Below are 56,797 nucleotides of genomic sequence, written 5' to 3' on the forward strand. Positions count from 1 at the left end.
CTGGAGGCGCTGACCAAGGTGTACGTCGGCGACCGGATCGCGGACGACTTCCTGGCCGAGGTCGCGGCGCTTCTCGACGCGCCCGACGGCGACCTGGTCCGGCGCGTACTGCACGACAGCAGGTACGCCGTGTTCGCCGAGGCGGAGCTGCGGGCCGCAATCGCCGAGGACCCCAAGGTGGCGAACCGGCTCTCCATGTGGGCGCGACGACTGGTAGGCGAGACGCTCTCGCACGCGCAGCGGGTGGCGGCCGAGCGCGCGCCGCTCACCGCGCTGATCGAGGCGGAGAACGGTGTGCAGAAGCTCTTCCAGCGGCTCACCACCGCGCACGCGGCCCGGATGAACGCGCTCGATCTGAACAACTGAACCTCGGACATGACTGAGCCGCCGGCCCCTTTTCGGGAAAGCCGGCGGCTCAGGTCATTTCAGCGAGCGGTGAAGCCGGTGAAGCCGACCGAGCGCTGGGTGGCCTCTGCGATCTCCACGTAGGCGACCTTCGTCACCGGGACAATGACCTTGCGGCCCTTCTCGTCGGTGAGGGTCAGGACGCCGTCGCCGTTGATCGCCTCGGTCACGACCTTTTCGACCTCGTCCGGCGTCTGTCCGCTCTCCAGCACGAGCTCGCGCGGCGCGTACTGGACGCCGATCTTGACCTCCACGGGTCCTCCTCATGGGACGAAGATGTTCCGTTTCGAAGGCTAGCCGATTCGGAGGCCGGATCGGCAGCTCAACCGCCGTGCTCGCGCACAGCTGAATTCAGTCCCCTTGCAGCGGGAAGCTGGCGATGCCCCGCCAAAGCAGCGCGGTCAGCAGTGACTCCGCGTCGTCCTTGGGGATCTGACGGCCGTTCGCAAGCCAGAACTGCGCCGCCGTCTCCGCGGCTCCGACCAGGCCGGACGCGAGCAGTTCGGCGCTGGCCCGGTCGACGCCGGTGTCCGAGATGATGGTGTCGGTAAGCGCCGCGATGCAGCCCTTCTCGACCCGGTCCACCCGCTCCCGCACGGCCGGCTCGTTGCGCAGGTCCGACGCGAAGACCAGGCGGAACGCCTCGCTCTCGTGGTCCACGAAGTCGAAGTACGCGGTTACGGCACCCCGGACCCGCTCCTTGTTGTCAGGCGTCGCGCGCATCGCGGCCTGGACCTTGGCGACGATCGCCTCGCAGTGCGTGTCGAGAAGCGCGAGGTAGAGCTCGAGCTTGCCCGGGAAATGCTGGTAGAGCACCGGCTTGGAGACCCCGGCCCGTTCGGCGATGTCGTCCATCGCGGCCGAGTGGTAACCCTGCGCGACGAAGACCTCCTGCGCGGCGGCGAGGAGTTGCTTACGGCGCGCGGAGCGCGGCAGACGCGTCGGCCGTCCCGCCGTTTGAGCGCCCCCCGACGCTGCGGTCATTGCACTACCTCCTCGCTGGCGAGCGGACATCTGCGCCGCTCGTGCCATGAGCTCAAGTATCCGGCGCGACGTGATCGGAGACCACCGTCACCCGCTCGGCCGCCGAATTAGCCCGACGTAGCAACTTATCGCTGCTGTCAGCACACGGTAGCCTCAGCGGGGGCGACGGAGGAGCGCACGGTGGACGAATCGAGGGAAGCGGACGACGCCACGCCGGGTGAAAACCTTAACGGTGCGGGTCCGCGAGACGACCGTGCCCGGCCGAACGGCTGGGCGCCGGTCGATTCCGCATGGTCGAATGCGGGTCCCTCCCTCGAGCCGGAGCCGACGCCGCCGGCCTGGCGCCAGCCGAGGGACCGGGACGCCTCCGCGTGGATAGATCCGCAGGCCCGGTACGCGGACCTGATGGCCCAGCTGTCCCCGTCCGCACCGGCCGCCACCGGCCGTAACCAGCGTCGGCCGGTCAACGGCCATGATCACGAGGAGCACCCGGTAGAGCCGCAACCTCCGCTGCCAGCCGCTCAGGTGCCGGCCAGCGCGCCCCCGTACCCGTACGAAGGTGACCTGGAGGACGCGGGCCTGCTCCCGCACCCGTCCTACCCGGGAGACGCGGAGTCCGAGATCACACCACGGAGTGATCCTCGCGACTCCCGGCACTCGACAGGCGACCCCGGCTGGGGGTACCCGGATGATCCGGACGGCGTCACCCGTTTCGGCGGCCCGCGCCCGATCAGCGGTCAGCGCTCCGTGACCCCGCGCCCGGTCAGCGGCCCGCGGGTGGTCGAGCCGCTGCGCCCGGTCAACCCGCGCCAGCCCGAGCCGGTCCGGGAGGAGCCACGCTTCGGCCGCCGGGCCGACAGCCCGACCGGGGGCTTGCGCGCTATCGACGGCGGCCTCTCCCGTGAGCAGCCCCGCGCCGACCTGGCCGACACCGAGGTCAACGGCCAGCGCCTGATCGACTCGCCGGAAGGCCTGCCGCTCCGCCAGGGCCGGGAGAAGGGCGAGGCCGGCGGTCGCCTGCTGGAAGGCATGCGGCGGCGCTCGCCCGAGTTCGGCCGCGGCTTCGGCCGGGATCGCACCGAGTCGCCCGACGGCCCGGCCGAGCCGGAGGAGCCGGTCACGCCGGACGAGTCCGCGCGCCCGGGTCGCCCCGCCTACGAGCCGCGCCGGTCCAGCGAGGGCCGCGACGCCGTTGACGAGTTGCCGCCGCGCCGGTCCGCCCGCCCGGAGGAGTCCGGCGCGGAGCCGATCGCCCCGCTCGCCGTGCCGCGCTCGGGCGGCCGCCGCGAGTTCCGCCCGCTTGAGGCGGACAACCGCCACGAGCAGCCGCCCGGCTTCCAGCCCGCACCGGAGCCGATGGACGAGCCCACGTTCCGGCAGCCGCCCGCGTACTCCGGCGGTTACCCGGCGTACCCGCCGCCGCCCGGTCTGCTCCCCCCGGAGCGGGACGAGTTCGAGGACTTCCGCCGCCAGCCGGATCTGCGGCCCGCGCCGGAGGTCCGCCGCGAGTCCGACGCGCTGCCGAAGCGGGTCCCGTCCGACGACGTGCCGCTGATACCCGCGGCCCCGGTCGCCGGTCCGCCGGCCGCCGAGGTGTCCGACCTGGCCCGGATCCGGGACAACCTCCGTCGCGAGGACTCGCCGCCGGAGCAGCGCCCGGACGGGTTCGACGTGGACGCGATCCAGCTCGCGGTGCGCGAGGTCGCCGGCGTCCGGCACGCGACTGTGCACATCACCGACAGTGGCGCGCACAAGCTCCGCCTTGATCTGACCGACGGCGCCGACCCGGCCGAGGTCTCCCGGATGGTGGCCCGCCTGCTCCAGGAGCGGATGGGTCTGGCCGCCTCCTCGCACGAGGGCCTGCCGTTCGGTGCGGACGCGCTGATCCCGGCGTCCGTGACGCCGATCCGCCCGGGTGTCGAGACCGCGCCGCCGCCGATGACCGAGTCGTCGGCCCGTCCGCAGACCCGCAGCGGTGTCAGCTACCTGCCCCGGCCCGGCGTCGCGCCGAAACCGGAGCCGTCCGCCGCGTCCGCGCACGTGCCGATCCAGCCGGGCGTGCGTCCCGGCCAGTCCGCGCCGCCGGTCGCACCCGTACCCCCGGCGTCTGTGGTGCCGCTTGTGCCCGCGGTGCCGGCCGTGCCGCCGCAACCCGCGCCCGGGGACGAGCCGCGCCGCCGCCGGTCGCAGCCGCCCGCCGAGAACCCGCCGGCCGCGCCCGTCGCAGGCGAGCCCGGTGACCAGGCCGGGGCCGGTTACCTACCGGGCGAGCCGACGACCGCGGTGGTCGGTCCGCCCGCGCTCGACCCGGGCGGCCGGCCTGGCCCGCGTGTGTTGATAGAGCACGTGCAGACCCGCACGTTCGGCCTGGACGTCACGGTCGAGGTGGAGTTGGCGGTCGGCGAGCAGGTGGCCACCGGCGTCGCCACCGGACCGGCCGTGGACGGCTACGTGCTACGCCTCTGCTCGGTCGCGGCCGCCTCCGCCGTGGACGAACTGCTGCGCTCGGACGAGAAGGGCGAGGAGCCCGGCCGCTGCTACGTCGAGCACGCGGCGGTGGTCCCGTTCGGCACGACCGAGGTCGCGGTGGTCGTGCTGCTGCTGGCCTGCGACGGCTGGGTGGAGCAGCTCAGCGGCTCGGCAGTGGTGAGCGGCGACCGCCGGCAGGCCGTGGTCCGCGCCACGCTCGCGGCAGTCAACAGGCGACTGGAAGGTCTGCTGCCTTCCTGACGATCCGCCCGCATGCTCTGCCGCTCTCTGGGCAGACTGTTCTTCATGAAATCTGCGTTACTCGCGGATGACTCCGCGTTGTCCCGCACGGAGCCCCCGCCGCCCTGGCCCGCCCGGCAGATTCGCCTGGGCGGGCGGTCCGTGCAGGTCAGGGAGACGCCGGGCAGCTCGGACCGGGCCGAGCCCGCGGTCTACGTGCACGGCCTCGGCGGCTCCGCCCAGAACTGGACGGACCTGGCCGGCCTGCTCTCCGGGCGGCTCGACGGGCTGGCGATCGACCTGCCGGGTTTCGGCTACAGCGACCCGGCGCCGCGCTACTCGATCACCGCGTTCGCGGACCTGCTGATCCGGCTGATCGAGGAGAGCGGGCGCGGGCCGGTGCACCTGGTCGGCAACTCGCTCGGCGGCGTCATCTCGGTACGGGCCGCCGCGCTCCGGCCGGACCTGGTCCGCACGCTGACGCTGATCACCCCCGCGATGCCGTTCCTCGACCCGCGCCGCACGCTGCAGGCGCCGGTGGTGCCGTTCCTGGCGCTGCCGAGGGCGGACCTGCTTGCCGCGCGCCGGTTCGCCCGGCTGCGGCCGTCCGCGATGGCCCGGCACATCCTCAGCGCCTGCTACGCGGACCCGGACCGGATGTCGGAGCAGCGGTGGCTTGAGGCGGTGGCCGAGTCGGAGCTGCGTTTCTCCCCGCACTACGCCAGCGCGTACGTCGGCACGATGCGCGGACTGGTCGGCAGCTTCCTCCGGGCGTACCTGCCGGGTGCGAACTCGCTCTGGAGGCTGGCCCGCACGATCTCCACGCCCACGCTGGTGATCGGCGGCGACCGGGACCGGCTTGTGGACACCCGGGTCCCGGCACAGGTGGCGCGCGCTATCCCGGACGCCCGGCTGCTGATGCTCGAAGGGGTCGGGCACGTGCCGATGATGGAGATGCCGGAGACTTGCGCACGCGCGATTCTGGGCCTGATGGACGAGGCAGCCGTACCTTCTCGGGCGGGTTAAGCCTTTTAGGCCGATTTAGATGGCAATCTTGAAAGGCGATGGCTACTCCGGGTAACCGAATCTCCGCTCGCGACCGCACCTTCGAGGAGAGGGCGGCCGCCGCTGCCGCGATCCGGCGCGTCCGACTCGACCCGGAGGAGCGACGTCGCGAGCGCCGGGCGAACTTCGGACTGCCGGCCGCGCCGATGTCCCGGGCGCTTGCCGCGCCGATGTCCCGGGCGCTTGCCGCTACCCGTGCGGAGGGCAGGCCCGGACCGTCTCGCATGGAGAACAGGTCCAGGCCGCTGCGCCGTCCGGTGGCGCCCGCCCCTGAGCCGGTCCGCCGGATGCGGTACCGGCGACGGCGTACCGGCGTGATCGCACTGCTTCTCGCCGCGGCCGCGGCAATCGGCGTGGATCTCACCCGGGGCGCCGACTACCGGCCGGTCAGCGCGCCGGGCGGGGAAGGTGCGGTCATTGCCTCGCACGAGCCCCCGACCCGGTCGGCCGAGGGCCGGCGCCGCGCCGCGCCACTGCCGTCCGCCACCGCGCCGTCCTCCGCGCCCCCGCCCGGCGGTGAGGCGCCACCACCACCCGGCGGTGAGGCGCCGGCACCCGCGATGACCGCGACCCCGGAGGTGACAGGCACGTTCGCGGCGCAGGGCAGCGGCCGGTTCGACTACGCGGCAGGCCCCGGGCCGATCCTCGGGCGGGCCGGCTCACTGCGGCGCTTCCAGGTGGGCTCGGAGGCCGGTGCCGGCGTGAGCGCGGACGCGTTCGCGACCGAGGTGGACCGGATCCTCGGGGATCAGCGCAGCTGGATCGCGTCCGGGCAACTCCGGTTGCAGCGCGTGCCGCGGGGGCAGGCCGCGGAGTTCACCATCTATCTGGCCACGCCGAAGACGTCCGAGCGGATGTGCGCCGAGGGCGGCCTCGCCACGTCCGGATACACCTCCTGCCGGCTGGTCGGCAAGGTCATCATCAATGTCGCACGCTGGCAGAGCGCGATCCCGGATTACGGCGCGCCGCTGTCCGCGTACCGCGCCTACGCCATCAACCACGAGGTCGGACACCAGCTCGGACACGGCCACGAGGCCTGCCCCGGCGCCGGATCGCCCGCGCCGGTGATGCAGCAGCAGACGTACGGCCTCCGGGGTTGCCTCGCCAACGCGTGGCCGTATCTCACCGGCCGCCGTTATGAGGGCAAACCTGTCGACTGAGTTCTATTCCCTCGTCCCGCAGTGCGGGCGCGTGTCACTACTCATGGCAGCGTCCGCAACCCACGCGCAACAATGGCCTTCGCAAACCCAATCGATTCCGGGGAGTCATATCGTGGCCCTACCCCCGCTCGTCGAGCCCGCCGCCGAGCTCACCGTTGACGAGATCCGTCGCTATTCGCGCCACCTGATCATCCCGGACGTCGGGGTCGAGGGGCAGAAGCGGCTCAAGAACGCCAGGGTGCTGTGTGTGGGCGCGGGCGGCCTGGGCTCTCCGGCGCTGATGTACCTCGCCGCCGCAGGCGTCGGCACGCTCGGCATCGTCGACTTCGACACTGTCGACGAGTCCAACCTGCAGCGTCAGATCATCCACGGCCAGTCCGACATCGGTAAGCCGAAGGCGGAGTCCGCGGCCGCGTCGGTGCGCGAGATCAACCCGTACGTGAACGTGCAGGTCCACAACACGTCGCTTGACAACGACAACGTGTTCGAGATCTTTGGCCAGTACGACCTGATCGTCGACGGCACCGACAACTTCGCCACCCGGTACCTGGTGAACGACGCCTGCGTGCTGCTCGGCAAGCCGTACGTGTGGGGTTCGATCTACCGCTTCGACGGCCAGGTCAGCGTGTTCTGGGACCAGTACGGCCCCAACTACCGCGACCTCTACCCGGAGCCCCCGCCGCCCGGCATGGTCCCGTCCTGCGCCGAGGGCGGCGTGCTCGGCGTGCTCTGCGCGTCGATCGGCGCGGTCCAGGTCACCGAGGCGATCAAGCTGATCACCGGCATCGGCGACTCACTGCTCGGCCGCCTGATGGTCTACGACGCGCTCGAGATGTCGTACCGCACCATCAAGATCCGCAAGGATCCGAACGCGGAGCCGATCACCGGCCTCATCGACTACGACGACTTCTGCGGCGCGGTCTCCGACGAGGCGCAGGAGGCCGCCCTCGGCTCCACGATCACCGTGTACGAGCTGAAGGAGTGGCAGGACGCCGGCAAGGACTTCCTCCTGGTCGACGTGCGTGAGCCCGCGGAGTACGAGATCGTCCGCATCCCCGGCTCCCGGCTGATCCCGAAGGGCGACATCCTGAACGGCGAGGCGCTCGCGTCGCTGCCGCAGGACAAGCAGATCGTGCTGCACTGCAAGTCCGGCGTGCGCTCGGCCGAGGCGCTTGCCGCGCTCAAGGCCGCCGGCTTCAAGGACGCGGTCCACGTGCAGGGCGGCGTGGTCTCCTGGGTCAAGAACATCGACCCGTCCCTGCCCGAGTACTGAGCAACCCGGATACCGCGCCGTACCGAATGCCCGCTTCCTGCCGGAGGCGGGCATTTCGCTTTTCGTGAAGACGAGATCCCCCTCACGGATGGTGCCCTCTGGCTGACACGACGAGAGCGAATCCCCCACTCCGGCGGTAGCCTTGCGCGGTGGTCGACATAGATGCGGCGATAGGCTTCGTGGTCGCGCGGGGCGATCAGGTGGATCGAGCCCGGCTCTCCTACCTGCGCACCGCCGCGCCCGCGCCCGCGGACGCGATCGCCCGCACCGAGATGGGCCAGGCCCCCGACGGCGGCTGGCCCGCCACCTGGGGCGGCGAGATCGCATCGATCGACGCCACCTGCTTCCGCCTCGCCGAACTGGACGACCTTGGCGCGCTCGCCCGTCCCGCCGCCCGGAAGGCGCTCGACTGGCTGGCCGGCCGCCAGCGGCCGGACGGCACCTGGGAGGAAGACGCCTCCTACGCGCACGACGCGCCACCCTGGGCCCGCCCCGGCGACCCGGAGGCCCGCCTCTACCTGACGGCGCTCGCCTCCTACTGGCTGACCGTCGGCGGCGCCCGGTCCTCCGCCGAGTCCGGCCACGACGACCCCCGGCACGGCGGCGTCTACGCCGGCGTCGCACGATCCGCGGCCCGGGCCATCGCCGGCGCACTGCGCCCCGACGGCACCTGGCCGTCCTTCCTGATCGCCGGCTGGTTCGGCGCCGCCGTCCTCTACCGCCAGGAACTGTTCTACGAGTCCGCCAGAATGCAACTAGTCCTGGCCGACCGCCTCCCCAAACTCAGCCCCGGCGACACCGCCTCCCTCGCCGCCACGCTGCGCCGCGCCGGCGTCCCCGACGACGACCACCTCCCGCAGGCCGCCCGCCTCCGCCTCTCCGAAACACAGCGCACCGACGGCGGCTGGCCCAGCGACGACGGCAACGCCTTCGACGTCCACACCACCCTCCTCACCCTCCGCGCGTTGTTCTGACTCTGGGCTGATGGTCGTCGCTTCGCTCCTCCGGGCTCGCCGCCACTCCCGGCGGCGACGGGCGATCTTCAGACGAAGAGCGTGTCTGAAGGTCGCCCATCGTCTCTGGTCGCCCGCGTCTCACGTGGGCGGTCACCAACCGCGCGGGTCGGGAGAAACTTCCACAAGCAGATCAAGATCTGGATCTTCCCGCTTTCGCCGTGGTGCGGCCCGCACGCTCCCGCGGGCTCCAGCCCCGCCGCCGCTTGGGAAACCGCAACCCCCACGCGCGTCGCAAGCCACATCTGCCCCCACACGCTCTTCATCAGGGCGTCAGCTCAGCCCCAGGCGCTCTCGTCAGGCGTCGGGCGTCAGCTCAGCCACAGACGCTCTTAGCCTGCAGTTCCTCCCAAAGCCGGGCGGATAGTGACGCCCACGTGGGACGTGGGCGACCAGAGATGGCAGGCGATACCGGAACACCTCGGTGCCGCAGGTGCGACAGCGGGCCGAGAGGGTGCAGTCGGCACGGCCGAGGTTCGCGGCCTCGCCAGGGCGGGTGCGGCGTAGTAGATGCAGCCGTTCGGCCACGATCAAGGCCGTCGCCGACCTCGACCCGGTGCTGTCCGTCCTCGATGCGTACGGCTACATCCGGCAGATCGACCCGCCCGCGCGGCCGAGGACCGGTGGCCGGCCACCGTCGCCGAAATATCTCGTCAACCCCGACGTGCACCGGCCGACCGCCGAGGTCCGGTCGATCACCGACGCCCGGCGGTCCGCCTGATGCCGGTGACAGAACTGACAGAACTGACACAACCCCATCCCGCCAGAGGTTCTGTCAGTTCTGTCACGACCGATTCGGCCCCGCCCGAGGGCTGCCGAACTGCCCGCGACCCGCCCGCGCGTCGCCCTGACACCTGCTCCCGCCATGCCCTAGAGCCAGAACCATGCACCACGCCACGGAAGGACACCGGCCGATGACCGCCCCAGAGATGCCCCGCCCGAACGCCCTGCTCACCCTCGCCGAAGTGCTCGCCGAACTCGGCGTCCCCAAGTCGACCTTCTTCCGCTGGAAGGCGATCGGAAAGGCACCCAAAACGATCAAGTACCCGAACGGAAGTCTCCGCATCCGCCGCCGCGATCTCGACGCCTGGATCACCGCCCACGAGGACAACACCCTTTGAGCAGCTACGACGCACGCATCCACTCCATCCTCAAGAACACGGTCAGCAAGGGATTCACGTACTCGGTTGTAAGGTCGCGGGCAAGCCGCACCGGGACACGTTCGCCACCCGGGCGCTCGCGGAGAGCTTCCGCTCGAAGCTGGTGGTTACCCAGCGGGAGGGCGTGGCGTTCGACGAGAAGACCGGCCTGCCGGAGCCCATGGCGAGGGCGCTCAATACCCGCTCCTGGTACGCGCACGCGATCGCGTTCGTGGACGTGAAGTGGGCGCAGTCATCCGCGAAGCACCGGATCGGGATCGCCGAGACGATGGCCACCGTCACACCCGCGCTGTTCGGGGCGTACCGACCGACAAAGAGATCCGGGCCGAGCTCTACGGCTGGAGCCTTCAACAAGGCCCGCCGGGATGCCGGTCCGCCGCCAGAGCACCTGGCGTCGGCCGTGCGGTGGCTGGAGTCGCACACCGTCGATTCCAACGCGCTCACGGACGCGGCGCTCGTCCGCAAGGTGCTCGACACGTTGGCGTTGCGGATGGACGGCCGCGCCGCCGCGCCGGCCATGGTCAACCGGAAGCGCGCGGTGTTCTCGGGCTGCCTGAAATATGCGGTGGAGTTGCGGTTGCTCGACTTTCACCCGCTCACCCTGGTGAGCTGGACAGCACCGAAGAACTCCGACCAGGTTGACCGCAGGAGCGTAGTCAACCCGGAGCAGGCACGCCGTCTACTCGCCGAGGTCCCAAAGATCGCGCCGGAGTTGGAGGCCTTCTTCAGCTGCATGTACTACGCGGCGCTCCGGCCGGAAGAGGTGCTGGCGCTACGAGACGACGAGTACGAGCGGACGAAGAAGAAGGGCGGGTGGGGCACGCCGCACCTGACGGGCTCGATCGTGGCGGTCGGGAAGGACTGGGGTGCTCAGTACGGAAGCGCGGCGCACCGTGGGCTCAAGCACCAGGCCGCCAGCGCAACCCGCGACGTACCTGCTGCCCCGGTGCTCTGCACTCTCCTGGAAACCCACATCAAGGAGTACCCGCCCTCGACCAGCGGGCGGATATTCGTGACTCGGCGTGGAAGCGGTGGCCGATCCGTTCCTACCGCCGGACAGCCCATCCCGAACAACACCTACACGACAGTGTTTCGGAAGGCGCGGGAAGCGGCCATGACGCCTGCTCAGCTTCGATCGCCGCTTGCGCGGGTTCCTTACCAGCTCCGACACGCTTGTGTGTCTCTGTGGCTTAACGCTGCCGTTCCCGCAACTCTGGTCGCGGAGTGGGCCGGGCACAGCGTCTACGCATTGCTAAAGATCTATGCCTCATGCATTTACGGGCGAAGAGAAAACAGCACGGCGGCTTATTGAAGCGGCTTTGGCCTCCGAGACCCGCGACGGAAGCCCGCTAGCCATCACGCTGAGGCTCGTCTGACCTCAGGTTGAACCCGTGTCCAAAACTGGCGACGCTGTCTCGCAAGAAGGGAGTCGCGTCCTGATCGGGATCGATGTCTTGATGCATCGCCTCGGTAGAGGATTCGAACCTCTGTAGCTTTCGCGACGGATTTACAGGGCATCCCGGATGCCTTCTGCGCGAGCCGCCTACCTGGGGCTTCGCCCGAGGCATGGGTCCTGCTGACCAACGCGCCCATGATGTGCCCGCTGCTGGTCTACGCCTGCGGCGCCCGTCCGGCGCGCGTTACCGAGCTATCGCCGGGTGCGAGACAGCAGCGTGCTCGTATCGATCGCCATGGCGAACGGCTCGCTCGTCGTAAGGGTCTCACCATGCTTCGCAACCACGTGCTCGACGTAGTGCTCGCCGTCCAGCCGGAGCAGGCGCAACACCACGTCATCCTGCGCCTGTTCGACCAGGAGGTACCAGCAGATACCAGCAGCGGCGTACAGCTGCATCTTGACCAGACGATCGGCGGCGGCATTGCCGGGTGAGACCACCTCGCCGACCAGGATCGTCTCGCCGGCCTCCACCACCACGCCCTCGTCGTCCGTGTCCGCGACCACCAGGTCCGGAATGACGATTCGGTCGCTGCGCAGACGGAGGTTGACAGCCTCGAAGACCCAGAGGTCCGCAGGGGCCGCGGCATCTTCCAACGCGGCAGCGAGACGACGGGAGATGTGCTGGTGGCGCTTGCTCGGGGCCGGGCTCACCAACAGACTCCCATCGATCAATTCGATTCGATCTAGTGTCTCGCCGAGGGCCAGGTACTCGATCTCACTCCAGGGACCGACGTGCCCGATGACAGCTACACTCATCGCGGTCACACCTCCACCCGCTCGGCTGGACATCTCGCCGTCCACGATACGCAGGCCAGACGAAGAATCGCACCAGCCGAACGCGGGCCAAGGCCTCAGCCGTCAACATCCCGGCCCCTCTTGCCTTCAATCTGCCTCGGATCGGCCTCGGGCCTGAGCGGCGTGCCTTGGTGGCCGCTCCACCAGAACTTGGCGCGACGGCCCCAACTCTTCGGACTCATCGTTACAGCGGGAGCTTCAGGGTCCGCGTCGTAGCCCAAGTCGACGCGGCAGGCGAAGAGGAAGTCGCGTTGGGCGGCTCCCACTTCCTCCATCGCTGACGAGAACCGGGCTTCCGGCCCTTGCAGGACGGCGGACAGCTCAGCCACAGCAGTGCACACCGTGGAGGCCGCTTCAACGACCTTCAGAGGTCCGACCAGGCGAACGAGGTCATAAGCCCCTAAGAGTCTGCCATTCGCATGCCCGGCACCCTCGACGCTGCGAACCATCATCGGGTGCCACGCGACACCCCCAAGACGATTCCGCGAAACGGGCGCCAACGCCCGGACCGCCTGGATTGATGTACTGACAGCCCACACTTCACGGCTGAATTCCTGGTAGGCGCTGAGTCGCCGCTGCACCTCAACAGGCTTTCCGAGCCCACCCCCAATCCGGTCGTTCAGGCTGTCTTCGCCGCCGTCGATGCACTTGGCGAAGACGCAGAGGACTGCCCACCATGTGGCCACAACCGGCTGTAGACGGCCGGACTCGGCTGGTCTCGGCGGGATTTAACGAGAAAGGCCCCCGATCGGCGTTTCCGCTGATCGGGGGCCTTTCTTCTGCCTGGTGGCGGGTAGAGGATTCGAACCTCTGTAGCTTTCGCGACGGATTTACAGTCCGCTCCCATTGGCCGCTCGGGCAACCCGCCAAGGCGTACCACCGCGTGGTGACGCGCTGGCGGAAGCCAGAATAACGGTAGTCCTCGGGGGGTCTGCAACCGGGTACGGTCGGCAGGTGGGCGGGGCCGGAGACGGGCCCGACCGAGACATCTTCATACGTCCCAGCAGGAACAGCAGGAGCAGAGGCATGGCAGCCAACCCGTCGTTCGACATCGTCAGCAAGGTTGAGCACCAGGAGGTGGACAACGCGCTCCACCAGACCGAGAAGGAGCTGGGTACGCGGTTCGACTTCCGGGGCACGGGGGCGGAGATCGCCTGGGCCGGCGAGGAGGGCGTCACGCTCACGGCGGAGACCGAGGACCGGGTGAGTGCGGCCCTGGAGGTCTTCAAGGAGAAGCTGATCAAGCGGAACATCTCGCTGAAGGCGCTGGAGGCCGGTGAGCCCCGCCAGTCGGGCAAGACGCACAAGATCGACTGCAAGATCATTCAGGGCATCGAGACGGACAAGGCCAAGCAGATCAGCAAGAAGATCCGCGATGAGGGGCCGAAGGGCGTGCAGGCGCAGATCCAGGGTGACTCGCTGCGGGTGACCGGCAAGAAGCGGGACGACCTGCAGGCGGTGATCACGCTGCTGAAGGGCGAGGACTTCGGCGTGGCGCTGCAGTTCACGAACTACCGCTGAGGCTTCCTCGCGTGAGGCGGCCCCCGCCACGGGGATGGCGGGGGCCGCGCGAGGAAGGCCTCAGTAGGACTGCGCGGCCATCTCCCGCAGCCGCCGCACCCGCTCCTCCATCGGCGGGTGTGTGGAGAAGAGCGCGGACAGGCCGCCACCGCTCAGCGGGTTCGCGATCATCAGGTGCGCCGACGACGCCACCTTCGCGTCCGCCGGGAGCGGCAGGCGCTGCGCGCCGTAGGAGATCTTGCGGAGCGCCTCGGCAAGTGCCAGCGGGTCGCCGGTGAGTCGCGCTCCGGAGGCGTCCGCCTCGAACTCGCGGTTGCGGCTGATCGCGAGCTGCACCACGCTCGCCGCGATCGGGCCCAGGATCAGCATGAACAGCAGCACCGCGGGGTTCGGCGCATCGTCGTCATCGCCGCCGCCGAGCGGGACGAAGAGCGCTAGGTTCGCAAGCATCGTGATGATTCCGGCGAGCCCGGCCGCAACGCTGGAGATCAGGATGTCGCGGTTGTAGACGTGGGACAGTTCGTGGCCGATCACGGCGCGCAACTCACGGTAGTCGAGCAGCCTGGTGATGCCGGCGGTGACGGCCACGGCGGCGTGCTGCGGGTCGCGGCCGGTGGCGAACGCGTTCGGCTGCAGGGCCGGGCTGACGTAGAGCCGCGGCATCGGCTGGCCCGCCTCCGCGGACAGCTCCCGGACCATCCGGTAGAGCGCCGGGAACTCGGCCTCGCCGACCGGCTGCGCGTTCATCGAGCGGAGTGCGATCCGGTCGCTCCAGAAGTAACCTGCCGCGTTCATCCCGAGCGAGAGAAGGACGGCGACGACAAGTCCGGCGCTGCCTCCGAACCAGTACCCCACGCCCAGGATCATGGCCGTGAGCAGGCCCAGAAGGGCGGCCGTCTTGAGACCGTTGTGGTGGCTGTGCACGGTGACTCCTTCATCGAGTGAGCTCTCGGCCCACAGAAGGTGAAACACGCTCCCTTCCTCGAATCATCCGCGGGCACCTGTGACATTGCTGAGCGGCCAATCAGCAAAGGCTGAGAAACCAGAAGATCAAGAGCCGGATCTACCCACACCCGCCGCACTAACTGCCCGCACGCTCCCGCGGGCACCGGTCGGCCCCCAGGGGGCCTCCCTGCACGCGCCGCGGTTGGTCACCGAAAACCCACACGGTCCGTTACCGGCCGGGCCACAGCAGGCGGCAGGTACTCAGGCCACGTGCGACGGACCGCTGCCACCGACCTCAGTCGCACGCCCAGGTCGGTCCTGCGGCCGACCGCGAAGTCCGGGCGTGCGGCGGGGTACGACCTACAGCGGGTCCACACCCGCCACGGCCTGCAGCAGGGCCGGGCCGCCGCAGGTTCGGGCCGCCGCAGGTTCGGGCCGCCGGGCCGAACGCCACCGCTGGACTATGCGCCACAGAACCACGCCGCCACGGTCCCGCTGCCAGGTAGAACGGCGTGTCGTGCCTACAGTGCGGTCAGCCGCAGCAACGGCTCCGGTGCGAAGCCGAGGGTCACCGCGAGGACGGTCGTCACCACAAGTACCGCGCCGACCGGCCAGGGCACGTGGGTCCAGCCGGTGCCGGCGGAACCGTCCCGGGTCGGTGTGCCGTAGAGCAGGGCGGCGACGCGCACGTAGTACGCCAGGCCGATCACCGCGTTCAGGGCCACGATCAACGCCAGCCAGCTCGCGCCGCCGTCGACAAGCGCGCGGACCACTGTCACCTTCGCGAACAGGCCGGCCAGCGCGGGTGGCAGGCCGGCCAGGCCGATCAGCGCGAAGGCAAGCATGCCGCCGACCCAGGGCGCCCGCCGTGCCACGCCCCGGTAGTCGGCCAGGTCGCCGCCGTCCGCCGCGGCCGGGCGCAGGGCCACCACCGCGGCGAACGCGGCCAGCTCAAGCAGCACGAAGAAGGCGGCGTAGGCGAGCGTGGCGGCCACCAGCGGGTCCTGCGGCGGTGAGCCAAGCGCGGACGCGCCGAGCGGTGCCAGGATGTAGCCGGCCTGGGCCACCGACGACCAGGCCAGCAGCCGCACGGTACGGGTCTGCCGCAGTGCCACCACGTTCCCGACCGTCATTGTCAGTACCGCGAGCACGGCCAGCACCGGACCGGTCTCCGCGACGGGCAGCACGTGGTGCACGACCGCGAGGAGCGCGACCACGCCGCCGAGCTTGGACGCGGTGGAGAGGTAGGCGGCGACCGGCAGCGGCGCGCCGTCGTAGGTGGCCGGCGCCCACGCGTGGAACGGTACGGCCGCGACCTTGAACGCGAGCCCGCCCACAAGCAGCGCGCACCCCACCCCGATCAGCGGCGCGGGGCCGCCGGGCGCGCCGGCACCGGCAGATGGGCCGGCGGTGATCGCGGCTGCCAGCGCGGACAGGTGGAGCGCTCCGGTGGCGGCGTAGAGCAGTGCGGCCCCGAGCAGCGTCACCGAGGTTGCCACCACGCTGACCACGAAGAACGTGACCGCGGACTCGGCACCGGTACGTTCCATCCGCAGTTGCTCGGCCGCCACGTCCTGCTCCGCGTGCAGCCGGACGTCGCCGTCCTCGACCGGCGGCTCCGGGAAGACCGGCGCGCCGACGCCTGTGAAGACCGCCCGAGGCGAGGCGACGCGACGCAGTCCGACGAGCAGGTAGAGCGGCAGCGTGAGTGTCTCAAGCGCCACGATCAGCGTGATCAGGTCGCCGGCCGCACCGAGCACCACGCCGCCGGTCATCGAGCAGGCGAGCAGGAAGCAGTACTCGCCGGCCGGTACCGCGCCCGCGCGAAGCATCGGCGCGGACAGCGCCAGCACGGCCAGCGCGAGCAGCGCGAACAGCACGCCGATCAGCGCGGCCCGGTCGGTCGCCAGGTAGGAGCAGGCGTCACCGGCGCAGAACGACAGGCGGTCCGGACCCACGCCGACGAGCACGGCGGCACCCGCGGTCAGCACCGCGCCGGCGGCGGTGGCGGCGATCACCGCGCGCGGCCCGGCGAACAGGTCGGTGAGCAGCACGAGCACGGCGGCCACGGCAGCGGCATAGGCCGGAAGCAGCGCCGTCTGGTCGATGATCACCGGCGTCCCGCCTCGGGCCGAGCCCCAATCCGCCCGATCATCACGGCCGCACCCCCATCGGGAAAACGCCCGGCCGTGCCACCTTGAAAAACCGGCCGACCAGCACAGCCGCACCGCCATCACGAGATCGTCCGATGATCACGGCCGCACCAGCTCCAGGAGGTTGTTGATCGGTGTGTCGGTGCCGGAGAGCACAAGCGCGGGCCACACGCCCAGCGCCAGCGCCAGGATCACCAGCGGTGACCAGGCAAGCAGCTCGGCCGGGGTCGGCCAGCCGGGGGCGAGTCGCTCCGGCAGGCCGGTCACGACCGGTGGCTCATCGCCGGGAGCGGCCGCCGAACCGGGGGCAGCCGCCGAAGCAGGAGCGGGCGTCGAAGCGGGAGCGGCCGCCGAAGCGGAGACCGCGGCGGAGAGTGCGCCCGCGACCGACCAGGACGGGATCAGCAGCGACACCGCCGGGCTGGCCGGACCGTGCGTGACCCGCCGCAGCAGCCGGAGCAGATAGGCGGCGGTCAGCGCGCCCCCGAACGCGGCCAGCACACCCAGCGTGATCCACAGTCCGCCGCCCCGGCGTACGGAGGCGATCACCGCGAACGCCTCGCCCCAGAATCCGGCCAGGCCCGGCAGTCCGAGCGATGCGATCGCCACGAAGCCGAGCAGGCCGGCCAGCCGGGGCGCGTTCTCCCGCAGGCCGCCGAGCTCGTCAAGGCTGCCGGTGTGCGTGCGGTCCTTGACGGCGCCGGCCAGGAAGAACAGCAGGCCGGTGAGGACGCCGTGCGCGATGTTGCCGATCAGCGCGGCCTGGATCCCGGCGCCGGTGAGCGTGGCGATACCGAGCAGGACGAAGCCCATGTGCCCGACGGAGGAGTAGGCGATCAGCCGTTTCAGCTCGGTCTGGGCCAGGCAGACGAGCGATCCGATGATGATCGCGGCGACCGCCAGCACGCCGAGCATGCCGGCGAGCGCCTCCATCCCCTGCGGCGCGGCGCCGAGACCGACCCGGACCAGCCCGTAGGTGCCCATTTTCAGCAGCACGCCGGCCAGGATCACGCTGCCCACTGTCGGCGCCTGGGTGTGCGCGTCCGGCAGCCAGGTGTGCAGCGGCCAGAGCGGGCTCTTCACCGCGAACGCGACCAGGAGCAGCGTGAACGCGAAGATCTGGGTGCCGCGGTCGAGCTCCGGGAAGCCGGGCAGCGACGACGTTCCGGCCGCGGTCACCAGCACCAGCACGCCGACCAGCAGCAGCACCGAGCCGAACAGCGTGTAGAGCGCGAACTTCCGCGCGGCCGCGCGCTGCGGTTCCCGGCTGGACGAGTCCGGGCCGTGGTGCGCGCCGCCCCAGACCGCGATCACCGCGTACATCGGGAGCAGCACGACCTCGAAGAACACGAAGAAGAGCACCAGATCGAACGCGAGGAACGTGCCGAGGATCCCGACCTCGATCACCAGCAGCAGCGCGCTCAGCAGTCGCCCGGGCCCGCCCGGCGGCACCCGCCAGACCGTGTAGCCGCAGCACAGAAGCGTCAAGAGCGCGGTCAACACCACAAGGGGGTACGAGATCGCGTCCACCCCGAGCTGGAAGCGCAGATCGAGCGCGGGCACCCAGGGGAGGTCGAGAAGCGCCCACGGACCGTCGTCGGGCGTCGCGCTGCCCCACCGCAGCGGTACGGCCGCGACAAGCGTGCACGCGGCCACGACCGTGGCCAGTACGCGTGCCTGCCGGTCCAGCGACGACGGCATCGCGGCCACGGCGAGCGCGCCGAAGGCCGGTAGCGCGAGCAGGACGACGAGGAGCGCGGAAGAGAGGTCGACGCTCATGCCACACCACCTAGGATCGCGGCCGCCACGCCGATCAGCACGGCGCCGGCCAGGAGCGCGGTGGCCGCGCGCGGGAGCGGGGCACGGTGCGCGCGGGCCAGCAGGCCACCGAGCCCGGTCGCGCCGCGCCCGACGCCCTCGACCGCGCCGTCCACGACCGACCTGTCGAGATCGCGCACAGCTTCGGCGATCGCGCGCCCGGGGCGTACCACCAAAAGCTCTTGAATTTGATCTAGGTAGAAAGCATTGGCAAGTAGGGGGCGGAGGCGGCCGAGCGCGCCCGCCGGATCGGAGTCGGGGCGTCGGTGCCAGAGCCACCAGGCGGACGCCGCGCCCGTGACCAGCAGCGCGAGCGCCAGGATCAGCGAGAGCGAGACGTGCGGCGCGGCGAGCGCGAGGTCGGTGCGCGCGTCCGGGAGCAGCGCCACCAGGCCCAGCAGCGCGCTCGGTACCGCGAGCGCCATCACCGGCCAGTGCATCAGCGCGGGCGGGTCGAGCGGGCGCGGCGGCGAGGGCTCCGACGGGGTCGCTGGTTCCTCGGCGACCGCCGCCTCGGCCAGCGCCTTCGCCTTTCGCGCGGCCTCCAGCTCCAGGTAGGTGGGCTTGCCGACGAACGCGGGACCGACCGGGGCCGGCTTGTCCGCCGCCGCCTCGGGCTCGTGGGCGCGGACCGGCGGGACCGGGCCGAAGAAGACGCGCAGCAGCAGGCGCGTCGAGTACCAGGCGGTAAGTGCCACGCCGAGCAGTGCGGCGACCCAGACGACAAGCGCGATCCAGGCCGGCACCTGCCCGTGTCCGTCGCGCGCCTCGGCCGCGGCCGCGATCACGCCCTCCTTGCTCCAGAAACCGGAGAGCGGCGGCAGGCCGGCCAGCGCGCCCAGGCCGATCACTGTGCACCAGAAGACGTCGGGCATGTTGCGGCGCAGGCCGCCCATCCGGGACATCTGGTTGCTGCCGACCGCGTGGATCACGCAGCCGGCGGCCAGGAACAGCAGCGCCTTGAACGCGGCGTGGGTGAGCAGGTGGAAGATCGCGGCGCCGGGCGCGCCGATCGCCAGCGCGGCCGCCATGTAGCCGATCTGCGACACGGTCGACCAGGCCAGTACGCGTTTGATGTCGTCCTGCGCGGTCGCGGCAAGCGCGCCGAGCAGCAGCGTCACGGCCGCGACCAGGCCCAGCACGCTCAGCGCGAGCGGCGACTGCACGAACACCGGGTAGAGCAGGGCCACCAGGTAGATGCCGGACGCCACCATGGTCGCGGCGTGGATCAGCGCGGAGACCGGCGTCGGGCCGGCCATCGCGTCCGGCAGCCAGGTGTGCAGCGGGAACTGCGCGCTCTTGCCCGCGACCCCGGCCAGCAGAAGAAGGGCGATCCACGGGGGGTACGTGCCGGCCAGGACCTCCTCGATCGCGAACGATCCGGCGTGCGCCGCAAGGAACGCGATGCCGAGCAGGAAGCCCACGTCGCCGACCCGGGTGACAAGGAACGCCTTCACCGCCGCGCGGGGCGCCTCCGGGAGCGAGCGGTCGTGGCCGATCAGCAGGTACGAGCAGGCGCCCATCACCTCCCAGCCGATCAGCAGCAGGATCAGGTCGTCCGCGGTCACCACAAGCAGCATCGCGGCAGTGAACAGGCTGACCTGGGCGGCGTAGGGCGCGTACCGCTCGTCGCGGTGCAGGTACCCGACCGAGTAGATCTGCACGGCCAGCGCCACCGCTGTCACCGCCACGGACACCTGGATCGCGGTCAGATCCGCGCGCAACCCGAGGCGCACGGTGAGGTCGCCGAAGCTGATCCACTCCGCGGAGGCGGTGATCGGCTCGCGCACGGTGGCCAGCAGGGTGACCGCGCAGAGCAGCGCGAGCGCGGCAGCGGCGATGCCGAACGCGGCGGCCGGAAGACGGCCCTTCCGGGTCGGCGGCAGCAGCAGGCCGCCCAGCCCGACCAGCAGCGGGGCAGCGATCATGAAGGTGACAAGCGCCATCAGTTCTTCTCCGCCAGGTCGATCTCGTCCACCGCGACCGACGCCTTCACGCGGTAGAGCTGCAGGATCAGCGCCAGCCCCACCCCGACCTCGGCCGCGGCCAGCACGATCACGAAGAGCGCGAAGACCTGGCCGTGTTCGGCCCCCGCGGTGATCAGGATCAGGTTCACCGCGTTGAGCATCAGCTCGACGGCCATCAGCAGCAGGATCGCGTTGCGGCGGCGGAGCACCCCGAAGACGCCGAGGCCAAAGAGGAGCGCGGCGATCACGTACGGGACGGTGGGGTGCATCAGGCGCGACCCCGGCTCACTACGATCGCGCCGACGAGCGCGGAGAGCAGCAGGATGGACAGCACCTCGAACGGCAGCACCCAGGTCTGGAAGATCGCGTCGCCGATCCGTTCCGCAGTGCCGGGGGCGTGTTGTTCCACCCGGGTCCAGCGGTACGCGTCCGCAAGCAGCGCGGCCAGCCCCAGGCCCGCGCCGCCGCCGATCACCGCGGCCGGCCAGGCAGGCCGGTTCAGATCCTCGGAACGGCCGATCGGCGCGCGGGTCAGCATCACCGCGAAGAGGAGCAGCACCACGACCGCGCCCACGTAGATCAGCACCTGCACCCAGGCGACCAGCTCGGCCGCGAGCACCAGGTAGAGCCCGGCTACCGCGCCCAGGCAGACCACCAGGTAGAGGCCGGCCCGGACCAGGTGATCGGTCAGCACCACGAGGGCGCCCGAGCCCACCGCGACCGCGCCAAGCGCGAGCAGCAGCACGTCGGCCCCGGTCACGCCCCGGCCTGCTTCGCGACCGTCGCCTCCTCCTTGGACGGCTCGCCGTTCGGGTCGTGCGCGGGCGGCGGCGGGACCGTCTCCATCCACGCGCCGAGCCGGCCCTTCTCGTGCAGCAGGTCCTTCAGGTCGTACTCGGCGTACTCGAACTCCGGCGTCCAGTGCAGCGCGTCGAACGGGCACACCTCGATGCAGATCCCGCAGTACATGCACAGCGAGAAGTCGATGTCGAACTTGTCCAGCACGTTCCGCTGCCGGGCCCGGGCCGCCCCCGGCACCACCACCTCCTCCTTGTGCGAGTCGATGTAGATGCACCAGTCAGGACACTCCCGCGCACACAGCATGCAGACCGTGCAGTTCTCCTCCAGGAGCGCGATCACCCCCCGCGACCGGGGTGGCAGCTCGGGAGGAACGTCCGGGAACTGCTGCGTCGTCGAGCGGCGGGTCATCGTCTTGAGGGTGACGGCAAGCCCTTTCGCCAACCCCTCGCCAGGCACAGCCATGCGCCTCATCCTGCCCTCTCGACCGTCGCGACGCGAGCACACTCTGAATAGATCTTCCGGTACGGTTGGGCCCGAACTCGCGGAACGGAGGAGCCATGACCGCCGCGCCCAGTGACGATTTTTCAGCTCAGGACGGTGGGCTGACTGTCGACGATCTCGAACGGTTTCCTGAAGACGGAGTCCGCCGGGAGTTGATTGATGGGGTGCTTCACGTGTCTCCCGCGCCGGGCAGCGCGCACCAGGTCATCGGGGCTCGCCTCATGGTCGCGTTGGAGGAGGACTGCCCCGACGAACTGTTCGTCACCCATGGAGTCGACATCCGCATGGGCTCTCGGCGCTCTTTCATCCCTGACGTGCTGGTGGTCACCGCGGACGCGGCGCAACATCGATCCAGGATGTACGAACCGCACGAGGTCATCCTCGCAGTGGAGATCGTCTCGCCGAGTTCGCAGGCGATAGACCGAGTTCTGAAGCCGAATCTCTATGCCGAAGCCGGTATTCCCTATTACTGGCGCGTGGAGATCGCAGACGGGCAGATCGTCGTGCATACCCACTCGCTGAGCCTCATTGAGGGCTACCACGAGACCGGCGTGTTCGCAGAGAAGATGACGATCTCCGAGCCCTGGCAGATCGACATTCCGATCTCCCGCCTCATGCCGCGCTTCTTCTAGAGCGCCAGCCGCACTGCCGCCGTCAGGACGAGTTGGGCCAGTGCGGCCGGGACCAGGACCAGCCAGCAGAGGCGTTGGAGCTGGTCCTCGCGGAGGCGGGGGTAGGAGACGCGGAGCCAGATGATGACGAAGGCGACCGCGAAGAGCTTGCCGAGGGTCCAGAGCCAGCCGAGAGTGTCGTCGGCGAAAGGGCCGCGCCAGCCGCCGAGGAAGAGGACCACGGTGAGGGCGGAGATGACGACGATGCCGACGTACTCCGCAAGCAGGAAGAAGGCGAAGCGGAGGCCGGTGTATTCGGTCAGGTAGCCGAAGACCAGCTCGGAGTCGGCGATCGGCATGTCGAACGGGGGGCGGCGGATCTCGGCGAGCGCGGCGATGAAGAAGACCGTGAGCGCGGGCGCCTGCCAGATCAGCCACCACGGCCGCCACGCCTCGACGATGCCGGGCAGCGACAGCGTGCCCGCGGCCATCGCCACCGACGCGGCCGACAGCACCAGCGGCAGCTCGTAACCGAGCAGTTGGGCGGCGCCGCGCAGGCCTCCGAGCAGGGAGTACTTGTTCGCCGAGGACCAGGCGGACATCAGGACGGCGACCACGCCGATGCCGACGACCGCGAGGACGAAGAACAGGCCGATGTCGAGCGGCTGTGCGACCAGGTTGTCTCCGGGGCCGAGCGGGATGACCAGGAGCACCAGGAGGTACGGGACCAGGGCGACGATCGGGGCCAGCTTGAAGACCTGGCGGTCGGCGGCGCGCGGGGTGACGTCCTCCTTCTGCACGAATTTGACGCCGTCCGCGACGAGCTGGGCCCAGCCGTGGAACGCGCCGGCGTACATGGGGCCGAGTCTGCCCTGCATGTGGGCCATGACCTTGTGTTCGACCTGGCCGACGATGAGCGGCAGCGTGAGGAACGCGACCACGACGGCGACGATCCGGACGACCAACTCCAGCCAGAGCGGCATCAGGCACCGTCCCCGTCGGCCGGCTCGGGGACCGGCATCGTCCCGGGCACATCTGATGCCGCACGGGGTGGCCTGCCCGCACGCTGAGGACGCGCCGACGGCGGCACCTGTCCGGCCTGCGGCCCCCATTCGCTGGGATCCGGCACCCCGGGTGGCCGCATCGGCGCCCGCTTCCCCGCGCCGGCCGCCGCCTCGCCCGGCTCCTTCGCCCCGGGCCACGGCTTCGCCACCCGCGACGCCAGCACGAAGTCCTTCCGCAGCGGATGCCCCTCGAACTCCGGCGGCAGCAGCAGCGGCTTCAGATCCGCATGCCCGGCGAATCCGATCCCGAACATCTCGAACGTCTCGCGTTCGTGCCAGGCCGCGCCCGGATAGAGACCGACGATCGACTCCAGCTCCGGCGTCTCCCGCGGCACCCGGGTGCGGATCAGCACGCCCTCGCGGCGGCGCGTCGACCACAGGTGCATGACGACCGCGAACCCGCCGTCCAGCTCATCGACCGCGGAGAGCCAGTCGAAGAAGTCGCACGACAGCCCGGCCTGCCCTCGCGCGGCCTGCGCAGCGGCCCACCATCGCGCCGGCGGCACGTCCACGGTGGCCCGGGCGAACGCACCGCCCCCGGCGGACACCGACGCCTCCGCATCGTCGCCGCTGAGCTGGCTGATCAGGCGGGTACCGACCTCTTCGGGCGTCATAAGAACAGATCCTAGAGATGTCTGGGGTACGCGTCAGAGCTCAATCGACCAGGTTTCTTCGACGAGGTCGTGGCCGTGTGCCCGGACCGGCACGGCATCGTCCATTATGAATCCCGCTCGCGTGTAGAGGTGGCGGGCCGACTCCATCGCGCTGTAGGTGCCGAGCACCATCCGCGTGTAGCCGGTGTCCCGCGCGAACCGCACGCACTCCGCGACCAGCCGCCCGCCGATGCCGAGCCCGCGCGCGAAGTCCTCGACGAGCAGCACGCGCAGCTTGGCCGTGGTGTCGTCGTCCCGCACGCACATGATCGACCCGGCCGGCGTGCCGTCCACCTCAGCGATCCAGACGGCCTCGCGCGCCGGGTCGTGGGCGGTGGCGTAGTCCGCGACGATCCGGGCGACCCACGCTTCGAACGTGCCGTCGAAGTCGTGCTCGGCCGCGTAGACCGCGCCGTGCCGTTGCACGATCCAGCCGAGTTCGCCGGGCAGCGGAGCACGGAGCAGCACGGTCCCCGGCCCTTCACCGGACAGCAGACCCATGATCGTGCGCATCGCGCCGGTGAGCCGGGTGCGGTCGGTGGGAGAGAGCCGGGCCAGCAGCGCGCCGATCGACTCCGTCGCGCGCGTGTCGAGCGTGGCGGCGGCGACCCGCCCGGCCTCGGTGAGCGCGGCCGTCCGCCGGCGCCCGTCACTCTCCGACCGGGTCTGCACCACCAGCCCGTCGCCGGCGAACCTGGCCATGATCCGGGTCAGGTAGCCGGGGTCGAGGTCGAGCACGCGGCGCAGGTCGCGCAGGTCCCGCCCGGGCGCGGCGGCCAGCTCGTAGAGCACCCGCGCCTCGGTAAGCGTGTACGGCGTGCGCAGGTGCTCGTCCTGCAGCGCGCCGACCAGGTTCGTATAGAACCTGTTGAACGCGCGGACGCTGTCGATGTCGTTCATGGCGAGCGCCTCCCATGCGTACCCACAAAGTCTTTGCCTTAGTCAAAGAATATACCGCCCCCGGGCGGGGAACTAGGCACACCATGCGCGGACTCACGATCACGCCCGGCGCCGCCGACTCACTGCGGCTCGCCGACGACCTGCCCGAGCCAGCCGAAGGCGACGGTGAGGTGCTTGTCGAGGCGATCGCGGTCGGCGTCTGCGGCACCGACCGGGAGATCATCGCCGGTGAATACGGCGAAGCCCCCGACAACGACATCCTTGTCATCGGCCACGAGTCGCTGGGCCGGGTGCTTGAGGATCCGACCGGCACGTTCGCGGCCGGGGACCTGGTGGCCGGCATCGTCCGCCACCCCGACCCCGAGCCCTGCCCGAACTGCGCGGCCGGCGAGTGGGACATGTGCCGCAACGGCGGCTACACCGAGCACGGGATCAAGGGGCGGCACGGCTTCGCCCGCGAGCGGTACCGCCTCGAACCCGGCTTCGCGGTGCGGCTCGATCCCGCGCTCGGGCTGGCCGGCGTGCTGCTGGAGCCGGCAAGTGTGCTCGCCAAGGCGTGGGAGCACATCGAGCGGATCGGCGCGCGGTCCGTCTGGCGGCCGGAGACCGTGCTCGTCACCGGCGCCGGGCCGATCGGGCTGCTTGCCGCGCTGCTCGGCACCCAGCGCGACCTGGACGTGCACGTGCTCGACCACAACACGGACGGGCCGAAGCCGGGGCTGGTCCGGGCGCTGGGCGCGACGTACCACCCGGAGCCGGTGAGCGAGATCGGCTTCGAGCCCGACGTGATCATCGAGTGCACCGCGGTGCCGTCGATCGTGCTTGACGTGATGGCCGCGGTTGGCCCGAACGGGATGGCCTGCCTGACCGGCGTCTCCGGTGCCGGGCGCAAGCACCAGGTCGACGCGGGCGCGCTCAACCGGGAGCTGGTCCTGGAGAACAACGTCGTGTTCGGCAGCGTCAACGCGAACCGGCGGCACTGGGAGGCGGCGGCCGACGCGCTCGCCCGCGCCGACCGTTCCTGGCTGGAGGGATTGATCACCGAGCGGGTGCCGCTGGCGTCGTTCGAGGACGCCTACGGCCACCACGAGAACGAGGTCAAGGTGATCGTGGAGTTCTAGAGCCCCGGCAGTTTGCCGTTCCGGAACAGGTCGACGAACTCCTTGTGGTCCTCGCGGGCCCGGTCGCCGTACGTGTGGGCGAACTCGACAAGGTGGCGGATGAAGCCTGCCTCATCCCGGTCCGCTACCTCCACGATCGACTCCTCGGTGGAGTAGTCGACCAGGTCGTGGGCGGACTCGTCGTCCGCGACCGAGTGCATGCGCGCCACCGCCCGGCCCAGGTCCGCGACCACGCCGGTCAGCTCGTCGTGCTCGTTGACGTCCGACCAGTCCAGGTCCGCGGCGTACGGCGAGACCTCCGCGACCAGCTGGCCCACGCCGCCGATCTCGGTGTAGCCAAGCCACGGGTCCGCGTGCGCCTGGAGCGCGCGCTGCGACTCGGAGGTCCGGTGCCCCTGGTGCGTGAAGTAGCCGCGCACGGACTCGTCGCCGACATGCCGTGCGACGGCCGGGACCTGCGCCTGCTTCATGTAGATGATGACGTCGTTCTCCAGCGCCTGGGTGTGGCCCTCAAGCAGGATGTTGTACGACGGCAGCCCCGCCGACCCGATGCCCACGCCCTTACGCAACACGATGTCCTTGATGTGCTGCTCGACCGTGGGCTTCTTCGGCAGAGTGCGCAGGTACCCCTGGAACGCGTCCTCCACAGTCGCGCGCACCGCGTCGTCGACCTCGTAGACGCCGTCCGCGATCGTGAACCGCCGCTCGTAGTTGTCGATCGTGGTCTGCTCCGCAAGCAGGTCGACGCGCGTGTTGAGCCGGGCCTGCTGGAGCACCTTGAGCAGCACGCCTGTCGCGTTCGACAGCGTGATCGAGCCGATCGCGTCGTCGCCGCCGTGCGCGATCGCCCGCAGCTCGGTCAGGTACGCCTTGGCGAACACCGTGACCAGGTCGCCGATCACGTCGTCGGAGAGCGCCTTGGCGTACCCGAGGAGGGCGACGCTTGCGGAGAAGCGCTTGAGGTCCCAGGAGAACGGGCCCACGTACGCCTCGTCGAAGTCGTTGACGTTGAAGACCAGCTCACCGGACGAGTTCATGTACGTGCCGAAGTTCTCCGCGTGCAGGTCACCGTGGATCCACACCCGGCTGGTCCGCTCGTTGAGGAATCGATCGTCCGCGAAGTCGCCGGTCAGGTCCGCGTAGAAGAGCGAGGCACTGCCCCGGTAGAACGCGAACGGCGAAGCGGCCATCTTCCGGTACTTGCGCCGGAACGCGGCCGGGTCGATGGCGATCAACTCGCCGAACTCGCGCATCAGAACGTCGACGATCAGGCTCGCACGCTGCTCACTTCCCATGCTCGCGAGGCTAGTGCGGCCGCGCCAACTACAAGCTGTAAGGGCGATTATTGGGCCGGAGGCCGCACGATCGGGGCGGTGAGCGCGCGTGGATCGGGGCGGGACACCCCGCCGATGCCGGACTCCTCGGCCGCGATCTTCTCCTGCAGGCGGAGGATCGCGTGCAGCAGCGCCTCGGGCCGGGGCGGACACCCGGGGACGTAGACGTCGACCGGGATGAGCTGGTCGACGCCCTTGGTGACGGAGTACGAGTCCCAGTACGGCCCGCCGCAGTTGGAGCAGGAGCCGAACGAGATCACGTACTTCGGCTCCGGCATCTGGTCGTAGAGCCGCTTGATCGCCGGCGCCATCTTGTCCGTGACAGTGCCGGAAACGACCATCAGGTCGGCCTGCCGCGGGCTGTGCGCGAACGGGATGACGCCGAGGCGCATGAAGTCGTGCCGGCCCATGCTTGCCGCGATGAACTCGATGGCGCAGCAGGCCAGGCCGAAGTTGAACACCCAGAGTGAGTAGCGCCGCCCCCAGTTCAGCACGAACTTGATGGGCTCGCCGAGAATCTGTGGCAGTCCGGACACAGTCCGTACTCTAGCCCGCGGCGACCGCCGCTTCCTCCTCCTCGACGCGCCGGTTCCACTCCGCCTTGGAGGACTGCCAGCCGTCCTCGTCCGCGCCGCGACGCCAGTAGCCGGAGATGGAAAGACGCTCCATCGGCACGCCGAGCTCCAGTTTGAGCAGTCGCCGGAGGTCCTTCACGAATGTCGCCTCGCCGTGCACGAACGCCTGCAACTCGCCGGCCGGGAACGCCGGGACGGCCGCGCGCACGGCCTCGACCAGCTTCTCGCCGACCACGGCGCCGCCGCGGTGGATCCAGACGATCTCGGCGAGCCCGTCCGTGGTCAGCTTCTGCTCCTCTTCCGCGCCGCTGACCTCGATGAACACCCGGGCCTGGGCGCCGAGCGGGAGCCGCTCAAGCGACGCGCCGATGGCCGGCAGGGCGCTCTCGTCGCCGATCATCAGGTGCCAGCCGGCGGCTGGGTCGGGCAGGTAGGCACCGCCGGGGCCCTGCATGGTCAGCTGGTCGCCGGGCTTGGCCGCGTCGGCCCACGGGCCCGCGATGCCCTCGTCGCCGTGGTGCACGAAGTCGATCGCCAGCTCCAGCGTGGCCGGGTCCCAGGAGCGAACCGTGTAGGTGCGCACGCGGGGCCACAGCTCGCGGGGCATGGTCTGCCGGATCGCACCCATGTCGAGCGGGTCCGGGTAGTCGACGCCGGCCTGCGGGAAGCAGAGCTTCACATAGTGGTCGGAGAACTCGCCCGCCCCGAAGCCGGCGAGCGCGTCGCCGGTCAGCCAGACACGGATCATGTGCGGGGTGATCCGCTCGGTGCGGAGCACTGTCGCGGTCCGCGCCTGGGGCGTGCGCCGGGGTCCAGGCATGACGGTCCTCCCAAATCGATGTCTCAACTAAGGCTAGCCTAATCACAGGGTGCCCTGGCCGCGCTACCTCTAACCGGCGCGATTTTCTGTGAGCTTTCCTCCCATCCGTGGAAGCTTCACACGCGGGCGCAAAACCGCTGCCCAGGGCCATGGTTCCCACGCGGAAGCGCAATACACATCACAAAGACAAGATCAATTCAGCGGGGGTACGGATGGGCGCTGAAGCAGGCTGAGGAATTCGACCAGGAACTGTTCCCGGAGTCGCGGTGACGCCACGTCAAGCAGCGCATTCACTGTCGCGCTGGGCACTCCTCCACCGGACACGCCAAGCGACTCGGCCAGGCCCGCGACCAGCTCCGGGGTGAGCGCCTCCGGCGTCAGCGTGGTGGCGAGCGCGATCAGCTCGTCCGGGAGCACGACCGGGCCGTGCGCGCGGGCGGCCGCTGTCGCCTCGGCCAGCGCGGGTGCGAAGTCGGCGGCGGTGGCGGCCACCGCGGCGGTCACTGTCAGGTGGATGGTCGGCGGGATCTCCCCGTACCCCAGCTGGGGTTGGGTGTGCCAGCCGCGTGCGGCCAGCTCGTCCGCAAGCACGAACACGTCCAGGCCGGGGTCGTCCGCGATCAGGCACACGACTGTGGTCTCCGGCTCGACAAGCAGGCGCAGGCCCTCGGTGGACCGGACCGCCTCGGCAAGCGCCCGGACCGCACCGAGCGTGCGCGCCGCCAGCCGCCGGTAGCCGGACTCGCCAAGGTGCCGCAGCGTGGCGTAGGCGGCCGCGATCGGGCCGCCGGACCGGGTGGAGGCGAGGCCGGGGTTGAGCATCGTGTAGCCGGGCCAGTCCGCGGACGCGAAGTACTGCGGCCGGCGCAGCGCCGCGTTCGCGTGCAGCAGCACGGAGACGCCCTTCGGCGCGTAGGCGTACTTGTGCAGGTCGACCGAGATGGACGTGACGCCGTCGGCCGAGAGGTCGAACGCGGGGATCGGCAGGCCGAGCCGGCGCAGGTAGGGCAGCGTCCAGCCGCCGAAGCAGGCGTCCACGTGGCACCGGATTCCCTGCGCGGCCGCGATCTCCGCGATCTCCGCGACCGGGTCGATCACGCCGTGCGCGTAGGAGGGCGCGGAGCAGGCGACCAGCACGGTCTCCGGGGTGATCGTCCTCTTGATCGCTTTGGGTGACGCTTTGAGCGTGCGCGGGTCGACCGGCACCCGGTCGACCGCCACCCTGAGGTAATGAGCAGCCTTCAGGAACGCCGCATGCGCGGTCTCCGGGATCACCAGCCGGGGCGCGGTGATCTCCGGGTGTGCGTCCCGGGCCGCCTTCACGGCCAGGATCAGCGACTCGGTGCCGCCGCCGGTGACAGTGCCGACCGTGTCCGGCCCGCCGCCGAGCAGCTGCGCGGCCGCGCCGACAAGCGCGTTCTCCGTCGCCAGCAGCGATGGGAACGCGGTCGGGTCGAGGCCGTTGACGTGCGCGGCCAGCGCGTGCGCGCTCGCGGTCAGCGCGTCCAGGCCCTCGACCGCTGGGTCGTAGACGTAGGCGAAGAGCCGGCCCCCGTGGGTGGGCAGGTCGGCGTCCCGGAGCGCACCCAGCTCGGCCAGGATCTCCGCGGCCGGGACGCCCTCCTCCGGCAGCGCGTGGAGTGACATGAGATCAGCTTCGCAGGTGTGCGTCCCCAGTGACGACATACTTCGTCGAGGTCAGCTCCGGCAGCCCCATCGGCCCGCGCGCGTGCAACTTCTGCGTCGAGATGCCGATCTCCGCGCCGAAGCCGAACTCGCCGCCGTCCGTGAACCGGGTGGACGCGTTCACCATGATCGCGGCCGAGTCGACGCGCGCCACGAACTCACGGGACGCGACCACCGAGTCGGTCACGATCGCCTCGGTGTGACCCGTGGAGTAACGGGCGATGTGCGCGATCGCGGCGTCAAGCGAGTCGACCACTGCCACCGAGATGTCCGCGGACAGATACTCGGTGGCGAAGTCCTCCTCGGTGGCCGCCACGACGCCCTCGTACTTCTGGACGGCGGCGTCGCCGTGCACCGTCACGCCCGCCTCGGCGAACGCGGCAAGCACGGACGGCAGGAACGCGTCAGCCACGTCCGCGTGCACAAGCAGCGACTCGGCCGTGTTGCAGGTGGAGAGCCGCTGGGTCTTCGAGTTGAGCGTGACGGCAAGCGCCTTGGCCAGGTCCGCGTCCTTGTCCACGTAGACGTGGCAGTTGCCGACGCCGGTCTCGATCACCGGGACCGTGGACTCCTCCACCACCGTCTTGATCAGCGAGGCGCCGCCGCGTGGGATCAGCACGTCGACCAGGCCGCGCGCCCGCATCAGCTCCTTCACCGAATCGCGGGTTGCGGAGTCGAGCAGCTGCACCGCGTCCGCCGGCAGGCCCTGGCTCTCCACCGCGTCGCGCAGCACGGCCACGATCGCCGCGTTCGAGTGGGCGGCCGAGCCGGAACCGCGCAGCAGCGCCGCGTTGCCGGACTTCAGGCAGATGCCGGCCGCGTCCGCCGTCACGTTCGGCCGGCCCTCGTAGATGATGCCGACCACGCCGAACGGCACCCGGATCTGGCGCAACTCGAGCCCGTTCGGCAGCGTGGAGCCGCGAACCACCTCGCCGACCGGGTCCGGCAGGCCGGCCATCTGCCGCAGCCCGTCCGCCATCGCCGCGACGCGCTCCGGGTCCAGCGCCAGCCGATCGATGATCGCGTCGGACAGGCCGGCCGCCCGCCCCGCCGCCACATCCGCCGCATTCGCCTCCACGATCTCGCCGGCCCGCGCCACAAGCGCCCCCGCCATCGCCACAAGCGCCGCATCCTTGCTCTTCCGGGACGCAGTAGCCAGCGCCGACGCCGCACCCCGCGCCCGCCCCGCCTGCTCAATAACGCTCGACATGATGACCCCTTCTCAAAACGCAGCCACACAGGCTCTTGGAAGTTCCCCCCGACCCGCGCGTATCTGTACCACGTCGTGAGGCGCGGACGACCGAAGAAAGTCGGTCTCAGTCAGACACGCTCTTCGTCTGCCTGAGACCGACTTTCTTCGGCCGTGGCGTCGAGCCCGGAGGAGCGAAGCGACGACCATAAGCAGAGCGACGACCAGCTAGAGGAGCACGAGGTCGTCGCGGTGGACGACCTCGCGTCGGAATTCGGGGTCGAGATCGGAGGTGGAGCGGCCGAGCAGCACCGGCAGCTCCACCGCGTCGTAGTTGACCAGCCCCCGGGCGACCGACACACCGGAGCCGGCGTCGATCAGGTCGACCGGGTCGCCTGCCGCGAACGAGCCGTCCACCGCCGTGATCCCGGCCGGGAGCAGCGACTTGCGGCGCACCACGATCGCCTGGACCGCGCCCGGGTCCAGATGAAGCCTGCCGCGCGGGGCGGTCGCGTGTGCCAGCCAGTGCAGGCGGGCCGCCGGTTTGTGCAGGTCACGGTGGAAGAACGTGCCGACCGGCTCGCCCGCCAACGCGGCCGAGGCGAGGGGCGCGGCGGTCAGGACCACGGGGATGCCGGCGCCTGTCGCGATCCGGGCGGCCTCCACCTTGGTGACCATCCCACCCGTACCCACGCCGGCTTTGCCTGGTTTTCCGATCGTGACGCCGGCCAGATCGGCCTCGCCGCGGACCTCCTCGATCCGGCGTGACTCCGGTTTGGCCGGGTCGCCTGTGTACAGGGCGTCCACGTCCGACAGCAGCACCAGCAGGTCCGCCTCGACGAGCGCGGCGACCAGCGCGGCCAGCCGGTCGTTGTCGCCGAAGCGGATCTCCTCGGTGGCGACCGTGTCGTTCTCGTTCACGATCGGCACGGACCGGAGATCAAGAAGCTTGCGGAGCGTCCGGTACGCATTGCGGTAGTGCACGCGGCGGGTCACGTCGTCCGCGGTGAGCAGCACCTGCCCGACCGTCCGGCCGAACCTGGCGAAACTCGTCGCGTAATGCCCGATCAGCAGCCCCTGACCCACGCTCGCGGCCGCCTGCTGGGTGGCCAGGTCACGCGGTCGCCGGGGCAGGCCGAGCGGCGCGAGCCCGGCCGCGATCGCACCGGACGAGACCAGCACCACCTCCCGGCCGTCCTCGATCAGCTTCGCCAGCGCGTCGACAAGCGCCGACACCCGCTCCCCGTCGATCCCACCGGCGGCGGTGGTCAGCGACGACGAGCCGACCTTGACCACGATCCGCTTCGCTTCGGTTACCGCTTCACGCACCCGCCCATTCTGCGCGCCCTCGCTCGCCGGGCCGGGCCCAGATCCCATATGGTGGCGTGCCATGACACCGGAGGAGTACGTCGAGGCCGTGCTCACACTTGTCGAGCGGATCCCGCCGGGCCGGGTGATGTCGTACGGCGCGATCGCGGACGCGCTCTACGACAGGTCCGGGCGCGCGTCCGCCCGGCTGGTCGGCACGATCATGGCGCGGCACGGCGGCGCCGTCCCGTGGTACCGCGTGGTGAACAGCGCCGGGCGGCTCCCACCCGGCCACGAGCAGCGCGCCCGGGAGTCGCTCGCGGCCGAAGGGCTGATCTTCACGGGCGAGCGGGTGCCACTGGCACGCTACGGGTGGAATCCGGACGACTGAGACTCCAGCCGCGCATCAGCAGCAGCGGGAACGCCACGATCACCGCGGGCAGCACGGTGAAGCCGAGCAGCACCCCGAGCTTCGCACCCCCCGTCTGCGCGGCCGCGACGCCGGTGTCCGACGAGACGTATCCGAACAGCTGCAACACCAGCGCGAACAGGCCCGGGCCCAGCGCGAGGCCGAACGTCTCGCCTGCCGTCCACAGCCCGGTGAACACGCCCGCCTGCCGCCGCCCGGTGCGCGCCTCGTCGTCCGCGATGCAGTCCGGCAGCAGCGCCATCGCGAAGACCTGCTCGCCCGCGTACCCGACACCGATCACGGCCACCAGCAGGTAGACCGCGACCGGTGACAGCACCGGCGCCGCGACCAGCGCCAGCGCACCGCCCGCGAACAGCAGCGATGCGACCACGAACGCGCGCGGCTTGCCGACCCGGGCACCGACCCGCCGCCAGACCGGCATCACCAGCAGAGCCGGGCCGACGAAACAGGCGAACAGCAGCGTGGGCCCGTCGTCCGGGCGCTCCAGCACCTGCTCCGCGAAGTAGTTGACGCCGGCCAGCACGGTGGCGATACCGGCCGCCTGAATGACGAAACAGACAAGCAGCAGGCGGAACGGGCGGTTCGCGGTGGCCACCCGCAGCTGGGCACGGAGGCTCGGCTCGCTCTCCTCGACCCGGCCGGTGGGCGCACCCGCGGTGCCGAGGAACGCGCCGACCGCGCCGGCCGCGATCAGCGCGCCGACGAACACGCCCATCCAGCGGTGGCCGGAGAGGCCGCCGCCGGTCGCGGACACCACAAGCGGTGCGACCGCGCCGGAGACCAGGATCGCCAGCGCCAGCACCGCGATCCGCCAGGTCATCAGCCGGGTGCGCTCCGCGTGATCGGTGGTCAACTCGGCCGGCATCGCCACGTAGGGCACCTGGAAGAACGCGTAGGCGGTCGCTGTCGCCAGGAAGGCCGCCGCGGTGTAGAGATCACTGTTCTGCCGGAACGGCGCCGCGAAGATCGAAGCGAAGAGCAGAGCCACCCCAAGACCGGCGACCAGGAGGTACGGGCGGCGCGCGCCCCACCGCGACACGGTGCGATCGGAGATCCGGCCGGCCAGCGGGTTGATCAGCACGTCCCAGGCCTTGGGCAGCAGCACCAACAGACCCGCCATGCCCGCGGCCACGCCAAGCGTGTCGGTCAGATAAGGCAACAGCAGCAGACCCGGCACCGTGCCGAACGCGCCGGTCGCCAGCGAACCAAGCGCGTACCCGGCGTGCACCCGGCGGGGCAGGACGTCAGAACTCATGCCGATGATCCCCCAGCCAGCTCATGAGGGCGGATGTTAGCCATCACCACCCGATCTCGGATAGAGCGGTTTACGCTGCCGCCGGTGACAACTACGCGATCCGACACCATTGCGCCCGGAGTCGCCGCCGGGCACCCCGCAACCGCCGAGGCCGGACTCCACGCGCTCGCCGCCGGAGGCACCGCCGCGGACGCCGCCGTCGCCGCCGTACTGGCCAGCGCCGCCGCGGAGAGCATCTTCACCGGGCTCGGCGGCGGCGGGTTCGCGATCTACTTCGACGCCGCCAGCCGCGAAGTGACCTGCCTGGACTTCTTCTGCGCCGTGCCAGGCCTGGACGGCGACGTCACCGCCGGGGAGATGATGCCGATCGAGGTCGCATTCGGCGAGGTGCCGCTGATCTACTCGATCGGCGGCGCAAGCGTGGCCGTCCCCGGCGTGCCGGCCGGCTGCGGCGAGGTACACAGGCGCTGGGGCACGCTCCCCTGGGACCGCGTGGTCGAGCCCGCGACCCGGATCGCACGTACCGGCGCGCTACTGCCCGCGGAGCACGCACGCACGCTCGAAGGCGTCGGGCCGGCACTCGCCTACGGGGACGGCGACGTGGTCTACCGGCGGGAGGGCCGCTACGTGACCGGCGGCGAGCGACTGTTCCACCCCGGCCTGGAGCATGCGATGGCCGGGCTCGCCGAGGAAGGGCCGTCCGTGTTCTACACCGGCCGGTTCGGCAAGATGATGGTCGAGGCGGTCCGCTCCACAGGCGGTGCGCTCGGCCCCGGCGACCTGGCCGCGTACCGGGTGCGGGAACTCCCGCTGCGCGAGGCCCCGCTGGCCGGCAACCGGGTGCTCGCCCGCCACGACCTGAACGCGCTGATCGCCACGATCGGCGCGCTCCCCGCCGAACTGCCCGCCCTCTCCCGCCCGGACCGGACCGTGGCCGTCGCCCGCACGCTCGCCGACCCGCAGCCACAGCCGCAGCGGCTCGGCGACACCACAAACGTCTCCGCCGTCGACGTACACGGCAACGCCTGCGTCATCACCACCACGCTCGGCCTCAGCGCCGGCGTCTGGCTCCCCGGCCTCGGCGTCAACCTCAACTCCATGCTCGGCGAGACCGAACTGATCACCGCGGACCTCGCACCCGGCCGCCGGGTCGCCTCGATGATGTGCCCGCTCGTCGTCCTGGACGCCGACGGCGACCTGGTGCTGGCCGCCGGCTCGGCCGGGGCGTCCCGCATCCGCACCGCGCTCATCCACACACTCATCGGCACGCTCGTCGACGGCCTCGACATGCCCGCCGCCGTGGCCCGCCCCCGCTTCCACCTGGTCGGCACGGACGTCCACGCGGAGGCCGGCGTCCCCGACGACGAACTGTCCGCCCTGGAAACAGCCGGCTTCCCGGTCAACCGCTGGAACCACACCAGCCACTACTTCGGCGGCGTCTCCGCAGTCGGCCGCCCCGGCGCCGCCGCCGACCCCCGCCGCGGGGGCGCGGCAGTCTGCTAGCTGGTCGTCGCTTCGCTCCTCCGGGCTCGCCGCCACTCCCGGCGGCGACGGGCGATCTTCAGACGAAGAGCGTGTCTGAAGGTCGCCCATCGTCTCTGGTCGCCCGCGTCTCACGTGGGCGGTCACCAACCGCGTGGGTCGGGAGGAACTGCAGACTACGAGCGTCTATGGCTGAGCCCGACTCCCCGGATAGCTCCGCGGTCGTCCTGTCACCGAACTGCTCTCGCGAGCACATGGAATATCAGTGGGGCCGCCTGGTCCTGGCGGAGAGCACGTTGCGGGCCGGCAACCGCTGGACCGACGAGGGTAAGTCCACGAGCGGCGCGGGCTCAAGCAACGGGGCGCGTAAGGAGAACCGCCCGGTCCCGATCCCTCCCCATGCGTCTCACTTGGCGACGCTGAGGCTTACTCGCGGTCGCTCATCGTTCATGACTGCTCTGTCCTGGCCCCTCGTCGCCAGGCGAGGGCTGGTCGGCAGCTGCCGGTGGCGACCTCCTGTGCCGCGCGATGACCGCCGTCCGGCTTGCTCGATCTCGTCTGACGTGCGTGCCGCATATACCGATCGAGATACGTGGGGCGACACCGGCCGTCTTAATCGATTAAGTTGGTACGCGCGGGCCGCATGACAACTGGGGGCCGGATAACTGCGCTCGCCGTGGTGCGACGGCAGGCACAAGCGTGCCCGGCATTCCTCCCGGCCGTCATGCCGGATCGTCGATGACCCGCACTCAGACACCTGAGTGCGGTTACGTGCTCTCGACCAGCTCGGGCGTCCAAGCGAGGGCGCCTACACAGGCACCGACTCCACATCGGACCGCCACGCACCTGCTACGGCGCGAGATCGCGAGCCAGGTGGGAGCGGCGGAGGCCTCGGGTGCGGAGCCGGCGGAGGTCGGCTCGGGTGTCGTGCATGAGTTGGGTGTGGAAGTAGTTGACGTGTTCGAGGATGGCGAAGACGGTGAATCCCGCCCCGAGCCAGGAGCCCGCGATCACCGTGAACGCCAACGCCACGACCAGCAGCGCCGGGTTGATCAGGCGGGCGGCGCGGAAGAACGCACGACCGGGGAGGGTACGGCCGGTCTGCCGGAGTTTCGCGGTCCAGTAGGCGGCGCCCTGGACCAGCAGGAGCGCGAACATCGCGAAACCGACGAGGTCCGGTACGGTCGCCGCCCTGTCCGGCAGCACGAGGAACACCCAGCCGAAGAGCGGGATGTTGACGAGTTCCAGGGCGACGAGGGTACGCAGCCGGCGGTGGATCACGGGCGGAGCCCGGCGAAGATGACGGCGAGCGTGCGCGTCTGGAGATCCTCGCTCCAGGCGGCCGCGAGCGCGCCTTGGCTGGCGGCGGTCAGCAGCGCCATGATCTCGTCGATGCGCACGTCCTCGCGTACCCGCTGATGCTCTTGGTCTTGTGACAGCAGCGTGGCGATGGCGTCTGTAAGCGTTGCGAGGGCGGGGGTGACGTCGACGGAGAGAAGCGTGACAACGGTGTGGGCGGCGGCTGCCTCGGCGACGACAGTGGTGAAGAACGCCTCAAGGGTGCCGGCGGTGGCGGCGTGAGCGGCGAGGCGGGCGTGGACGTCCTTCATGATCGCGGCGAGCAGCGCCTCCTTCGTGGGGAAGTGGCGGAAGATGGTGCCGATGGCGACGCCGGCGCGGGCGGCGATCTCCTCGGTGCTGGCGGCCGGGCCCTTGGCGGCGAAGACCTCGGCGGCGGTCGCGAGGATGCGGGCGCGGTTGCGGGCGGCGTCGGCGCGCAGCGGCTTGTCGGTCAACGCGGGCTCCAGTGAGGGCGGGGGTGCCCGTTCACCTTATGCGGGCCGCTTTCACGCGGGAATTCTTCAGTTCTCGGCTGATCGGAAAGTCAGCAAATTAAAATGCACGTGCAAATGCACACCCGGCGGTACGAGTACGATGCCGGAAAGCTCGCCGGCCCCTGACCGAAATGTACCGGTCAGGGGCCGAGGTGTTCTTCCGATGTTCCTCGGCGTGAACGACCCGGCTCGCTGGGTTAGCGGCCGCAGAGCGTACCGGCTGGCGGTCGGGTCGTAGGGGAGAGAGGAGGTGTGGGTCAGGCGGCGCTGGCCGCCAGCACCTCCGCGAGAACGTCCACCGGAACTTCGACCACCGTCTCGTGTGGCGGGATCTCCAGCTGGGCGAGTGCCTCGGTGTCGGTCACGCGCCAGCCCTGCACGATGAACGTGTCGCGGTCGGTGCGGTACAGCGACGGGCAGTTCGTGTTGCCCGAGAGTACCGTTTTGCGGATGAAAGTGAGCTTCATTCGCTTTTCCTCCTCGTCCTAACCTTTGTCGCTTTGGCCCGATGCCATGCGACTTGGAGGCATTATGGGCATGAAGCGCGACTTGGCAACGGACAATGTGGGTAGAGCGCACGCATGGTGGACGCGCTGGGCGACGTCGCGGTGTGATAGCGCCATTCGGTTGCGGATACTCGTACTTACGGACAGACTTCGGTGGTACTTGCGTACGACCAATGGTTGCGGGTTTTGACGCCCCCATCCCGTGTGGGACGATCTGTTCGCCCCAACCGCGATGGGGTGCTCAATTGGCGTGAATGGAGTCCCTCGATGCCAGCAGGTTTTGTTGGTGGCACGCTTCAGCAGCGTTTTGCCACTATCGCCCTGATTGTCGCGGCGATCGCCGTGGGTCTGTTCCTCGCAGCCGGAATGCAGGGCACCACCCCTGGCGCTTCGGCGAGCAGCGAGAGCACCTCCGGCGATGTCGTTGTCGCCGACGGCAGCTACGAGTGGTGAGTCGCCGGCGTCCGGCCGGCGGCAGGTAGTCCAACCCCTAGCTCTGTGATGTAACCAGCCCGCAAGGGAGGGCGCCGTGCTGCGGTCCGCGACCGCTGGAAAGCCCTCTCCGCAGCGAGCCTGGTACGTCACGGGCCCCCTAGCGGCGCTCGCCGTGATCCTCACGATCGTCGCACAGATCGATCAAGAGATTCCGGCGAGCAGCCTCTACCTGGCCCCCGTCTTCCTGGCGCTCTACTTCGGCGCCGACTCGACCACGCTGTGGTTCACCTCGCGCCGCCAGGGCTTCAACGTCACGCTCACCGACGTCGTCCTGCTGCTCGCGCTCTTCTACATCTCGCCACTGATCCTGGTCACGCTGCGCGCGGCCGAGCGCATCGTGGTGGGCCTCTACCGGCGGGAGATGCCGGCCCGCCTCTGGTTCAACGTCACGGTCGCTGTCTCGCAGGCCGCGTTCGGCTATGCGGTCGTGCGCGCACTCGGCGGCCATCATCACGACGTGGGGCCGCGTGCCTGGCTGGTGCTTATCGTCGCCGTGATGGGCGCGGTGGTGGTCAGCCTGATCGCGGTCGTCACCGTGCTGATCCTGGTCGAGGGGAACCTCTCCACCCGCATCCTGGTGCAGACCGCGGTGCCCGGCTTCTTCCTGGCGATCGTCAACGTCATGCTCGGCCTGGCGATCCTGCTTATCGTCGAGCAGACGCCCTGGGGCCTGACGATCATCGGCGCGCTGGTGCTCTGCCTCACGCTTGCGTACCGGTCCTATTCGCAGTTCACCGAGCAGCATCGCAAGCTCGCGGAGCTGTACGACCTGGTCCGCGACCTGAAGGGCACGGTCCAGGACCGCGCCCTGCCGGACGTGCTGCTTCAGCGGGTGCTGGCGCTGAGCCACGCGCAGTGGGCCACGCTCTGGCTGCCGGCCACGTCCCGGCACCTGGAGGTGCTGCTGAGCGCGCGGCACGGCGAGCGCGGCCTGATCGACATGGTCATCACGCCGGAGGCGCTGCGTCGTCGCGCGCTGGAGACCGGCCAGAGCGTGGTGATCACCAACCGGTCCGGCAGCGACCCGGAGCTGCGCGAGCTGCTTCCGGCGCAGGGTCCGCGCGAGGTGATGGTGGTGCCGCTCTTCTCCGGCTCGGTGCCGATCGGCACGCTTGAGGTGGCCGGCGAGCGGAACCGCCACGTCCACTTCGACGCCGCCGCGGTCGCGCTGCTGGAGGCGGTGGCCGCGCACGCCGCGGTCGCTGTGGAGAACTCGCGGCTTGTCGACCGGCTGCGTCACGACGCGTACCACGACGGCATGACCAAGCTGCCGAACCGGCGTCGGCTCTCCGAGGCGATCGCGGAGTCGGTCACTGTCAACCCGCCGGACGAGGTCGTCGCGGTCCTGCTCTTCGACGTCGACCACCTGCACGAGGTGAACGAGTCGCTCGGCCACAGCGCGGGGGACAGGCTGCTGGTCGAGGTCGCCGACCGGTTGCGCGCGGCCGCGCCGCCCGCCGCGCTGGTCGGCCGGGCCGGTGGCGACGAGTTCGTGGTCACGCTGCGGCTGCCGACCGCGGAGGAAGCGGTCCGGCTCGCCACCTCGATGCGGGACGCCATCCGCGGCCCGATAGTCCTGGACAATCTGACCCCGGTGCTGGACGTGGCCGTCGGCATCGCGGTGCACCCCGAGGACAGCCGGGGCGTCTTCAGCCACGAGGAGAAGGCGGACCGGCTGTTGCGCCGGGCCCGGCTCGCCGCCGCGGCCGCGGACCGGGTCTCCCCGTCCGGCGTGCAGCTGTTCCACCAGGGCCTGGAGTCACGGGTGACCAGGCGCCTGGGGCTCGCCGACGACCTCCGGCAGGCGCTTGAGCGGGGCGAGATCGAGGTCTACTTCCAGCCCAAGGTGACGCTCGCGAACCGGCGTCTGATCGGTGTGGAGTGTCTGGCCCGCTGGGACCACCCGGTGCTCGGTTCCGTCTCTCCCGAGGACTTCGTGGCGGTGGCGGAGAACACCGGGCAGATCGGCGCGCTCACCGAGGCGGTGCTCCGGGCCGGGCTGCAGCGCTGCCGGGACTGGCCGGACCGGGGTGACCCGCTCTCCATCGCGGTGAACGTCTCCGCCCGCCTGCTCGACGAGACGGACTTTCCGATCCAGGTGAAGGCGCTGCTTGAGCACTACGGCGTGGCGGCGGACCGGCTCACGCTGGAGATCGCACAGCCCGCGCTGGTGACGGAGAACGAGCGGCCGCTGCCGGTGCTGCGCCGGCTGCGCGACCTCGGCGTGCGGATCTCCATGGACGACTTCGGCGTGGGCGCGTCCTCGTTCGCCTACCTGCAGCGGCTGCCGATCGTCGAGTTGAAGGTGGACAGACGGTTCGTGCAGGGGATGGCGACGGACCCGGGCGACCTGGCGGTGGTGCGGTCCGCGGTGATGCTGGCCCGGCAGTTCGGCCTGACCGCGGTGGCGGAGGGCGTGGAAAGCGAGCTCGCGCTTGATCTGCTCACCGACATGGGATGCGAGATCGGGCAGGGATTCCTGTTCAGCAGGCCGTTGCCGTACGAGCGGCTGGAGGCCTGGTACTGGGCACAGACCGAGGTGGAGGCGACCGCCTCGGGCGAGTTCAGAAGGCTCCGGGCCGTGCCCTGATCCGGCCCACGACTCGCCAGGGGTATCCGATTTCGCCTGGGGATAGGGGCCGTGTACGCTTATGCCTGCACGTCGAGCGAGAGATCGCAGGACAGGATCTCAAGCAAAACGGGTGAGGCCCCCTTAGCTCAGTCGGCAGAGCGTCTCCATGGTAAGGAGAAGGTCTACGGTTCGATTCCGTAAGGGGGCTCTTCGGTCGGAGTGACAACCGACCCTCAGGCATCGCCCTGCCTTGTGCAGAGCGTGCGGCCTGGATCGCGGCGGTGTAGCTCAGATGGCAGAGCAAGCGGCTCATAATCGCTGTGTCGCCGGTTCAAGTCCGGCCACCGCTACTTTCGTCCGGGGTCCTGATCCCCGGCACCGGGGGTATCTCGTTCGGCCCCCACTTTGCGTACCGCGTGGTCTATCTCCTACGCTGGTACGTCGTAGTATTCAGGTCGTAGGGATTTCACCCCGCGTTTCGAGGAAGGCACCCCGCCGTGGCTAAGGCGACCGACGTCCGTCCCAAGATCACCTTGGCGTGTGTGGAGTGCAAGGAGCGCAACTACATCACGCGTAAGAACCGCCGTAACGACCCGGACCGCATCGAGTTCAAGAAGTTCTGCCCCCGGGACGGCAAGCACACGCTCCACCGCGAGACCCGCTGACCTGGTCGCGGTTCACAGCTTCGAAGGCGCCTCCGGACCACCGGAGGCGCCTTCTGTGTGTCTGTAGGGTGTGGCCCCATGGGGTTGGACCAGTCGTTTGCGGGGCGCAGTTACCCGCCCAGCGCGCCGTACCAGGTGGGGCGCGAGAAGATTCGTGAGTTCGCGACGGCGATCGGCGCCGAGGACGCGGCCTGCCACGACCCGGAGGCCGCCCGTGCGCTCGGCCACCCGGACGTGATCGCGCCGCCGACCTTCCCGATGGTGTTGAGCATGGCGGACAGCGCCCAGATCGTCGGGGACCCGGCGCTCGGCGTCGACTACAGCCGGGTGGTGCACGGCGATCAGAAGTTCGCCTACGCCCGGCCCGTGGTCGCCGGCGACGAGCTGGTGTGCGTGAGCACGATCGAGAGCATCAACGCGCGGGGTGGGCACGACTTCCTGACCATCCGCAGCGAGATCGGCACCAGCGCGGGCGAGGCGGTCGTCAAGGTCTGGACGATGTACGTGGTCCGCGGCGAGGAGGGATGAGCGCCATGGAGCTTCCCGTTCAGCGCTACCGGGTGACCCGGGCGGACCTGATCCGGTACGCGGGCGCCTCCGGCGACTTCAACCCGATCCACTGGAGTGAGAGCACCGCTGCCAAGGTCGGCCTGCCGGGCGTGATCGCGCACGGCATGCTCACGATGGCGCTTGTCGGCCGCGCGGTGACCACGTGGGCCGGCCGTCCGGACGCGGTCGTCGAGTACGGCGTTCGCTTCACCCGCCCGGTCGAGGTGCCGGACACCGGCGAGGGGACCGAGATCGAGGTCTCCGCGGTGGCCAAGGACACGGACGACCCGAGCCTGGTGCGGCTCGATCTGACCGCGACCTGTCAGGGTGTGAAGGTGTTGGCGCAGGCGAAAGCAGTGATCAAGCGCCCTTGACGGGGTGCGCGGCCGGTAATGGGGGTGGCCGGTTGGGAAAGTCCGCCGGCTACCCGTACACTGGTGCGCCGTGGGGTAGTGACGCCCTGTGCAGGCTGTTCGCACACAGGAAACGACTCCCTCCGAGGGGTGTAGCTCAATTGGCAGAGCAGCGGTCTCCAAAACCGCAGGCTGCAGGTTCAAGTCCTGTCACCCCTGCGCCTAAGGCCTAACCGGCCCGGGGGGCTGAGCCGTTCGACGGCGTCAGCCCCGCTGGTGGTTTTTGCGGCAGATTCGCCGAGGGACAGCCGGGCGGTGTCAGTCGTGAGGCCGCCAGCAACCCGGACCGTCGGGCGGCGGGCGTGAAAGGGCGTCGACGTTCACACGTTCACGTCTGACCAACGACCCCGCGATGGAAGAGGGCGAAGTGGCCGAGCGCAAGCGACGCGGCGAGGACCCCGCTGACGACAACCTGAACGACGAGACGTTCGAGGACGCCGTCGACGCTGAGGACGATGACGTCGCGGACGAGCCGGTCTCACGTGGCGGCACCGCCACGCTGTCCAAGGCGAAGACCGAGGCGGCTGACAGCCCCTCCAAGGAGAAGAAGCCCGGCCGCGGCCCGTTCGCGCGCATCGGCCGTTTCTTCCGCGAGGTGGTGGCCGAGCTTCGTAAGGTCATCTGGCCGACGCGGAACGAGCTGCTGACCTACACCGCCGTCGTGATCGTGTTCGTCGCGGTCATGATGACGGTCGTGGCCCTGCTGGACTTCGGCTTCGCCAAGGGCGTCCTGGCCATCTTCGGCTGATCCTGGCCCAGCGCCGGTTGGGATGCCGGAGCCAGTTCGATTGTTTATGGAAGTGAGCAAGCGTGCCTGAGTACGACGAGACCGCCGAGGGCGCCGACGAGCAGTCGACGATCGCCCTGGCCAGTGGCGAGGCTGCCACGGCCAACGACGAGTCGGCCGAGGCCGCCACCGAGCCGGAGGACGAGTCCGCGCCGGTCGCGGCCGCCCCGGCGGAGGACGACGAAGAGTACGACCCGGTTGCCGAGCTGCGTCAGAAACTGCGTTACGCGCCCGGCGACTGGTACGTCGTGCACTCGTACGCCGGCTACGAGAACAAGGTCAAGACGAACCTCGAGACCCGCATCACCTCGCTGGACATGGAGGACTTCATCTACCAGGTGGAGGTCCCGGTCCGCGAGGAGGTCGAGGTCAAGAACGGCAAGCGCCAGCAGATCAGCGCCAAGGTCTTCCCCGGCTACATCCTGGTCCGGATGGACCTGTCGCCGGAGTCCTACTCCTGTGTCCGGAACACCCCGGGCGTCACCGGCTTCGTCGGCGCGACCGACCGGGTCGACCGTCCCGCGCCGCTCTCCCTCGACGAGGTGCTGAAGTGGCTGGTGCCGGCGGTGGAGAAGGAGGAGAAGAAGGCCAAGGTCGAGATCCGGGTCCTCGACTTCGAGGAGGGCGACTCCGTCACTGTCACCGACGGCGCGTTCGCCTCGCTTCCGGCGACGATCAGCGAGATCAACGCCGACCAGCAGAAGCTCAAGGTGCTGGTTTCGATCTTCGGTCGTGAGACGCCGGTCGAGCTCAACTTCAACCAGGTCTCGAAGATCTAGCCTCCCCGTACTGGCGCGGCGTGGTCTGCGCTAGTCTTGAATGTCGACCCGCGGGCACGCTTCGGCGTGCCCGTCGGTCGGTGAGCCCCAGAAGCTCAGAGAAGTTCAGCCGCCTTAGGCGAGGCGGCAGCGGCGCAGTCCCGGCGGCAGATGCGCCGAAGCACGAAGCAGAGCCGCAATTCGAAGCCCAGGAAGAGACATGCCTCCGAAGAAGAAGAAGCTGGTCAAGACGTTCACGCTGCAGCTGCCGGCGGGCCAGGCCACCCCGGCGCCGCCGGTCGGCCCCGCGCTGGGTCAGCACGGTGTGAACATCATGGAGTTCGTCAAGGCCTACAACGCGCAGACCGAGTCGAACCGGGGCGACATCGTCCCGGCCGAGATCAGCGTGTACGAGGACCGGTCGTTCTCCTTCATCCTGAAGACCCCGCCGGCCGCGCGTCTGCTGCTCAAGGCCGCCGGTGTCCCGAAGGGCTCGGGCGTCCCGCAGGCGACCAAGGTCGGTTCGGTCAGCCGCGCGCAGCTGCTCGAGATCGCCGAGAAGAAGATGTCCGACCTGAACGCGAACGACGTCGAGCAGGCCGCGAAGATCATCGCCGGCACCGCCCGGTCGATGGGCATCACGGTCAAGGACTGACCTTTTCAACCTGTCCCGGCCCGGGGCGCCCGACCCGTCGGAGTGACCCGAGTCCGGACCACAACCAGGTTGAGAAATCCTCGTAGTAGAGCCCCAACACAATCGTGGGAGGGCGCACCTCGACGGTGCGGCCCGCCAATGACCACAGGAGTACGCCGGACATGGCACTGAGCAAGGCTTACAAGAAGGCCGTAGAGCAGATCGACCAGTCGAAGCTCTACACCCCCGCCGAGGCGGTCAAGCTCGCGAAGTCGACGACCGCCACGAAGTTCGACCCCACCGTCGAGGTCGCGATGCGCCTCGGCGTCGACCCGCGCAAGGCGGACCAGATGGTCCGCGGCACGGTCAACCTTCCGCACGGCACCGGCAAGACGGTCCGCGTGATCGTCTTCGCGACCGGCCCGAAGGCCGAGGAGGCCGAGGCCGCCGGTGCGGACGCCGTGGGCAGCGACGAGCTCGTCGCGCGCATCCAGGGCGGTTGGCTGGACTTCGACGCCGCAATCGCGACGCCCGACCAGATGGCGAAGATCGGCCGGATCGCGCGGATCCTGGGCCCGCGCGGCCTGATGCCGAACCCGAAGACCGGCACCGTGACCATGGACGTCACCAAGGCCGTCTCGGAGATCAAGGGCGGCAAGATCACCTTCCGGGTGGACAAGCACTCGAACCTCCACCTGATCATCGGCAAGGCCTCCTTCACCGAGGGCCAGCTGGTGGAGAACTACGCCGCGGCGCTGGACGAGGTCCTCCGGGTCAAGCCGTCCGCCGCGAAGGGCAAGTTCCTGAAGAAGGTCACCTTCACCACCACCATGGGCCCGGGCATCCCGGTCGACCCCAACGTGGTGAAGAACCTGGACTCGGCCGCCGAGTAACTCGCACGCCCCGAACGCCCCCGGCCCACCCGGCCGGGGGCGTTTTTTCATGCCACAGGCAAACCCACAAAGGCCCCACAAGCAGATGTCCCGCTTCCAGCGTGGTCACCGTCCGCGAGCTCCCGCGGCCTCAGATCCGTGGGTGGTCACGAAAAACCCCGGACGCCACAGAGCCCGCCCCACCGCGGGACGGGCTCTGGTGAGGGCCGGGTCTAGCCGACCCAGCCACCGCCGGACATGTGGGCCAGCATGACGCCCTGGAGCATCAGCGCGACCACCGCATAGACCTGGACCGGCAGCTGCTTCAGGTGACCGAGCAGCAGGAAGGCCGGGAAGATCTCCAGCGCGAACCGCGGCGCGGACATCAGCGCCTGGTTGCGGTGCGCGCCGGCCGGGAACGAGATCGTGAAGAGCAGGAGCGCGACGCCGAGCAGCGGCATCACCCACTGGTCGCGGCGCATCTTCCAGGGCCCGACGAAGCAGAGCGTCAACAGCACGATCATGGCCAGCACGGTGATCAGGTCGAAGAGGTTGTGAAGCGTGCTGTTCTCGGCAAGTGACTGGCTGCCGAGCACCTTGATGACCTTGACGAAACCGGTCCACGGCGCGCTCAGCTCGCGGCCCCAGGGCGCCTGCGCACTCATGAAGATCAGCGGATCGCCGAGGCGCCACCACAGGTAGCCCATGTAGGCGGCCAGGCCGGACGGGACCAGCGCGATGGCGAGCACGTTCCAGCGCCACTTGAAGCCGTGCTGGCGCAGGTATTCGTAGGCGAACGCGACCGCCATCACCAGGCCCACGGAGCGGGTGGCGGAGGCGAGGCCGCCGATCATGCCGGCCACCCACCAGTGCCCGCGTCGCATGGCGTAGATCGCGCCGATCATGAGCGCGATGAAGAGCGACTCGTTGTAGCCGATCCCGAGGAAGAAGGCGACCGGCCAGGCGGCCAGCGCCCAGCTCGCCCGGATCGCGACGAACCGGCCGAACTCGACCTCCGCGAGGCGGTAGAGCAGCACGTACATGACGAGCATCGCGGCGCCGGCGACGAACACCGGGGTGAACTTCGGGCCGAGCGGCAGGACCAGATCCGCGGCACGGACCAGCATCGGGTAGAGCGGGAAAAACGCCGGGTCGACCGGGTTGGTGGCGTAGCCGTCCTGCGCGATCCGGGTGAAGATCTTCGCGTCGTACTGCCACCAGCTGGCGCGGATCAGGTCGACGACGCCGACCGGCTTACCGGGTGGGCGGCCGAACTGAGTGAACAGCGTGACGACGGCCCAGGCCAGGTAGGACGTGGCCCAGACCGCGACTCCGGTGCGGATCGCGGGCCACCAGGACTGTCCGGCTGAGGTCTTCTCCGTGGCGCTCTCGGCGCCGACGGAGGCTGCTTCGTCCGCAGCCTTGTCGTCGGCCGGGCTCTCGGTGGGTGTCTTTGCGGGCACGGCGGCTCATGCTTGACGCCTCCCGCCCGGACGGCAAGGAGCAGGCCGACATTCCGGCGAAAATTCTCCAAAGATTTATCTGAGGCGCCCGGATTTTGCGATGTCGATCCGAGCGGCTAACCTTGTTGGAGATTCACCCATAGACCGCTGGTTGCCGTGCGACTGAAGCAATCTGTTTCAGGGTGCGGCCGAAGGACCCGTGTGACGGGCATCCCGCGTAGGGCGAGCGTTGAACGTCGGTTCTGCCGTGACCTTTCGGGGTTGCGCCCGGCCCCGTGCGCTTACCTGCGCCGGGGCTTTCTCGTTGTGCGGGCCAGACCAGCCGCAAGCATCGAGAGAGGAGGGACATGGCGGACAAGCCGGTTCGGGCTGACAAGGCCAACGCCGTCGCCGAGCTCACGGACCACTTCCGGAACTCGGGCGCCACCGTGCTCACCGAGTACCGGGGCCTGACGGTCGCGCAGCTGACCAAGCTGCGGCGCTCGCTGGGTCGGGAGACCACCTACGCGGTCGCGAAGAACACGCTTGCTAAGCGTGCTGCGACGGACGCGGGCATTTCGGGCCTCGACACGCTGTTCACCGGTCCTACCGCGCTCGCCTTCGTTACCGGCGACCCCGTCGAGGCGGCGAAGAGCCTTCGTGAGTTCGCGAAGGCCAACCCCGCGCTCGTCATCAAGGGTGGCGTTTTCGAGGGCAAGGCCATCTCGGCCGCCGAGGTCAACAAGCTCGCCGACCTCGAGTCCCGTGAGGTGCTGCTGGCCAAGCTGGCCGGCGGCATGAAGGCCAACCTCAGCAAGGCCGCTGCGCTCTTCCAGGCGCCGCTGTCGAAGGTCGCCCGTACGGCGGCTGCGCTGCAGGACAAGCGTGAGAAGGAGGGCGCGGAGGCCGCCTGAGGCCCTCTGCGCTCGTAGTACCCACCCAGACCTGACCCGCGGGCACACTCGCGTGTTGCAGATGTAAGAGGAAGGACCGCCATCATGGCGAAGCTCAGCACCGGCGAGCTGCTTGACGCGTTCAAGGAGATGACCCTGATCGAGCTCTCTGAGTTCGTGAAGGAGTTCGAGACCACCTTCGACGTGACCGCGGCTGCCCCGGTTGCCATCGCGGGCCCGGCCGGCCCCGGCGCTGTTGCCGAGGCCCCGGAGGAGAAGGACGAGTTCGACGTCGTCCTCGAGGCCGACGGTGGCAAGAAGATCCAGGTCATCAAGGTCGTGCGCGAGCTGACCGGCCTGGGCCTGAAGGAGGCCAAGGACGTCGTCGAGGCGGCGCCGAAGGCCATCCTGGAGAAGGTCAACAAGGAGACCGCCGAGAAGGCGAAGGCCAAGCTCGAGGGCGAAGGCGCCAAGGTCACCCTCAAGTAATCTCCTGTTTCACCTGAAGGCGGGCGTCTCGACGGAGATGCCCGCCTTTTGTGTGCCCGATCGCGCCCGGGTGTGGTGCGCGTCACGTCGTTCCGGTCCCGTCGCCCGGTCGCCGGAGGTTCCGCGGCACGGCTGCCGCGCGTCCACTACGGTGACGGTCCAGCTCGGCCGTACCCACGCTGGGGGGTGTGCTCTTGGGCATCGTCTGATTGCGGACCGTGTCAGGTGATCACCAAAGCGTGCAAACTGTGGTGCTGATTGACTCAATTGCGGCTTTTGGGGCCCGGTTGAGGCCCTTGAGGCCGATCGCGGGCCGCCGACCCGCCTCGCAACTCTTGACGTGAGCTGTGGGGGCAGGCACGCTAAACGGCAGCAAGACCTTCCGCGCTTGCGACGGCCCCGCCCCGGGTAACACCGGGGACTAACCGACAGAGTTCAGCCGCGTTCCGAGCGGTCCGGCGAGCACCGTTCAGGTGCATCCGGCCTGCTCCGCAGCGACCTGTGGTGGGGGACTGGACAGCGGTTAGCCGTGCGGCTACACTGCTAGTTTGCGCTGCCTTCTCACTACAGCCCTGCCCTGGAATGCTCAGACCGGTCATTCCACATTGGCGGGGTCAGTTGGGGTGCGCGCATAACGGCCGTTTTGCAGCACCGGTCCTCGGAAGGACGCATCTTGGCAGCTTCCCGCCCTGCGAAGACCAGTCGTACGTCGAGCGCATTCGCGCCCCGCCGAATCTCTTTCGGCAGGATCACTGAGCATCTTGAGGTTCCTAACCTCCTGGCAATCCAGAACGAGTCCTTTGACTGGCTTGTCGGCAACGACGCTTGGCAGAACCGATCGGCTGACGACCCGAACGCTCGTTCGGGCCTAGCGGAGATCCTCGACGAGATCAGTCCCATCGAGGACTTCTCCGGCACGATGTCCCTTTCCTTCTCCGCCCCGCGCTTCGACGAGGTCAAGGCCTCGATCGAGGAGTGCAAGGAGAAGGACCTTACCTACTGTGCCCCGCTGTTCGTCACCGCGGAGTTCACCAACAACACCACTGGCGAGATCAAGAGCCAGACGGTGTTCATGGGTGACTTCCCGATGATGACCCCCAAGGGCACGTTCATCATCAACGGCACCGAGCGTGTCGTGGTCAGCCAGCTCGTCCGGTCGCCCGGTGTCTACTTCGACAAGCAGCCGGACAAGACGTCCGACCGCGACCTCACCAGCGTGAAGGTCATCCCGTCCCGGGGTGCCTGGCTGGAGTTCGACATCGACAAGCGCGACACCGTCGGTGTCCGCATCGACCGCAAGCGCCGGCAGGCCGTCACGGTCCTGCTCAAGGCGATCGGGTGGTCCGCCGACCAGATCCGTGAGAAGTTCGGCTGGTCCGAGCTGCTCATGACGACGCTGGAGAAGGACCACATCGCCGGGCAGGACGAGGCCCTGCTCGACATCTACCGCAAGCTCCGTCCTGGCGAGCCGCCGACCCGGGAGAACGCGCAGACCCTGCTCGACAACCTCTTCTTCAACCCGAAGAGGTACGACGTGGCAAAGGTCGGCCGTTACAAGTTCAACAAGAAGCTCGAGATCGACGTCCCGATCATCAAGGGCACGCTGACCGAGGACGACATCGTCAACACCGTGGAGTACCTGGCCCGCCTGCACGCGGGTGAGGACGGCTACGAGGCTGACGACATCGACCACTTCGGCAACCGGCGCCTGCGTACGGTCGGCGAGCTCATCCAGAACCAGGTCCGCGTGGGCCTGTCCCGGATGGAGCGCGTCGTCCGTGAGCGGATGACGACCCAGGACGTCGAGGCGATCACGCCGCAGACCCTGATCAACATCCGTCCCGTGGTGGCGGCGATCAAGGAGTTCTTCGGTACGTCGCAGCTGTCCCAGTTCATGGACCAGACCAACCCCCTGGCGGGTCTGACCCACCGCCGGCGCCTCTCGGCGCTGGGCCCGGGTGGTCTGTCCCGTGAGCGGGCCGGCTTCGAGGTCCGTGACGTGCACCCGTCCCACTACGGCCGGATGTGCCCGATCGAGACGCCGGAAGGCCCGAACATCGGCCTGATCGGCGCGCTCTCCACGTTCGCGCGGGTCAACCCGTTCGGCTTCATTGAGACGCCGTACCGGAAGGTTGTCGAGGGCGTCGTCACCGACGAGATCGACTACCTGACCGCCGACGAGGAGGACCGGTACGTCAAGGCGCAGGCCAACGCACCGCTCTCAAGCGACGGCACCTTCGCGGAGGAGCGAGTGCTCGTTCGCCGTAAGGGTGGTGAGGTCGACTACGTGCCTGGCACCGCCGTCGACTACATGGACGTATCGCCGCGGCAGATGACCTCGGTCGCCACCGCGATGATCCCGTTCCTCGAGCACGACGACGCGAACCGCGCGCTCATGGGCGCGAACATGCAGCGTCAGGCCGTGCCGCTGGTCAAGGCGGAGGCCCCGCTGGTCGGTACCGGCATGGAGTACCGTGCCGCGGTCGACGCCGGCGACGTTGTCGTGGCCGAGGTCAGCGGTCTGGTTGAGGACCTCTGCGCCGACTACATCACGGTCCACCAGGACGACGGTCACCGTCGCACCTATCTGCTGCACAAGTTCCGCCGCTCGAACGCCGGCTCCTGCGTCAACCAGAAGCCGACCGTGTTCGAGGGTGACCGGGTCGAGGCCGGCCAGGTCATCGCGGACGGTCCGTGCACGGACGACGGCGAGATGGCCCTCGGCCGGAACCTCCTGGTCGCGTTCATGACCTGGGAGGGTCACAACTACGAGGACGCGATCATCCTGTCGCAGCGCCTCGTGCAGCAGGACGTGCTCACCTCGATCCACATCGAGGAGCACGAGGTCGACGCGCGGGACACCAAGCTCGGCCCGGAGGAGATCACCCGCGACATCCCGAACGTCAGCGAGGAAATGCTTGCTGACCTGGACGAGCGGGGCATCATCCGGATCGGCGCCGAGGTCGTCCCCGGCGACATCCTGGTCGGCAAGGTCACGCCGAAGGGCGAGACCGAGCTGACCCCGGAGGAGCGCCTGCTCCGCGCTATCTTCGGTGAGAAGGCCCGGGAAGTCCGGGACACCTCGCTGAAGGTGCCGCACGGCGAGACCGGCACGGTCATCGGCGTCCGGACGTTCTCTCGCGAGGACGGCGACGAGCTGCCCCCGGGTGTGAACGAGCTGGTCCGGGTGTACGTGGCCCAGAAGCGCAAGATTCAGGACGGTGACAAGCTCGCTGGCCGGCACGGCAACAAGGGCGTCATCTCCAAGATCCTGCCGGTCGAGGACATGCCGTTCCTTGAGGACGGCACGCCTGTCGACATCGTGCTCAACCCGCTGGGTGTGCCCTCGCGTATGAACATCGGCCAGGTCCTGGAGACCCACCTCGGGTGGGTGGCCAAGACCGGCTGGAACATCGAGGGTGAGGACGAGCCGTGGAAGCGCGCGCTCCGTTCGATCGACGCTCACGTCAGCGAGCCGAACACCAACGTGGCGACGCCGGTCTTCGACGGCGCGCAGGAGGACGAGATCCGCGGCCTCCTCGGGAGCACGCTCCCGAACCGTGACGGTGTCCAGCTGGTCGGCGAGACCGGCAAGGCCAAGCTGTTCGACGGTCGCTCTGGTGAGCCGATCCCGGACGCGATCGCGGTCGGCTACGTCTACATCCTGAAGCTGAACCACCTGGTCGACGACAAGATCCACGCGCGTTCGACCGGACCGTACTCGATGATCACGCAGCAGCCGCTGGGTGGTAAGGCGCAGTTCGGTGGTCAGCGTTTCGGCGAGATGGAGTGCTGGGCCATGCAGGCCTACGGGGCGGCTTACGCCCTGCAGGAGCTGCTGACGATCAAGTCCGACGACGTGCTGGGCCGCGTGAAGGTCTACGAGGCCATCGTCAAGGGCGAGAACATCCCGGAGCCCGGTATCCCGGAGTCCTTCAAGGTGCTCCTCAAGGAGCTGCAGTCGCTGTGCCTGAACGTCGAGGTGCTCTCCAGCGACGGCGTTGCTCTTGAGATGCGCGAGACGGACGACGAGGTTTTCCGTGCTGCGGAGGAGCTGGGTATCGACCTGTCCCGGCGCGAGCCGAGCAGCGTCGAGGAAGTCTAGAGGTTCCTGGACCGGGGCCTGGACTTTTCGTCCGGCCCCGGTCCGCCGGACCGCCGTTCTCGGCCGCTGAGGCCGAGGCCTGGAGCCCATTTGCCTTACAGACACGACACGAGGGATATATAACGTGCTCGACGTCAACTTCTTCGACGAGCTCCGCATCGGGCTGGCCACCGCCGACGACATCCGGCAGTGGTCGCACGGTGAGGTCAAGAAGCCTGAGACGATCAACTACCGCACCCTGAAGCCCGAGAAGGACGGACTCTTCTGCGAGAAGATCTTCGGTCCTCAGCGGGACTGGGAGTGCTACTGCGGCAAGTACAAGCGGGTCCGGTTCAAGGGCATCATCTGTGAGCGCTGCGGCGTCGAGGTGACCCGGTCCAAGGTCCGCCGTGAGCGCATGGGCCACATCGAGCTGGCCGCTTCGGTGACCCACATCTGGTACTTCAAGGGTGTCCCGAGCCGGCTCGGCTACCTGCTGGACCTGGCGCCCAAGGATCTCGAAAAGATCATTTACTTCGCGTCGTACGTCATCACGACCGTCGACACCGAGGCGCGTCACCGTGACCTCTCGACGATCGAGAACGAGATCTTCGCGGAGAAGCGCCAGTCGGAGAACAGCCGCGACTCGGAGATCGAGAAGCGCGCCGCCAAGCTCGAGCAGGACCTTGCCGAGCTGGAGGCGGAAGGCGCCAAGGCCGACGTGCGCCGCAAGGTCAAGGAGTCCGGCGAGCGCGAGATGCGCCAGATCCGCGACCGTGCCCAGCGCGAGATCGACCGGCTGGACGAGGTGCTCGACACCTTCCGCAAGCTGGACAAGAAGCAGCTGGTCACGGACGAGCTGCTCTACCGCGAGCTGCGTGACCGCTTCGGTGAGTACTTCACCGGCGGCATGGGTGCCGAGGCGATCAAGGCCCTCCTCGAGGGTCTCGACCTCGACGCCGAGGCCGAGCTGCTGCGCGAGATCATCCGCAGCGGTAAGGGCCAGCGGAAGATCCGGGCGCTCAAGCGGCTCAAGGTCGTGGCGGCGTTCCTGAACACCCGCAACTCGCCGCTCGGCATGGTGCTTGACTGCGTGCCGGTCATCCCGCCGGACCTGCGTCCGATGGTGCAGCTGGACGGTGGCCGCTTCGCGACCTCCGACCTGAACGATCTGTACCGCCGCGTCATCAACCGGAACAACCGGCTGAAGCGCCTGATCGACCTGGGCGCGCCCGAGATCATCGTCAACAACGAGAAGCGGATGCTGCAGGAGGCCGTCGACGCGCTGTTCGACAACGGCCGCCGCGGCCGGCCGGTCACCGGCCCGGGTAACCGCCCGCTGAAGTCGCTGTCCGACATGCTCAAGGGCAAGCAGGGCCGCTTCCGCCAGAACCTGCTCGGCAAGCGCGTCGACTACTCCGGCCGTTCCGTCATCGTGGTGGGTCCGCAGCTCAAGCTGCACCAGTGTGGCCTGCCCCGCATGATGGCGCTCGAGCTGTTCAAGCCGTTCGTGATGAAGCGTCTGGTGGACCTGAACCACGCGCAGAACATCAAGTCGGCCAAGCGCATGGTCGAGCGTCAGCGCCCGGTCGTGTGGGACGTGCTGGACGAGGTCATCACGGAGCACCCGGTTCTGCTGAACCGTGCGCCGACGCTGCACCGTCTCGGCATCCAGGCCTTCGAGCCGCGGCTTGTCGAGGGCAAGGCCATCCAGATCCACCCGCTCGTGTGTACCGCGTTCAACGCGGACTTCGACGGTGACCAGATGGCGGTCCACGTGCCGCTGTCCGCCGAGGCCCAGGCCGAGGCGCGGATCCTGATGCTGTCCTCGAACAACATCCTCAAGCCGTCCGACGGCAAGCCGGTCACCATGCCCACCCAGGACATGGTCATCGGTCTCTACCACCTGACGCACGAGAAGCCGAAGGGCAAGGGCGCCGGCCGGGTGTTCAGCTCGGACGCCGAGGCGCGGATGGCCTTCGACAACAACGAGCTGGCGCTCGGGGCTCCGGTCAAGATCCGCCTGCGCGATGTGATCAGTGTCGACAACGGCGCCAAGGCCGACAAGTGGGTGGCACCGGAGGGCTGGGAGCCGGGCCAGAACCTGCTTGTCGAGACCACGCTCGGCCGCGTCCTCTTCAACGAGACGCTCCCGGTGGGCTACCGCTACGTCAACTACGAGATCCGCAAGGGTCAGCTCTCGGCGATCGTGAACGACCTCGCCGAGCGCTTCCCGAAGGTGACGCTTGCGGCGACGCTCGACGCGCTGAAGGAGTCCGGTTTCCACTGGGCGACCTGGTCCGGCGTGACCATCGGTATGGGCGACGTCGTCGCGCCTCCCGGCAAGCCGGCGATCCTGGAGCGGTACGAGAAGGAGGCCGCGCAGATCGACAAGCAGTACCAGCGTGGTCTCATGACCGCCGAGGAGCGCCGCGGCGAGCTGATCGAGATCTGGACCAAGGCGACAAACGAGGTCGCCAAGGAGATGGACACTGCGCTCCCGCAGGACAACCCGCTCTGGGTCATGATCAACTCGGGTGCCCGCGGTAACCTGCTCCAGCTCCGGCAGATCGCCGCGATCCGTGGTCTGGTGGCCAACCCCAAGGGCGAGATCATCCCGCGCCCGATCAAGGCCTCGTACCGCGAGGGTCTCTCCGTGCTGGAGTACTTCATCTCCACGCACGGTGCCCGCAAGGGTCTCGCCGACACGGCTCTGCGTACCGCCGACTCGGGTTACCTGACCCGTCGTCTGGTGGACGTCTCGCAGGACGTGATCATCCGCGAGGAGGACTGCGGCACCGAGCGCGCCATCCCGATGCAGGTCTCCGACCGGCTCCCGGACGGCTCGCTTGTCATCCACGAGCACGCCGAGACCGGGGTGCACGCCCGTACGCTCGCGGACACCATCACCGGCCCCGACGGCGTCGTGGTGGCCTCGCGCGGCGAGGACATCAACTCGATCATGGTCGACAAGCTGTACGCGGCCGGCGTCGAGTCGGTCCGGGTGCGCTCCGTGCTCACCTGCGAGTCGAAGCTGGGCGTCTGCGCGGCCTGCTACGGCCGTTCGCTGCCGACCGGCAAGACCGTGGACGTCGGCGAGGCCGTCGGCATCATCGCGGCCCAGTCGATCGGTGAGCCCGGCACGCAGCTGACGATGCGTACCTTCCACACCGGTGGCGTCGCGGGTGAGGACATCACCCAGGGTCTGCCGCGTGTCCAGGAGATCTTCGAGGCGCGTGTGCCCAAGGGCAAGGCGCCGATCGCGGACACTCCCGGACGCGTCCGGATCGAGGACGGCGAGCGCATTCGCAAGATCATCGTTGTGCCGGACGACGGCAGCGAGGAGATCGTCTACGACAAGATCTCCAAGCGGTCCAAGCTCCGTCGCCAGGACGGCGAGCACGTGCAGGTCGGCGAGAAGCTGACCGAGGGCACCATCGACCCGCACGAGCTGCTCCGCATCCTCGGCCCGCGCGCGGTTCAGGTCCACCTGACCTCCGAGGTCCAGCAGGTCTACCGCTCGCAGGGTGTGCTGATCCACGACAAGCACATCGAGATCATCATTCGCCAGATGCTCAAGCGGGTCACCGTCATCGACTCGGGCTCCACCGAGTTCCTGCCGGGCCTGCTCGTCGACCGCGCGCTCTTC

General features: G+C 69.5%; 51 protein-coding genes, 5 tRNA genes and 1 pseudogene (2 of these 57 running past the window's edge). 30 read left to right on the top strand and 27 right to left on the bottom strand.

Going from position 1 to position 56,797, the window contains the following annotated elements:
* Positions 1 to 366, top strand: partial view of a ferritin-like fold-containing protein gene (locus ACIA8K_RS08690; RefSeq protein ID WP_396056479.1) — the 3' portion only. 309 nt of this gene lie to the left of the window's left edge; the window shows 366 of its 675 coding nt (coding positions 310-675); the start codon falls outside the window, past its left edge; its stop codon occupies positions 364 to 366.
* A gap of 59 nt (positions 367 to 425) precedes the next feature.
* Here the strand turns inward: ACIA8K_RS08690 and ACIA8K_RS08695 are convergent, their stop codons facing one another.
* Together ACIA8K_RS08695 and ACIA8K_RS08700 are read right to left on the bottom strand one after the other, a co-directional pair.
* A complete protein-coding gene (locus ACIA8K_RS08695) occupies positions 426 to 659 on the bottom strand; it encodes a DUF3107 domain-containing protein (RefSeq protein ID WP_033342903.1) in 234 nt (77 codons plus the stop codon).
* A gap of 97 nt (positions 660 to 756) precedes the next feature.
* A complete protein-coding gene (locus ACIA8K_RS08700) occupies positions 757 to 1,389 on the bottom strand; it encodes a TetR/AcrR family transcriptional regulator (RefSeq protein WP_396056481.1) in 633 nt (210 codons plus the stop codon).
* A 180-nt stretch (positions 1,390 to 1,569) separates the two neighbouring features.
* Here ACIA8K_RS08700 and ACIA8K_RS08705 point away from each other — a divergent pair, with 180 nt between their 5' ends.
* The 8 genes from ACIA8K_RS08705 (at position 1,570) to ACIA8K_RS08740 (ending at position 11,081) form a co-directional block, all read left to right on the top strand.
* Entirely contained in the window at positions 1,570 to 4,119 is a 2,550-nt protein-coding gene (locus tag ACIA8K_RS08705; protein WP_396056483.1) for a hypothetical protein, read from the top strand.
* Positions 4,120 to 4,164: 45 nt separating this feature from the next.
* Positions 4,165 to 5,124 (top strand): alpha/beta fold hydrolase, encoded by a 960-nt coding sequence (locus ACIA8K_RS08710; RefSeq protein WP_396056485.1) that lies wholly within the window; start codon positions 4,165 to 4,167, stop codon positions 5,122 to 5,124.
* Positions 5,125 to 5,162: 38 nt separating this feature from the next.
* On the top strand, positions 5,163 to 6,323 hold the full coding sequence (locus ACIA8K_RS08715) for a DUF3152 domain-containing protein (protein ID WP_396056487.1): 1,161 nt from the start codon (positions 5,163 to 5,165) through the stop codon (positions 6,321 to 6,323).
* Between the two features lie 43 nt (positions 6,324 to 6,366).
* The gene (moeZ, locus tag ACIA8K_RS08720) at positions 6,367 to 7,596 is read left to right on the top strand and encodes an adenylyltransferase/sulfurtransferase MoeZ (protein WP_396056489.1); all 1,230 of its coding nucleotides are present in this window, start codon (positions 6,367 to 6,369) and stop codon (positions 7,594 to 7,596) included.
* Positions 7,597 to 7,745: 149 nt separating this feature from the next.
* On the top strand, positions 7,746 to 8,570 hold the full coding sequence (locus ACIA8K_RS08725; protein WP_396056491.1) for a prenyltransferase/squalene oxidase repeat-containing protein: 825 nt from the start codon (positions 7,746 to 7,748) through the stop codon (positions 8,568 to 8,570).
* 472 nt (positions 8,571 to 9,042) lie between these two features.
* Positions 9,043 to 9,330: a hypothetical protein gene (locus tag ACIA8K_RS08730; RefSeq protein ID WP_396056493.1), complete on the top strand. Its 288-nt coding sequence runs from the start codon at positions 9,043 to 9,045 to the stop codon at positions 9,328 to 9,330.
* A 193-nt stretch (positions 9,331 to 9,523) separates the two neighbouring features.
* Positions 9,524 to 9,730, top strand: coding sequence for a helix-turn-helix transcriptional regulator (locus ACIA8K_RS08735; RefSeq protein ID WP_396056495.1), 207 nt, complete (start codon positions 9,524 to 9,526; stop codon positions 9,728 to 9,730).
* Between the two features lie 163 nt (positions 9,731 to 9,893).
* Positions 9,894 to 11,081, top strand: a complete 1,188-nt coding sequence (locus ACIA8K_RS08740; protein ID WP_396056497.1) for a tyrosine-type recombinase/integrase — start codon at positions 9,894 to 9,896, stop codon at positions 11,079 to 11,081.
* A gap of 151 nt (positions 11,082 to 11,232) precedes the next feature.
* Here the strand turns inward: ACIA8K_RS08740 and ACIA8K_RS08745 are convergent.
* From ACIA8K_RS08745 to ACIA8K_RS08760, 4 genes are all read right to left on the bottom strand, one after another.
* Positions 11,233 to 11,335, bottom strand: a tRNA-OTHER gene (locus ACIA8K_RS08745).
* An 82-nt stretch (positions 11,336 to 11,417) separates the two neighbouring features.
* A complete protein-coding gene (locus tag ACIA8K_RS08750; protein WP_396056499.1) occupies positions 11,418 to 11,981 on the bottom strand; it encodes a Uma2 family endonuclease in 564 nt (187 codons plus the stop codon).
* A 95-nt stretch (positions 11,982 to 12,076) separates the two neighbouring features.
* The gene (locus tag ACIA8K_RS08755) at positions 12,077 to 12,706 is read right to left on the bottom strand and encodes a hypothetical protein (RefSeq protein ID WP_396056501.1); all 630 of its coding nucleotides are present in this window, start codon (positions 12,704 to 12,706) and stop codon (positions 12,077 to 12,079) included.
* Positions 12,707 to 12,804: 98 nt separating this feature from the next.
* Positions 12,805 to 12,888 (bottom strand) — tRNA-Tyr (locus tag ACIA8K_RS08760).
* Between the two features lie 158 nt (positions 12,889 to 13,046).
* Between ACIA8K_RS08760 and ACIA8K_RS08765 the strand changes: the two genes are divergently transcribed.
* On the top strand, positions 13,047 to 13,541 hold the full coding sequence (locus tag ACIA8K_RS08765) for a YajQ family cyclic di-GMP-binding protein (RefSeq protein ID WP_396056503.1): 495 nt from the start codon (positions 13,047 to 13,049) through the stop codon (positions 13,539 to 13,541).
* 60 nt (positions 13,542 to 13,601) lie between these two features.
* On the opposite strand, the gene htpX is transcribed toward ACIA8K_RS08765, so the two are convergent.
* From htpX to ACIA8K_RS08800, 7 genes and pseudogenes are all read right to left on the bottom strand, one after another.
* Positions 13,602 to 14,465, bottom strand: a complete 864-nt coding sequence (gene htpX, locus ACIA8K_RS08770; RefSeq protein ID WP_396056505.1) for a zinc metalloprotease HtpX — start codon at positions 14,463 to 14,465, stop codon at positions 13,602 to 13,604.
* Between the two features lie 542 nt (positions 14,466 to 15,007).
* The gene (locus tag ACIA8K_RS08775) at positions 15,008 to 16,600 is read right to left on the bottom strand and encodes an NADH-quinone oxidoreductase subunit N (RefSeq protein ID WP_396056507.1); all 1,593 of its coding nucleotides are present in this window, start codon (positions 16,598 to 16,600) and stop codon (positions 15,008 to 15,010) included.
* A 138-nt stretch (positions 16,601 to 16,738) separates the two neighbouring features.
* Positions 16,739 to 18,418, bottom strand: a complete 1,680-nt coding sequence (locus tag ACIA8K_RS08780) for a NuoM family protein (protein WP_396056509.1) — start codon at positions 18,416 to 18,418, stop codon at positions 16,739 to 16,741.
* Positions 18,415 to 20,403, bottom strand: a complete 1,989-nt coding sequence (locus tag ACIA8K_RS08785) for an NADH-quinone oxidoreductase subunit L (protein ID WP_396056511.1) — start codon at positions 20,401 to 20,403, stop codon at positions 18,415 to 18,417. The genes ACIA8K_RS08780 and ACIA8K_RS08785 overlap by 4 nt, the downstream gene beginning before the upstream one ends.
* On the bottom strand, positions 20,403 to 20,693 hold the full coding sequence (nuoK, locus tag ACIA8K_RS08790; protein WP_396056513.1) for an NADH-quinone oxidoreductase subunit NuoK: 291 nt from the start codon (positions 20,691 to 20,693) through the stop codon (positions 20,403 to 20,405). The genes ACIA8K_RS08785 and nuoK overlap by 1 nt, the downstream gene beginning before the upstream one ends.
* An 11-nt stretch (positions 20,694 to 20,704) precedes the next feature.
* Positions 20,705 to 21,184, bottom strand: a pseudogene (locus ACIA8K_RS08795) (NADH-quinone oxidoreductase subunit J); the annotation flags it as partial.
* Positions 21,181 to 21,696 carry a NuoI/complex I 23 kDa subunit family protein gene (locus tag ACIA8K_RS08800; RefSeq protein WP_396056515.1) on the bottom strand — a complete coding sequence of 172 codons (516 nt, stop codon included), beginning with the start codon at positions 21,694 to 21,696 and terminating at the stop codon, positions 21,181 to 21,183. The gene ACIA8K_RS08800 and the pseudogene ACIA8K_RS08795, both read right to left, overlap by 4 nt.
* 86 nt (positions 21,697 to 21,782) lie before the next feature.
* On the opposite strand from ACIA8K_RS08800, the gene ACIA8K_RS08805 reads away from it, so the two are divergent.
* Entirely contained in the window at positions 21,783 to 22,358 is a 576-nt protein-coding gene (locus tag ACIA8K_RS08805; protein WP_396056517.1) for a Uma2 family endonuclease, read from the top strand.
* On the opposite strand, the gene ACIA8K_RS08810 is transcribed toward ACIA8K_RS08805, so the two are convergent.
* From ACIA8K_RS08810 to ACIA8K_RS08820, 3 genes are read right to left on the bottom strand one after another with little or no spacing between them, the layout of a single operon-like run.
* Positions 22,355 to 23,320 (bottom strand): NADH-quinone oxidoreductase subunit H, encoded by a 966-nt coding sequence (locus ACIA8K_RS08810; protein ID WP_396056519.1) that lies wholly within the window; start codon positions 23,318 to 23,320, stop codon positions 22,355 to 22,357. The two genes, ACIA8K_RS08805 and ACIA8K_RS08810, sit on opposite strands and share 4 nt — an antisense overlap.
* Positions 23,320 to 24,015 (bottom strand): NADH-quinone oxidoreductase subunit C, encoded by a 696-nt coding sequence (locus ACIA8K_RS08815; RefSeq protein ID WP_396056521.1) that lies wholly within the window; start codon positions 24,013 to 24,015, stop codon positions 23,320 to 23,322. The genes ACIA8K_RS08810 and ACIA8K_RS08815 overlap by 1 nt, the downstream gene beginning before the upstream one ends.
* 33 nt (positions 24,016 to 24,048) lie before the next feature.
* Positions 24,049 to 24,954, bottom strand: coding sequence for a GNAT family N-acetyltransferase (locus tag ACIA8K_RS08820; RefSeq protein WP_396056523.1), 906 nt, complete (start codon positions 24,952 to 24,954; stop codon positions 24,049 to 24,051).
* An 83-nt stretch (positions 24,955 to 25,037) separates the two neighbouring features.
* On the opposite strand from ACIA8K_RS08820, the gene ACIA8K_RS08825 reads away from it, so the two are divergent.
* A complete protein-coding gene (locus tag ACIA8K_RS08825; protein ID WP_396056525.1) occupies positions 25,038 to 26,075 on the top strand; it encodes a glucose 1-dehydrogenase in 1,038 nt (345 codons plus the stop codon).
* Here the strand turns inward: ACIA8K_RS08825 and ACIA8K_RS08830 are convergent.
* From ACIA8K_RS08830 to proB, 6 genes are all read right to left on the bottom strand, one after another.
* Entirely contained in the window at positions 26,072 to 27,370 is a 1,299-nt protein-coding gene (locus ACIA8K_RS08830) for a DUF2252 domain-containing protein (RefSeq protein WP_396056527.1), read from the bottom strand. The two genes, ACIA8K_RS08825 and ACIA8K_RS08830, sit on opposite strands and share 4 nt — an antisense overlap.
* Positions 27,371 to 27,417: 47 nt before the next feature.
* On the bottom strand, positions 27,418 to 27,945 hold the full coding sequence (locus ACIA8K_RS08835) for an NADH-quinone oxidoreductase subunit B (RefSeq protein ID WP_396056529.1): 528 nt from the start codon (positions 27,943 to 27,945) through the stop codon (positions 27,418 to 27,420).
* Positions 27,946 to 27,955: 10 nt separating this feature from the next.
* Entirely contained in the window at positions 27,956 to 28,804 is an 849-nt protein-coding gene (locus tag ACIA8K_RS08840; RefSeq protein WP_396056532.1) for a siderophore-interacting protein, read from the bottom strand.
* 192 nt (positions 28,805 to 28,996) lie between these two features.
* Positions 28,997 to 30,451: a pyridoxal phosphate-dependent decarboxylase family protein gene (locus ACIA8K_RS08845; protein ID WP_396056534.1), complete on the bottom strand. Its 1,455-nt coding sequence runs from the start codon at positions 30,449 to 30,451 to the stop codon at positions 28,997 to 28,999.
* A 4-nt stretch (positions 30,452 to 30,455) separates the two neighbouring features.
* On the bottom strand, positions 30,456 to 31,700 hold the full coding sequence (locus ACIA8K_RS08850) for a glutamate-5-semialdehyde dehydrogenase (protein ID WP_396056536.1): 1,245 nt from the start codon (positions 31,698 to 31,700) through the stop codon (positions 30,456 to 30,458).
* A 207-nt stretch (positions 31,701 to 31,907) separates the two neighbouring features.
* Positions 31,908 to 33,056, bottom strand: coding sequence for a glutamate 5-kinase (gene proB, locus ACIA8K_RS08855; protein ID WP_396056539.1), 1,149 nt, complete (start codon positions 33,054 to 33,056; stop codon positions 31,908 to 31,910).
* A 13-nt stretch (positions 33,057 to 33,069) separates the two neighbouring features.
* Between proB and ACIA8K_RS08860 the strand changes: the two genes are divergently transcribed.
* Positions 33,070 to 33,378, top strand: a complete 309-nt coding sequence (locus ACIA8K_RS08860; RefSeq protein WP_396056541.1) for an MGMT family protein — start codon at positions 33,070 to 33,072, stop codon at positions 33,376 to 33,378.
* On the opposite strand, the gene ACIA8K_RS08865 is transcribed toward ACIA8K_RS08860, so the two are convergent.
* The gene (locus ACIA8K_RS08865; protein ID WP_396056543.1) at positions 33,326 to 34,672 is read right to left on the bottom strand and encodes an MFS transporter; all 1,347 of its coding nucleotides are present in this window, start codon (positions 34,670 to 34,672) and stop codon (positions 33,326 to 33,328) included. The genes ACIA8K_RS08860 and ACIA8K_RS08865 overlap by 53 nt on opposite strands.
* Before the next feature lie 84 nt (positions 34,673 to 34,756).
* Here ACIA8K_RS08865 and ACIA8K_RS08870 point away from each other — a divergent pair, with 84 nt between their 5' ends.
* On the top strand, positions 34,757 to 36,175 hold the full coding sequence (locus ACIA8K_RS08870; protein WP_396056545.1) for a gamma-glutamyltransferase: 1,419 nt from the start codon (positions 34,757 to 34,759) through the stop codon (positions 36,173 to 36,175).
* An 828-nt stretch (positions 36,176 to 37,003) separates the two neighbouring features.
* On the opposite strand, the gene ACIA8K_RS08875 is transcribed toward ACIA8K_RS08870, so the two are convergent.
* The 3 genes from ACIA8K_RS08875 to ACIA8K_RS08885 all read right to left on the bottom strand — a co-directional run bounded on the left by ACIA8K_RS08875 (position 37,004) and on the right by ACIA8K_RS08885 (position 38,456).
* Positions 37,004 to 37,435 carry a hypothetical protein gene (locus tag ACIA8K_RS08875; protein ID WP_396056547.1) on the bottom strand — a complete coding sequence of 144 codons (432 nt, stop codon included), beginning with the start codon at positions 37,433 to 37,435 and terminating at the stop codon, positions 37,004 to 37,006.
* The gene (locus tag ACIA8K_RS08880; protein WP_396056549.1) at positions 37,432 to 37,950 is read right to left on the bottom strand and encodes a helix-turn-helix domain-containing protein; all 519 of its coding nucleotides are present in this window, start codon (positions 37,948 to 37,950) and stop codon (positions 37,432 to 37,434) included. Before ACIA8K_RS08880 ends, ACIA8K_RS08875 begins: the two co-directional genes overlap by 4 nt.
* 296 nt (positions 37,951 to 38,246) lie before the next feature.
* Entirely contained in the window at positions 38,247 to 38,456 is a 210-nt protein-coding gene (locus ACIA8K_RS08885) for a hypothetical protein (protein ID WP_396056551.1), read from the bottom strand.
* A gap of 306 nt (positions 38,457 to 38,762) precedes the next feature.
* Between ACIA8K_RS08885 and ACIA8K_RS08890 the strand changes: the two genes are divergently transcribed.
* The 12 genes from ACIA8K_RS08890 (at position 38,763) to rplA (ending at position 46,261) form a co-directional block, all read left to right on the top strand.
* Positions 38,763 to 38,948: a hypothetical protein gene (locus ACIA8K_RS08890; RefSeq protein ID WP_396056553.1), complete on the top strand. Its 186-nt coding sequence runs from the start codon at positions 38,763 to 38,765 to the stop codon at positions 38,946 to 38,948.
* A 76-nt stretch (positions 38,949 to 39,024) separates the two neighbouring features.
* A complete protein-coding gene (locus ACIA8K_RS08895; RefSeq protein WP_396056555.1) occupies positions 39,025 to 41,580 on the top strand; it encodes a putative bifunctional diguanylate cyclase/phosphodiesterase in 2,556 nt (851 codons plus the stop codon).
* A 117-nt stretch (positions 41,581 to 41,697) separates the two neighbouring features.
* Positions 41,698 to 41,770: transfer RNA gene (locus ACIA8K_RS08900), tRNA-Thr, on the top strand.
* Positions 41,771 to 41,839: 69 nt separating this feature from the next.
* A tRNA-Met gene (locus ACIA8K_RS08905) sits at positions 41,840 to 41,912 on the top strand.
* 147 nt (positions 41,913 to 42,059) lie between these two features.
* Positions 42,060 to 42,227: a 50S ribosomal protein L33 gene (gene rpmG, locus ACIA8K_RS08910; protein WP_033342879.1), complete on the top strand. Its 168-nt coding sequence runs from the start codon at positions 42,060 to 42,062 to the stop codon at positions 42,225 to 42,227.
* Positions 42,228 to 42,305: 78 nt separating this feature from the next.
* The gene (locus ACIA8K_RS08915) at positions 42,306 to 42,755 is read left to right on the top strand and encodes a MaoC family dehydratase N-terminal domain-containing protein (protein ID WP_396056557.1); all 450 of its coding nucleotides are present in this window, start codon (positions 42,306 to 42,308) and stop codon (positions 42,753 to 42,755) included.
* 5 nt (positions 42,756 to 42,760) lie between these two features.
* Complete coding sequence (locus tag ACIA8K_RS08920; protein WP_396056559.1) at positions 42,761 to 43,150, top strand: MaoC family dehydratase; 390 nt, start codon at positions 42,761 to 42,763, stop codon at positions 43,148 to 43,150.
* Positions 43,151 to 43,275: 125 nt separating this feature from the next.
* Positions 43,276 to 43,348 (top strand) — tRNA-Trp (locus tag ACIA8K_RS08925).
* Positions 43,349 to 43,556: 208 nt separating this feature from the next.
* On the top strand, positions 43,557 to 43,937 hold the full coding sequence (secE, locus tag ACIA8K_RS08930) for a preprotein translocase subunit SecE (RefSeq protein WP_396056736.1): 381 nt from the start codon (positions 43,557 to 43,559) through the stop codon (positions 43,935 to 43,937).
* 62 nt (positions 43,938 to 43,999) lie between these two features.
* The gene (gene nusG / locus ACIA8K_RS08935) at positions 44,000 to 44,755 is read left to right on the top strand and encodes a transcription termination/antitermination protein NusG (RefSeq protein WP_396056561.1); all 756 of its coding nucleotides are present in this window, start codon (positions 44,000 to 44,002) and stop codon (positions 44,753 to 44,755) included.
* 199 nt (positions 44,756 to 44,954) lie between these two features.
* On the top strand, positions 44,955 to 45,389 hold the full coding sequence (gene rplK, locus ACIA8K_RS08940; RefSeq protein WP_396056563.1) for a 50S ribosomal protein L11: 435 nt from the start codon (positions 44,955 to 44,957) through the stop codon (positions 45,387 to 45,389).
* Positions 45,390 to 45,550: 161 nt separating this feature from the next.
* Entirely contained in the window at positions 45,551 to 46,261 is a 711-nt protein-coding gene (rplA, locus tag ACIA8K_RS08945; protein WP_396056565.1) for a 50S ribosomal protein L1, read from the top strand.
* 212 nt (positions 46,262 to 46,473) lie between these two features.
* Here rplA and ACIA8K_RS08950 read toward each other — a convergent pair whose 3' ends face one another.
* The gene (locus ACIA8K_RS08950) at positions 46,474 to 47,703 is read right to left on the bottom strand and encodes a mannosyltransferase family protein (protein ID WP_396056567.1); all 1,230 of its coding nucleotides are present in this window, start codon (positions 47,701 to 47,703) and stop codon (positions 46,474 to 46,476) included.
* 347 nt (positions 47,704 to 48,050) lie between these two features.
* On the opposite strand from ACIA8K_RS08950, the gene rplJ reads away from it, so the two are divergent.
* From rplJ to ACIA8K_RS08970, 4 genes are all read left to right on the top strand, one after another.
* A complete protein-coding gene (gene rplJ, locus ACIA8K_RS08955) occupies positions 48,051 to 48,596 on the top strand; it encodes a 50S ribosomal protein L10 (protein ID WP_396056569.1) in 546 nt (181 codons plus the stop codon).
* Between the two features lie 84 nt (positions 48,597 to 48,680).
* On the top strand, positions 48,681 to 49,064 hold the full coding sequence (rplL, locus tag ACIA8K_RS08960) for a 50S ribosomal protein L7/L12 (protein ID WP_396056571.1): 384 nt from the start codon (positions 48,681 to 48,683) through the stop codon (positions 49,062 to 49,064).
* Between the two features lie 673 nt (positions 49,065 to 49,737).
* On the top strand, positions 49,738 to 53,169 hold the full coding sequence (locus ACIA8K_RS08965; RefSeq protein ID WP_396056573.1) for a DNA-directed RNA polymerase subunit beta: 3,432 nt from the start codon (positions 49,738 to 49,740) through the stop codon (positions 53,167 to 53,169).
* A gap of 124 nt (positions 53,170 to 53,293) precedes the next feature.
* A protein-coding gene (locus ACIA8K_RS08970; protein ID WP_396056575.1) for a DNA-directed RNA polymerase subunit beta' crosses the window boundary here: on the top strand, positions 53,294 to 56,797 show its 5' portion. 387 nt of this gene lie beyond the right edge of the window; only the first 3,504 of its 3,891 coding nucleotides appear in the window; it begins with the start codon at positions 53,294 to 53,296; its stop codon lies off the right edge, out of view.

The sequence above is a fragment of the Catenuloplanes sp. NPDC051500 genome (genome assembly GCF_044454585.1).
Classification (GTDB): Bacteria; Actinomycetota; Actinomycetes; order Mycobacteriales; family Micromonosporaceae; genus Catenuloplanes.

Coding starts and splice junctions, on each gene's coding strand:
- ACIA8K_RS08825 (WP_396056525.1), top strand. CDS start 25,038: ATGCGCGGACTCACGATCACGCCCGGCGCCGCCGACTCACTGCGGCTC.
- ACIA8K_RS08850 (WP_396056536.1), bottom strand. CDS start 31,700: ATGTCGAGCGTTATTGAGCAGGCGGGGCGGGCGCGGGGTGCGGCGTCG.
- rplJ (WP_396056569.1), top strand. CDS start 48,051: ATGGCGGACAAGCCGGTTCGGGCTGACAAGGCCAACGCCGTCGCCGAG.
- ACIA8K_RS08765 (WP_396056503.1), top strand. CDS start 13,047: ATGGCAGCCAACCCGTCGTTCGACATCGTCAGCAAGGTTGAGCACCAG.
- nuoK (WP_396056513.1), bottom strand. CDS start 20,693: ATGCACCCCACCGTCCCGTACGTGATCGCCGCGCTCCTCTTTGGCCTC.
- ACIA8K_RS08710 (WP_396056485.1), top strand. CDS start 4,165: ATGAAATCTGCGTTACTCGCGGATGACTCCGCGTTGTCCCGCACGGAG.
- proB (WP_396056539.1), bottom strand. CDS start 33,056: ATGGGATCTGGGCCCGGCCCGGCGAGCGAGGGCGCGCAGAATGGGCGG.
- rplK (WP_396056563.1), top strand. CDS start 44,955: ATGCCTCCGAAGAAGAAGAAGCTGGTCAAGACGTTCACGCTGCAGCTG.
- ACIA8K_RS08865 (WP_396056543.1), bottom strand. CDS start 34,672: ATGAGTTCTGACGTCCTGCCCCGCCGGGTGCACGCCGGGTACGCGCTT.
- ACIA8K_RS08785 (WP_396056511.1), bottom strand. CDS start 20,403: ATGGCGCTTGTCACCTTCATGATCGCTGCCCCGCTGCTGGTCGGGCTG.
- ACIA8K_RS08890 (WP_396056553.1), top strand. CDS start 38,763: ATGCCAGCAGGTTTTGTTGGTGGCACGCTTCAGCAGCGTTTTGCCACT.
- ACIA8K_RS08845 (WP_396056534.1), bottom strand. CDS start 30,451: ATGTCACTCCACGCGCTGCCGGAGGAGGGCGTCCCGGCCGCGGAGATC.
- ACIA8K_RS08750 (WP_396056499.1), bottom strand. CDS start 11,981: ATGAGTGTAGCTGTCATCGGGCACGTCGGTCCCTGGAGTGAGATCGAG.
- ACIA8K_RS08810 (WP_396056519.1), bottom strand. CDS start 23,320: ATGCCGCTCTGGCTGGAGTTGGTCGTCCGGATCGTCGCCGTCGTGGTC.
- ACIA8K_RS08700 (WP_396056481.1), bottom strand. CDS start 1,389: ATGACCGCAGCGTCGGGGGGCGCTCAAACGGCGGGACGGCCGACGCGT.
- moeZ (WP_396056489.1), top strand. CDS start 6,367: ATGGCAGCGTCCGCAACCCACGCGCAACAATGGCCTTCGCAAACCCAA.
- ACIA8K_RS08915 (WP_396056557.1), top strand. CDS start 42,306: ATGGGGTTGGACCAGTCGTTTGCGGGGCGCAGTTACCCGCCCAGCGCG.
- ACIA8K_RS08780 (WP_396056509.1), bottom strand. CDS start 18,418: ATGAGCGTCGACCTCTCTTCCGCGCTCCTCGTCGTCCTGCTCGCGCTA.
- ACIA8K_RS08920 (WP_396056559.1), top strand. CDS start 42,761: ATGGAGCTTCCCGTTCAGCGCTACCGGGTGACCCGGGCGGACCTGATC.
- ACIA8K_RS08840 (WP_396056532.1), bottom strand. CDS start 28,804: ATGCCTGGACCCCGGCGCACGCCCCAGGCGCGGACCGCGACAGTGCTC.
- ACIA8K_RS08830 (WP_396056527.1), bottom strand. CDS start 27,370: ATGGGAAGTGAGCAGCGTGCGAGCCTGATCGTCGACGTTCTGATGCGC.
- ACIA8K_RS08860 (WP_396056541.1), top strand. CDS start 33,070: ATGACACCGGAGGAGTACGTCGAGGCCGTGCTCACACTTGTCGAGCGG.
- ACIA8K_RS08885 (WP_396056551.1), bottom strand. CDS start 38,456: ATGAAGCTCACTTTCATCCGCAAAACGGTACTCTCGGGCAACACGAAC.
- ACIA8K_RS08800 (WP_396056515.1), bottom strand. CDS start 21,696: ATGAGGCGCATGGCTGTGCCTGGCGAGGGGTTGGCGAAAGGGCTTGCC.
- ACIA8K_RS08815 (WP_396056521.1), bottom strand. CDS start 24,015: ATGACGCCCGAAGAGGTCGGTACCCGCCTGATCAGCCAGCTCAGCGGC.
- rplL (WP_396056571.1), top strand. CDS start 48,681: ATGGCGAAGCTCAGCACCGGCGAGCTGCTTGACGCGTTCAAGGAGATG.
- ACIA8K_RS08735 (WP_396056495.1), top strand. CDS start 9,524: ATGACCGCCCCAGAGATGCCCCGCCCGAACGCCCTGCTCACCCTCGCC.
- rplA (WP_396056565.1), top strand. CDS start 45,551: ATGGCACTGAGCAAGGCTTACAAGAAGGCCGTAGAGCAGATCGACCAG.
- ACIA8K_RS08805 (WP_396056517.1), top strand. CDS start 21,783: ATGACCGCCGCGCCCAGTGACGATTTTTCAGCTCAGGACGGTGGGCTG.
- ACIA8K_RS08715 (WP_396056487.1), top strand. CDS start 5,163: ATGGCTACTCCGGGTAACCGAATCTCCGCTCGCGACCGCACCTTCGAG.
- ACIA8K_RS08820 (WP_396056523.1), bottom strand. CDS start 24,954: ATGAACGACATCGACAGCGTCCGCGCGTTCAACAGGTTCTATACGAAC.